Source organism: Mesorhizobium waimense, from assembly GCF_003601975.1.
Lineage (GTDB): Bacteria > Pseudomonadota > Alphaproteobacteria > Rhizobiales > Rhizobiaceae > Mesorhizobium > Mesorhizobium waimense.
Genome location: NZ_QZWZ01000040.1, coordinates 1 through 54,420 on the forward strand (window position 1 = coordinate 1; position 54,420 = coordinate 54,420).

Consider the following 54,420-nt stretch of genomic DNA (forward strand, 5'->3'; position numbering starts at 1 on the left):
AGCTTTCGCCGGCCTCGATCGCCACAACAACACGCTCACGAAGATCATTCGAAAGAGGTCGCGTCATCCGATGCTGGCCTCCGATCCAGCCAGCATCTTGAATCACAAATCAGCCAAAACGGGAATCCCCTCCGATTCTGTCAATGCCTGAACCGCTCTAGCGTTGTCGAGCGCCGGACAAGGTGCGTTTGGCGTATCGCTCCTGCGGCCGAGCTACGAGGAGATGATCTGGATCGAGTACCTTCTTACCGTGAAAGCGGATGCCTCTCGCATCCTTCGTTTGCTAGGTGCCGGTGGAGCTGCCAAGAGCGTGACCCAGCAAGCTGCGTATCTGGGACGCAACGTCTCACTGCGCCTTGGGTGGCTACCTGAGCACGTAGCGTTTCATGCTGCGAATGGCGAAGCCGTCGCAAAAGAGCTCAAGGTTCTAAAAGGGAAGCTCGGGTGGGATAAGGCTCCGCCGACGTTCAAATGGGTGCCAAAGGCCGCTGGGCGAGAGAAAGAATACGACTTCCTTTATCATGCCACTTCGTCGTTCGTGCACTTCTCAGTGCATGAACTCACGCGGCGCATCTGGGGCAACAAAGGGAAGGTGACGATCGGTTCGGGGACGTTTGCTGGGTATTGGGAGGAGTTCGCCTGCTATTGGGCAGCGCGAAATTTCGTAAACCTGATGGTCGCGACTGAGATATGGATCCAGGACGGTTCCCAAGAGGATGAGCCAAGAAATTACGAGGCGAAGCGATGGCTCGTTGGCCTGCAGGCATTGCGCGGATCGCGGCCTTGAGCGCGGCGCCCTCGCCCAGTATCGCCAACTGGTTGAACTTCACATCAAGCCACACCTCGGGGCCACGAAGCTGTCGACGCTGACAATCCCTCTCGTCAGGCAATTCGAGGATGATCTACACGCCGCCGGTCGTTCGCCGGCCATGATCAAGAAGGCGCTGGTGGCGCTCAGTTCCGTTCTGAGTGACGCCCAAGAAGGCGGCTTGGTGGTGCGCAACGTGGTGCGTGATCTTTGGACCCGCCGAACTCGCCCCGACAAGAAGCGCCACAGGGCACGCCTGCAGGTCGGCGTGGACATTCCGAGCCGCGAGGAAGTCAAGGCTGTTGTAGGTGCGCTGCGCGGTCGGTGGCGCCCGCTATTGCTGACCGCCATCTTCACAGGCTTGCGAGCCTCGGAGCTTCGGGGCCTCCGCTGGTCGGACGTTGACCTCGACAAGACTGAAATTCACGTCAGGCAGCGCGCCGATCGCTTCAACGATATCGGCCGGCCAAAATCAGAGACGAGCGAGCGGACCGTTCCGATCCCTCCGCTCGTCGTGAACACGCTACGAGAATGGAAGCTTGCCTGCCCTCGCCGCGCCACCAAGGAAATTGGTCCTGACGGGGAACCGGTAAAAGAACTGCACCTGGTCTTCCCGAATGGCCAGGGGAAGGTCGAGGTAATCGGGAACATCGTCAAGCGGGGTCTGCAACCAGCAATGATCGCAGGCGGCGTGGTGCGAGATACCGGCGAGAAGGACGCGGAAGGCAAGCCAGTGGTCGTCGCCAAATATTCGGGCATGCACGCGCTTCGGCATTTCTATGCGTCCTGGTGCATCAACCGACCGACAGATGGCGGGCTCGGCCTCCCGATCAAGGTGGTCCAAGAGCGGCTCGGCCACTCCTCAATCATGCTCACCAGCGACCGCTATGGTCACCTGTTTCCGCGCGGGGATGATGCTGACGAAATGGCTGCAGCAGAACGATCCTTGCTCAGCTGACTGCGACACAAGCGCGACATGGCTGCCGCAAACCCTTGCAAGGCAAGGGCTGCTGAAACATTCCTAATCTGTAGGTCACAGGTTCGATTCCTGTCGGTATCACCAACGATTTCAAAGACTTAGATGGAAACTGCCGTACTTTTTTTCGACCTAACCACGGCAATTAGTACGGCGAATTTCGTAGACCTACAGACTCTGGGCACACATGTTGCAAGAACGAAGCGGCGCAAATCCGTCGCGAAGCGAGGCGCTACGATGCCCAAATCGAGCCAGCTCACGGGTGTTCCTAATCACTTTGCCTAGTCTTGGATCTAGCCAGCGCGCGCCCGTTGTCTGGGTCGGCGTTATCGCGCAACCATTCGAAGAAATTAACTTGATTGGTTAGTCGTGGCATCGCACCGAGGTAGCCTCGATTTCTGAGGCATAGCGAAGATTGCTATAGCTCACCATTCATGGCACCATGAGTTATAGAAAGGTGTTCTATAGCTCATGGAATGGAATTGGGAGCAGGCTGACTGGCCGCATTTTACCTACGATAAGAAGGTATTGGAACCGCTGGAAAGCGAGTTCCTGCTGCGATCGGGCGAGTTCCTGGGCGTCTTTCGTCATGTCGGTTCCGAAGATCGCGATCAGATCCGGATTGATCTTATCAGTGAAGAGGCCTTGAAGACATCCGCGATCGAAGGCGAGTACCTCAACCGCGAGAGCCTGCAATCATCCCTGCGCCAGCAGCTTGGTCTGGGCCGCGAGACCAGGCGCATTCCGCCTGCAGAGCGCGGCATCGCTGAAATGATGGCCGATGTTTACTTGCATTTTGCCGATGCACTCTCGCATCGTACCCTCTACGCTTGGCACAAGATGGTGATGTCGGGTGAGCGGCGTATCGAGACCATAGGCAACTATCGACAGCACGCCGATGCCATGCAAATCGTTTCCAATCGGCTGGATAAGCCCAAAGTGCATTTCGAAGCGCCGCCCTCGGCGCGGGTGAAACCCGAAATGGACGCCTTCACTGCTTGGTTCAACGATACCGCTCCCAAAGACAAGACCCCGCTCCCAGCGTTGACACGCGCCGGTATCGCGCATCTTTATTTCGAGAGCATTCACCCGTTCGAGGATGGCAACGGCCGCATAGGGCGTGCTCTTTGCGAAAAGGCGCTGGCGCAAAATCTGGGTGAACCCAGCCTCATCGCATTGGCCTACACGATCGAACGCCACCGCAAGGCCTATTACGACAAGCTGGAAGCCAGCAACAAGAGCAATGCCGTTACGGATTGGCTGCTCTACTTCGCCAACACGATTCTTGAAGCGCAGCGCGTAACGCTCGCCCGTGTCGAATTCTCTGTCGCCAAGGCCAAGTTCTACGAACGCTACCGGGATCAGTTCAACGAGCGGCAGGAAAAGGTCATCGCCCGGATGTTCCGCGAAGGCATCGACGGATTCAAGGGCGGTCTCAGTGCTGAGAACTATATCGCCATCACACAAGCATCACGCGCGACAGCGACAAGGGACTTGCAGGATCTGGTTGCCAAAGGCGCGCTAACAAAAACCGGGGAGCGCAGGTACACGCGCTATGCACTCCAAATGTCGGATTCCGCTAGATAGATAAAGACAATGATGGCCCGGATGGACGTCGTCTTTCACCTCGATCCGCTCCGGCAAATGCCGGGACTAAACATTTACTTGCTGGTCGACATCACCAGCACCGGCTTGTCGCTGTAGAGGTTGGGGAACAGCTGCTTCAAGTTCGCCACCTTGGGCAGGTCATTGTGGACGATGTAGGGATAGGTCGGATTCAGCGCCAGGAAATCCTGATGGTACCCTTCTGCACGGTAGAAGGTCTTGCTCATCTCCAGCGTGGTCACGATGGGCTTCGGGAACACCTTGGCCTTGTCGAGTTGGGCGATGTAGCTTTCGGCGATTTTCTTCTGCGCGTCGCTCTCGGCAAAGATGGTCGAACGGCACTGTGTGCCCTCATCCGGGGTCTGATAGTTCAACTGCGTCGGATTGTGCGCGACCGAAAAATAAATCTGCAGCAGCTGGCCGTAGGTCACCTTGGACGGATCATAGGTGATCTCGACGGATTCGGCATGGCCGGTGTGGCCGGTGCCGACCGTCTCGTAGACGGCGTCATCCTTGGCGCCGCCGGCGTAACCCGAGACGGCCTTGCTGACGCCCTTGACATGCTGGAACACACCCTGCACGCCCCAGAAACAACCGCCGGCCAAGATCGCCGTTTCGGTGTCGCTGGCGGCCTTTTCGTCCATCACCGGCGGCGGGATCACCACCGCGTCCTCGGCCGAGATCGCTGGTGTCTGCCAGAAAACGGCGCCGGCCGCCGCCAGAGCGAGCGCGGCAACTGCGCCCTTGGTAGAATTCAGCGACTGTCTTGCGGCTGGTTGTTGAATGTCTTTCATGGCTGAGCTCCTGTGACTTTCATCGTGTGACGTCTATTGGGGGCTTGCGACGCACGGGGGCCGGCGCGCATCACTTTTCGCGTACGCCCGATACCCATCCCAGCTTCAAGCCGGGACCTGATACAGGCCGCAGGGCCTTCCAGTTGATATCCGCCGCAGATTTGACGGCATCGGCTGCGGACTTCATCGCGTTTTGTTGGCAACGGTGGCAGCACCAAGCTGGACTATGCGCACATACTTGGCTTGTCGATAGACAGCAAAGCATGTGCGCGTCGGCAAGGCGGACGATCCGTTGTTCACGGGTTCGATTGGTTTACTTCGCGGCATCCTCGATCACACGCGCGACCGCAGCCGGCTGAGAGATGACGACAGCATGGCTACCAGCCACTTCGGTCACGTTGGCGCCTGAGCGCTGATACATCCAGCGCTGAAGCTCCGGGTTCACGACATGATCCTGGGTGGTCAGGATCGCGTAGCTCGGCTTGGTTTTCCATGCAGCCACAGAGACAGGCGCTGCCAGAGCTTTCTCCGCGAGCTGCTGCTGTGAGTCGGCCAGGAATTGGGCGCATAGGGCGTGCCCTTTGCGAAAAGGCGCTGGCACAAACCTGGGTGAGCCCAGCACCTGGTGCAGACGCTCGGAATGTCGGCATAGGGTCGGTCATATCGACTAGCACTGGAATTTCGCTTAGCAGTCGCGGCCTGACCGCCATCTCGCCGCGATTGCATAGCGTCCAGGCTGGACCGCCCGGACGGCGCGTCGCTTACCGGGAGGTCCGTAGCCTGCTTGGCACCGGCGGAAAAAGGAAACAATCCTCGGCTCTTAAGTTACCACGGAAAGGCTCGCCGAGGTCGGCTGCAACACGCCTGGGAACGGCCCGATCCTGGCCGGGCGATGCCCGGACTGGAAGAGGTTGCTGTGGAGGTTGGCGACCCACTGCTTGCCTTCCGTCGTCAGCTCCAGATAGCGGATCGCGTCGCCGATATAGGGCTCGACCTGCAGCGTGAAGAAATCGGTGAAGATGGCGCCGAGATCGGCGGCGGTCCTGCAGCCGAGCTTTTCCACCATCCCGATCTCAGAGAACTCGGCAAACAGCGCCGGCAGCTTGCGGTGGTAGAAGGGATCAGCGAGCTGGCCGATCAGGTCCGCGGCCCTGACCAGCGCCGGCTCGGTGTTGGTGACCTGGTAGGCCGGATCGTTCGGCACCGGAAAGCGCGTCATCTCGATCGCCTCGACAATGCGCTCCTCGTTGATGAACTTCGAGGAAGCAAAACGTTGGCGCGTATAGATCTTGGCGCGCTCGATATGATAGGGCGCAAGTACCGCGTCGGAGGCGCCGCGCGGTGGCGTATGGCGGTCGCCGGCCTCGTTAATGACGAAGCTGTCCTCGGTGTCGCCCTGGCACACGCCGTGCACCATGCCAATGTCGTGGACAAGCAGCGCGCAGGTATAATGCAGCCAGTCATCGGGGGTCAGGGATTCCGAAAGCAGCCGGCCGCGGATGATCTGCTGGCCAGCGAGCGTAACCATCAGCGTGTGCTCGATGTTGTGATAGAGGGCGTTCGAATTGCCGATGCGCTCCAGGACTAGGCGAGCCGCCCCGCCTATGTAGCTCGCATATTCCGAATTGCGATGCGAGAAATACTGGAGATAGAGTTCTGACAGATAGTCGCCGAGCCGGTCGGCCATGATGGAAATTGGATTGAGCATGGCAATCGTTCCTGACCGCTTTGAAGCACGACATGTCGCGCCGCGCTGCGGCCATCCTAGCACGGTTTTGGCCTAGATCTTATCTACAGCGGCACCTATCTCAAACGTCTTGAACGACGGCTAATCTGTCGCTCACTCGACGAACAGCCTCGCACCAATCGCGACAAGCAGTTTTCCAGGTGTACGAAGCTGGGGCGACCTTCGCTTCTCCACCTCCAGTGCCTCGGATGCGGCGCAAGGCGAAAATCCCGAACCATACTCCAGGCCCACCAAGCCTTTGATTCCAGCGACTCCATGTTAAAGTTGCGTGTTTCTTTGAGGCTGAAGTATGGAACACAGGCTCGCTGCAGTGCTTGCAGCCGACATGGCAGGATACTCTCGGCTCATGGAAGCCGACGAGCAGGGCACGCTCGCCCGGCTAAGAACCCACCGGATCGAGCTCATCGATCCGGCAATCGCCAAGAATCAGGGCCGAATTATCAAGACCACAGGCGATGGCATGCTCGTCGAGTTCCAAAGCGTGGGGGACGCCGTACGCTGCGCCGCAGAGATGCAGATCCGTATGCGCCGCCGCAACACCGACGTGCCGGAGGACCGTCGTATCCAGTTTCGCATTGGCATCAACCTAGGGGATATCATCTTCGATGATGGCGACATCTACGGCGACGGCGTCAACGTTGCGGCGAGACTCGAGCAGCTCGCTGATGTCGGCGGGGTATGCGTCACCCAAGCCGTTTACGAACAGGTCTCCGATCGCATTGAAGTCAAGTTCGAGGATCTGGGCGAGAAGTCGCTGAAGAACATTTTACGCCCGGTGCGGGTCTGGCGTGCGGTGCTCGACGAGGCTGCTTCGGCAGCGGGCAACGGCGCCGCCCGACGTGGCGTCATCAAGCCCTCGATCGCCGTCCTGCCCTTCGCCAATATGAGCGGCGATTCCGAACAGGAATTTTTCGTCGATGGCCTGACCGAGGACATCATCACGGAACTTTCGCGCCGGCATGAGCTTTTCGTGATCTCGCGCAACTCCACCTTCGTCTACAAGGGGCAGTCGGTGAATCTGCGCGAAATCGCCCAGAAGCTGGGCGCGCAATATCTGGTGGAAGGCAGCGTCCGCAAATCGGGCGGGCAACTCAGGGTCACCGCCCAGCTGATCGACACGGCAAGCGACACACATATTTGGGCCGAGCGATACGATCGCAAGCTGGACGACGTGTTCGCCATCCAGGATGAGCTGACTGCGGCAATAGTGGCCACGCTGCCCGGCCGCCTCGAGGCCGCGCAACAGGACCTCGTTGCGCGCAAGACGCCGGCCAGCATGGCCGCTTACGAATGTGTGCTGGCGGCCAAGGTCCGCCACCATCGCAGCAGTCGCGCCGAGAACGAGGAGGCGCTGAAACTGATAACGCGGGCAGTGGAGCTCGACCCCGACTACGCGCATGCCCACGCCTGGAAGGGCTGCATCCTCGGGCAAGCCTGGGGCTACGGCTGGTGTGCCGACAAGGACGCGACCTTCGAGGAGGTTGTCCGCGAGGCGGAGTCGGCGCAGGCGCTGGACGCCAACGATGCGGACGTCCAACGAATCCTGGCGGCAATCAACATCAGCCGCAACGACCTGACCAAGGCCCGCCACCACCAGGAACGCGCTATCGCGCTCAATCCGAACTACGATCTTGTCGTGGTCCAGCAGGGCGAGCTTCTGACTTGGCTCGGCCGGGCCAAGGAAGGGGCCGACTGGATTCGCAAGGCCATGCGGCTGAACCCTCACCACCCGGAGCGCTTCTGGAGCCATCTCGGGAAGGCGCTCTTTGCAGCCCGGGAATACTCGGAAGCCGTCGAGGCCTTCATGCATCTGTCGAAGATGGATGCCAGCCAGCACGCCTTTGTTGCGGCCGCCTATGGCTGGCTGGGTGATCGGACAGCTGCGGCCGCGCACTACGCTAAAATAAGCAAGTTCGATTCGGAGTTCACGATCGACACGTTGGTCGCCACCCTGCACTACGCGAATGACGCGGACCTTCAGCATTTGGTTGATGGGCTAAAAACTGCCGAATCCGCTCAGCTCTAGGCATAGGTTCGCTGGCCTCGTGCGACGGTCCAAATGATCTTCGAGCGGTTCGAACGATCAAATCGGCAACCGCACTGGCTGGACGCTCAGTTACGAAGGTTGTTACCGGCCAATGGGGGACAGGTCGATCGAAGGCCTCTGCAAGCTGGCCAAGCAGACGGATCTGCGTCGGCGAGGATCAATACCAGTGAAATGATGCAGGTTCTTCTGGACCACGTGGCAGGCGGGCAGCCGAGCAGACGCAGCTTCCTGGCTTCAGGATATGGGCCCTCTTAAATAATACAAATTGAAAATTGCGCCCTCATGTTTCAAAACAGGTCGATAGACCCGCGAGGATGGTTTCGAATCCTGCGGCCCACGGTCCTCAAGGCGAGAATTCTAAAAGACGTTCAACAATGACCCACCACGTACAAAACGCGCGAATTCTCATGTACAGCCACGACACGTTCGGGCTCGGCCACTTGCAGCGCTGCCGGACGATCGCGCATTCGCTGGTCGAGGATTTCCGCGGACTTCAGGTGCTTATCATTTCGGGTGCGCCTATCGCCGGCGCCTTCGACTACCGCGCCCGTGTCGACTTCGTGAAGATCCCCAGCGTCATCAAGTTGCGCAACGGCGAATATACCTCGCTGGAAAAGGATATCGATCTGCATGAGACGCTGAGGATGCGCCAGTCGATCATCCGCCACACAGCCGAGACCTTCCGGCCGGATATCTTCATCGTCGACAAGGAACCGCTCGGCCTGCGCGGTGAGATCGAGGACACGCTGTCCTACCTCAAGACGCGGGGCACCACGCTCGTGCTTGGCCTGCGCGAGGTGATGGACGCGCCGCATCTGCTCGAAGCAGAGTGGGCACGCAGGGATGTGATGCGCAAGATAGGCCTGTTCTACGACAAGGTCTGGGCCTATGGTCCGCCGGATTTCTACGATCCGTTGACCGGCCTGGATGTGCCGCCGGCTGTCAGGGCAAAGATGAAGTTCGTCGGTTTCCTACAACGGAGCCTGCAGAAGAACGAGTTGCCCGGCCACCGGCCCGAGGGCGACTATATCCTCGTTACCACGGGTGGCGGAGGTGACGGCGCCGAACTGATCCACAACGTCATCGATGCCTATCAGCAGGATCCGCAGTTGCAGCATAGGGCGCTGATCGTGCTTGGGCCTTACATGCCGGCGCGCAAGCGCAACAAGCTGCTCAAGAAGGGGTCCAAGATCCCCTATATCAAGATCATCGAGTTCGACAACCGCATGGAAGAGCTGATTGCCGGCGCCAAGGCGGTAGTGGCGATGGGCGGTTACAACACCTATTGCGAGATACTGTCTTTCGACAAGCCAGCGCTGATCGTGCCGCGCGTCAAGCCCCGCGAGGAACAACTGATCCGAGCACGGCGCGCAGCCGAACTCGGCCTCATCGAGATGTTTTTGCCGGAAGAAGCCGAGGATTCCCAGCGGTTTGCCGATGCACTGGAGGTGCTGCCGGACCGGCCCCGCCCATCGCAGAGCAATCCGCATCTGACGCTGGAAGGGCTGCCTCATATTTCTGAAATCGTCGCGGAACTGCTCGACCGGCGGGCCGGCCATCACCTTTCGGTCATTGAAGGCATGAACTGAGTTGCAACATCGCAAGATCGTCGTGGTTCTGAAGGGCTATCCGCGGCTGTCGGAAACCTTCATCGCGCAGGAACTGCTCGGTCTGGAGCGTGCGGGGTTCGACCTGATACTCGTCGCGCTCAGGCGGCCGACCGACGCAAAACGCCACCCCGTGCATGACGAGATCAAAGCGCCTGTCCATTATCTGCCGGAATATCTGCATGAAGAGCCGCTGCGCGTGGTTCGCTCGCTGTTTGCTTATCTGCTGCGGCCGGGCTTCTGGCGCGCGCTCGGATTGCTGGCTGCCGATATCCCCCGCGACTTTACGCGCAGTCGCGCGCGCCGCTTCGGGCAAGCGCTCGTGCTGGCGGCCGAATGGCCGGAAGACGCGGGCTGGCTGCATGCACATTTCGCCCACACGCCGGCATCGGTGACGCGCTATGCCAGCCAGCTTCGTGGCCTGCCCTGGAGCTGCTCGGCCCATGCCAAGGACATCTGGACTTCGGCGGACTGGGATCTGGCTGGCAAGCTTTCCTCGGCGCGCTGGACGGTCACTTGCACGAAAACCGGCTTCGACCGTCTGAAAAAACTCGCTAACGGCAACTCGTCCGTGCATCTGAGCTATCATGGGCTCGACCTTGATCGCTTCGGCAGTTTCGGCGAGGCGCGAAAACAGCATGACGGCTCGGCGCCGGACGAACCGGTTATCGTTCTGAGTGTCGGGCGCGCCGTTGAAAAGAAAGGTTACGATACCTTGCTGGAGGCCCTTGCCCTCTTGCCTGGTGATTTGGCGTGGCGTTTCGAGCATATCGGCGGCGGCGAGGAATTGGAACGGTTCAAGGCGCTGGCGCAAAAGCTCGGCCTGGATGGTCGCGTCTCTTGGAAAGGCGCGCTTGCGCAGGAGGAGGTGCTTGAGCACTACCGCTGCGCCGACATCTTCGCCCTGGCCTGCAGGATCACCGCAAATGGCGACCGGGACGGTCTGCCGAATGTTCTGGTGGAGGCAGCTAGCCAGCGCCTTGCATGCGTGTCGACCGATATTTCCGGTGTGCCGGAGCTTTTATCGCCGGATGAAACCGGGCTGCTGGTTCCGATGGAAAACCCAATTGCCCTGGCACAGGCGCTGGAGCGCCTGATCCGTGATCCCGTGCTGCGCGCCCGCCTCGGCGACGCCGCAGAGCGGCGCGTGCGCGGCAATTTCGATCATATGGCAAGCATTGGACAGCTCAAGGAACTGTTCGAGCGGGAGTGGCGGGCCGCCGAATGAAGCGGCTGCGCGCTTTCTTCTACGTCCAGCACCTGCTCGGTATCGGCCATCTCGCGCGCGCCAGCCGCATTGCGGCGGCTCTGGTCGATGACGGGTTTGACGTAACCGTCGTGACCGGCGGAGCGCCGATCGCGGGGTTTCCGGGACCAGGTGTAAAATCTGTAACCCTGCCACCTGTCACCTCCGGTGATGAAGGATTTTCCGGTCTTGTCGACCTACAGGGCAAACCCATCGACGATGATTTCAAGAAATCGCGTTCAGAGATGCTGCTGCAGGCATTCCGGGATTGCAGGCCTGATATCGTCATTGTCGAGGCGTTTCCATTTGGACGCCGGCAGATGCGCTTCGAACTCTTGCCGCTGATTGAGGCCATCGACGCGGCGTCGCCCAGGCCGCTGCTGGCGACGTCCGTCCGCGATATCCTTCAGGAGCGCGTCAAGCCGGGCCGAGACGAGGAAACGGTCGATCTCATCAACAGGCATTTCGACCTGGTTATGGTCCACGGCGACCCGGCTTTCGCAACCATCGACAAGACATTTCCACTGGCTGGGGCGATCAGGGCCGAGGTCACCTACACAGGGCTCGTTGCCGCGCCGCCATCGCCCGCGGCCTCCGAGCGCTTCGACGTTCTGGTGTCGGTTGGCGGCGGGGCTGCCGGAAAGAGCCTTGTCAGCTCCACCATCGCAGCGGCGCGGAATGCCAACAACGCTTGGAAATGGTGTTTGATCACCGGCCCAAACCTGCCGAAAGACGAGTTTGATGCGATTGCACGCGATGCCACGCCGGGCCTGTCCATCTTCCGGTTCCGCGAGGATTTCGCCAGCCTGCTGACCGGCGCCCGCCTGTCAGTCTCGCAGGCAGGTTACAACACGGTCTGCGATGTCCTGCGCGCGGGTTGTCGCTCCCTGCTCGTTCCATTTGCAGCCGGCGGGGAAACCGAACAGACGTTTCGCACCCTGATGCTCGAAAAACTCGGTCTTGCAACGGTGCTGATGGAAAAGGACCTAACGCCTGAAGGTTTGGCGCAAGCGATCGAACAGGCGCTTGTGGGACCGACGCCATCCGCGCATCGTCTCGATCTGGAAGGCGCGCGTCGCTCGGCGCAAATCCTGCGCGAGCGGTATCGACATGGTCCCCAAAAGTGGAGCCCGGTTTCGAAAAAGTTCATGATCAAACAGACGATGGATCCTAGCGGTCGTGTCTGGATGAGATTCGCGTAACGCGCTTCAAACAGTTCCGATCAGCATGAAGCGCGTATAATTTTTTGTCGGCAGTTCGCCGGAGAACCGCACCTCCCGTAGCGCCGCCATTGTTTCGAAGGCTGCAAGTGAGGCCACGCAGTTGATGTGCGTCGGCTCGCTGAAATAATCGTTCGATTGCAGCAGCACATTCGAACCCCGCGGAAGCAGAGCAAGCCAGGCGCGCAGATCGGCTATGTGTTCGCAGCTCGTATTGACCGTCAGGTCGGGCCGCCCGGCCGCATAGTCGAGTGCGTACATATCTGCCGTCAGAGCCCGGAACCGGTCGCCGGCCTCCCGGTTGAGGGTCCGGGCGACCGGCGCGACTTCGGGATCGATGTCGATGCTATCGACCGCCGCGATGTCGAAGCGGGCGTCGTTGAAAAGCATTGCCGGCAATACGCCGTACCATCCGCCCAGAACCCATATGCGACCGAACTGGCCGCCGCAGCTTTCGAACAGCCTGTCGAGCGCCCACATCTTGCAGGCGACCTGCTTGTGGTTGAAGGCGTTGGCGATATCGGCTTTCGGATGCTTGGTGATGACGCGCGCCAGCCCTGCCACCAGAGGGCATTTGACATAGGCAGCAATTCCCCGCGTGAGGTCCAGGGCTTGCTCGTGCCAGTCCATGTCGGCATTGCGTGGTTGCGTGACATCCATCATATTCGTCTTGTATGTTGGGATTTCGGGCGACGCAATCTTGCCTCCCGCAAGGCTGTTTGATCCGCGGACGTGATTATGTTGCAAGCCGCTTCGCCATTGCCCGGTGCCGGAGAGAGCCGCTTGCATCTGTCCGGGCCATCGGCGTTCATCCGCCAACACCAGCCGCGCAGCTGCGGCCTCGTGCTCGGCTCTTCGCAAAAACCCTACGGAAGCCACGAAGCGTTTGAGCCCAGGACAATCTCCGTGCACTGCAGCTTCGAGCTTGTCGTTGGCGACGTAGAAATTGCCGATACGCCATTCGCCAGCAGGTGCTTTTACATCCTGCGTCCTTCCAACTGAAGGGTCCACAGTCGCATATGGAACCCAGCCTAGCCCGTTATATCTGGACGCACACCAGGAAGCAGCAGATCTGGATATTGATGATCGTCCTGCTTTCGATGATCCCGTATTTCATGTCCTTCGACCTGCCGAAGCTGATAGTCAACGGCCCGATCCAAGGTAGGGGCTTCGAGCAACCGGGCGCGATCCAGCCATTCATGAGGCTACACTATAACCTGCCGTTCATTGGTGAGGTCCAGCTCTTCTCCGGTTTTCAGCTCGACCGCAAGGAGACGCTGTTTGCCCTGAGCCTTGTGTTCCTCTTGCTAGTCGTCATCAACGGCCTGTTCAAACTCTACATCAACACTTACAAGGGCCGCCTCGGCGAACGCATGCTGCGGCGTATCCGCTTCGATCTGGTCGATCGTGTGCTGCGGTTTCCGCCGATTTACTTCAAGCGGGTGAAATCCGCCGAAGTGGCGACCATGGTGAAGGACGAGGTGGAGCCGCTGGGCGGCTTCATCGGCGATGCCTTCCTGCAGCCGGTGCTGCTCGGCGGTCAGGCGCTGACGGCCATGCTGTTCATCATGGTCCAGAACGTCTGGCTCGGAATGATAGCAGTCGTGATCGTGGTGATCCAGATCGTGCTCATCCCGCGAATGCGGCGGCGGCTGATCGTGCTCGGGCGCGAACGGCAGTTGACGGCGCGCGCGCTTTCGGGCCGGGTTGGCGAAATCGTCGACGGCATCGGCGCGGTTCACGTCCACGATACATCAAACTACGAGCGCGCCGACATAGCTGCCCGGCTCGGGCTCATCTTTAAGATCCGCTTCGATCTTTACCAATGGAAATTCATGGTAAAGTTCCTCAACAATTTTCTGGCGCAGCTCACGCCCTTTCTGTTCTACATGATCGGCGGGTATCTGGTCATCCAGGGGCGGCTGGACGTCGGCCAGCTCGTGGCCGTGATCGGCGCTTACAAGGACCTGCCCGGACCGATGAAGGAACTGATCGACTGGGATCAGGCGCGGCAGGATGTCCAGGTAAAATATCAGCAGGTCGTTGAACAGTTCACAGTCGAGGGACTCATTGCGCCGAGAATCGGGGCATTGACGATCGACGATCCCGGTCCGATGACCAACCCCCTGTCGGCGATCAGTCTGTCCATAGCAGACGATGGCGGTGCAATGCTCCTCGACCGTATCTCCCTCCAGGTCAAGCCGGGTGAGACGGTGGCGCTGGTCAGTACCGCAACAGGTGGAGCGGAAGCGCTTGCAGAAGCCTTCGCGCGGCTAAACTGGCCGGACAGCGGAAGGGTCGCTTCGGGCGCCGATGACCTGCTTGAACTCCCCGAAGCAGTGACCGGCCGGCGCATGTCCTATGCCTCGTCGGATGTTTTCCTGTTCCAGGCAAGCATCCGCGATAACCTGCTCTACGGGTTGAAGCATGCGCCGCTGACATCCGTGCCTTATGAGGGTGCCGCGGCAGACCAGCACCGCTGGAACATCGACGAGGCGCGCCGGTCGGGCAATCCCGATCTTGATATCCACAGCGACTGGGTCAACTATGCTTCCGCCGGCGCTACCGGCTCGCACGACCTCTTTGAAGCCGTGCGCCGGGTGCTCGACGCGGTTGTTCTGTCGCGCGACATTCTGGATCTTGGCTTGCGCTCTTCGGCCGACCTCACGCGTCACACGGAGCTCGCCAGGCGGATCGTCGAACTGCGTGCGGCGCTGCGAACCCGGCTGGAACACGAAGGACTGAGCGGACTGGTGGTTCCTTTCGAACCGGGCGCCTACAACAAGGAAGCAACGATCGGTCAAAACCTGCTCTTTGGCGCTGCCGCCGGCCCCCAACTGGCCGACAAGGCTCTGGCGGCCAATCCCTATTTTGCTTCTGTGCTGAGGCAAGCCGGCCTCGACCGCACGCTCTACGAAATGGGCATGGAGATCGCCGAACAGGCGATCGAGCTGTTTGCCGACCTGCCGCCCGATCACCAGTTCTTCCAGCAGCTCGCCTTCATGAGCGCCGAGGAGATACCCGCCTACGAAACCTTGCTGCAACGGCTCAAGAACCGTCCCCACGAGGCGGTTTCGGAGAACGACCGCGCCATGATCGTCACCTTGAGCTTTGCCTATATCGAGCCCCGGCACCGCTTCGGCCTGCTGAGCGACGAGCTGATGAGCAAGATCGTCGCTGCACGTAACCGGTTCTATGAAAACCTGCCGCCTGAGCTGCAAAATGCGATCGAACGGTATGATCCTGCCAAATACATTGCCGCGGCCACCGTCATGGATAATGTCTTGTTCGGGCGTGTGGGCAACAACCATCCCGACGCGCCGGACCGCATACGCTCCATCGTCTATGACATTCTTGACGAACTGGGGCTTTATGCCGAGCTTCTGGATGTCGGCCTGGACTTCAACGTCGGCGCCGGCGGCAGGCGGCTGACCGGTGGACAGCGACAGAAGCTCGATGTTGCCCGGGCCCTGCTCAAGCGTCCCGATTTTCTCATTCTCAACCGGCCTCTGTCGGCGCTCGACCAGCGCATGCAGGATAAGGTGCTGCGAAACGTGCTCGAGGAAGCCAGACGCGACGGCCGTTCGCCGGCAATTGTGTGGGTCGTGACGAATCCGGCAATGGGGATGATGTTCGATCGCGTCATCGTCTTCGACTCAGGCCAATTGGTGGAAGACGGAACACACGAGACACTTTTGGCAGGGAACGGTATCTTCAAGGAACTGCTGTCATAGAGTCTGGCAAACGCGAATTTTGGGAAGGTTTGCGACAATGCTGCTCAAGGATGAAGTTGGAATGCTGCAACGCGTTCCCTTGTTCTCTGGCATCGAGCCGACAAAGCTCAAGCTGCTTGCGTTCACATCCGATCGTGTGAGCTACAGCGCCGGCCAGATCCTTTTCCGGCAGGGCGACGAGGGAGACGCCGCCTATGTCATCCTTTCAGGCAGGGCGGATATTCTGGTCGATTCCGACAGAGGACCGATAAAAGTTGCCGAACTGGTGCCAAATTCGATTGTTGGCGAGATCGCCATATTGTGCAACAGCTCCCGCACTGCCACCGTCAGAGCGGCAAGTCCGCTGGAAGTCTTGAGAATCCGCAAGGATCATTTCCTGAGGCTTATGAAGGAGTTTCCGGAAATGACCATCGAGATATTGCGGGTTCTTGCCGATCGCCTAAGCCATACGACCGCGGATCTGATCGACGCACGAAGCGCCAAATGACGAATGACCTGCGCTCAATCCTCGCCGTCGTGACGGCACTGGCAGCAGTTGTTTGGCTACGATGGGTGACCGGGACTGCGAAGGGATAGCATGGACGACGACGTTTTCCTGGTCAGGTTTTGGGGCGTGCGCGGCAGCATTTCGGTATCGGGGCCAGAATTCTCTCGCTATGGCGGCAACACAATCTGCATTGAGATGCGATGCGGAAAGCATACGCTTCTGTTCGACGCGGGCTCTGGCCTACGGCCTGCCGGCAGGGCGCTTCGGGCGTCAGGCGTGACCGATTTCGACCTGCTTTTCACCCATTGCCACTACGATCACATCATCGGGCTGCCGTCTTTTACGCCGATCTATGACCGGAGCGTCAAGCTTACGCTTTGGTCCGGGCATCTTGCAGGACGCATGACGACCCGGCAGATGGTCGATGAGTTCATGCGGCCGCCGTGGTTTCCGGTGAAACTGGAGATCTGTAAGGCAAGCCTCGACTGTCGCGATTTCGTATCCGGAGACGTGCTTCGGCCGCGCGCAGGTGTGGTGGTCCGAACCGGCAGTCTTATCCATCCGGGCGGCTGCATAGGCTACCGGGTCGAATGGGGCGGCCGCGTCGTGGCGGTGATCACAGACACTGAGCACGAGCCGGACAAACTCGATCAAGCGGTGCTCGGCCTGATCGAAGATGCCGACCTCGTCATTTACGATTGCGCCTACACCGAGGAGGAAATGGAACGCCGCCGCGGTAACGGGCACTCTACATGGCAACAGGGCGTCAAGCTCTGTGAGGCGGCCGGCGCGCGGGGGCTTGCGCTGTTTCACCACGATCCGGCACGCACCGACGAGGAACTGGACGAGATCGAGAAACTGGCCAAAGACAGGTTCGCCGGCGCTTTTGCCGCGCGGGATGGCCAGACGCTCAAATTTCCAGTCTCATTGCACAAAAAGCGCTGAGCTATTTTCCTCTACCGGCGCTGCGCCCGATCAATGTCCTGATCGGAAGCCATGCGCAGGCTTCAGTCTTTGCAGTGACTGTGAACAGCCGTTCGAGGAAAAGCCAGGCCGATTCATCATGTACGAGATGGTGGGTTAGCAGGCCGACCGGTTCGCCGCCGTCGAATGCATGCTGCAATTGCGCGATGATAGCCTGAACCAATAGGCCATGATCGCGGCAGCCGCGCGTGCCATGCCAATCCATGATGTCGACATTGCTGTTGATGACCGCCAGTGAAGCCGGCTTCGGCGGCCCATAGACCGACAAGGCCGCAAATCCTATCGATCCAAGGTCGGCAACCAAGCCGGCGTCGATCCTGTTCCAGGGTGGCACCAGCATCGGAACGGCACGTGCGCCGTGCAGGCCGGTTACGTGCGACAGCCCGCGAGCCAGTTCATCGAGCACCGCCTCACGTGGCCGATGCGCGCCGAGCTCCTGCTTTTTCTGGTCCTCGGGCGCATGATTTCGGTGCGCCCAGCCATGGATGGCGACCGTGGCATGCGGCGCCTCTTCAAGCCGGACGACAAGCTTCTCATCAGTCAGGGCCGGAATGACGGCCAGAGTGACCGGAACCGCGAATTCATCGGTGAGGTTGAGCAGCCGATCAAGCGCAGGCGTCGGATCCACGGCGTCGTCGTCGCGCAGCCAGAACTCTGCCCTACGGTCCGCCCGTTGCCGGCACGCCAGTTCGTCCACCAAGGGCTGCCAGATCTGATCGGATGTCATGAAGCCGGGATCTTCGAAATAAGTTCGGCCAGACGCGCCGCTGCAGTACCGAGGGAACGTTCTTCAAGGATGAAACGTCTGGCTTCCGCGGCCATGACGGTTCTTTCGTCGTTATGGGCCAGAAGCCTTTCAATGGCAGAAGCGAATGCCGCCACATCGCCCGGCGGGGTGAGAAACCCGGTCTGGCCATTCCGCACGACCTCCGGCACGCCGGCGATGTCCTGAGCCACCACCGGAAGGCCGGCAGCCTGTGCTTCAAGATAGGCAACGCCATAGGCCTCGCCGTAACCCGGCCAGAGGTAAATTCCCCCACCGTAGAGGACATCCGGCACGGCGGCTGGCTCAATCGCACCAAGCCATTCGATACGGTCGGCTGGCAAGCCGGCGAATTGCGCTTTGACCTCGTCACGGGCAGGCCCGTCACCGACGACCGACATGGTCCAGGGCAGGTGGCCGATCCGACCGAGCGCTTGCGCGAGCATGCGATAGCTTTCGACTTTGTCGCCCGAGCGCATCATGGCGACGGTAACGAGGCGCGTCGGACAACCCCGTGCCGGCAATTCCTGGAATAGCGATGTGTCGATAAAGGGCGAAAGCATACCGAGAGCGGCGTCGGGAATCGCGTCTGTCAGTCCCTGACGATCCCTTTGCGTGAAACAGATGTTCAGCGCTGCCTGTTCGATGGCTCGCGCCACCAAAGCTTGCGTATCGGCCCACAATCCGGCGTTGCGCCGCCTCGAATAGGAGGCTTCCGCTGTCACATAGGGGACAGCAAAGGCCGACGCCAGCTCGGGTCCGATCAGGTCGGGCGCCTTGTAATAGGGATGATAGGAGAACCAGAGATCGGGCTTGCCGTCACGATCCCAAAGCTTGGTCAGCCGCGCGGCCTCCTCTCGGGCCTCGATCTTGAGCGCATCGAAACTCTTCGACTCCGGTTCGCGTAGATAGAAGCGCAATTCGGATGCCAGTTCGACGCTATGCCCTACATGCTCCAGCGCCTTGACCAGCATCCGTGCCATCTGGCGGTCGCCGGAGGCAACGGGATGATTGGGCGACTTCAGCGGCGCGTAGAAGGCAATTCGCATCGCCGGACCCTATCATCGGAAAGCCTTCGCAAGTCAATTTCAAGCATGATCGACTTCACCTTCAAGCAGTGGAATGTGCTATCTGATGCTCATGGAAACAGCTACCGCGTCCGACCCGTTTGTCGCTTCTTTGCCGGTTTTCGCAAAGTTCGAAAGCGTTGCCGATATCGATAACTATCGGCCTCTCCCCGATGGCTGGGCGCTTGCCACCGCCGACATCGTCGGCTCGACCAAGGCGATCGAGGCTGGGCGCTATAAAACCGTCAATATGGCCGGCGCCAGTGTCATTTCGGCGCTGCTCAATGCGCTGGGTCGGCAAGATCTTCCCTTTGTCTTCGGCGGCGACGGCGCGCTCGTGGCGTTTCCCGACTCGGCGCTGGAGATCGCCCGCAATGCGCTGGCGGCTGTCCAGAGATGGGTGGCGGACGAGTTGGACCTGACCTTGCGTGCCGCAATCGTGCCGATAGAGGACGTAAGAGCGCAAGGCCTCGACGTTCGCGTGGCGAGATTCCAGGCCTCCGAAGCGGTTTTCTATGCCATGTTCGCCGGCGGCGGCGGCAGTTGGGCGGAAGCCCAGATGAAAGCGGGGCGCTACCGCATCGATCCTGCGCCGGCCGGCGCGCGGCCGGATCTGACCGGCCTCTCCTGCCGCTGGAACCCGATCGAAGCCCGGCATGGCGAAATCGTCTCGATCATAGCCATACCGGGGGTGTCGCGCGACTTGCGCGGTTTTCAGTTTCTGGCTTCCGACATCATCGCCCTTGCCGGCAGGCAGGAACGCGATGGCCACCCGGTGCCGGTGGACGGGCCGGGCTACAGTTTTCTGCCCGCCGGCCTCGATGTCGAGGCGCGGGCCGTGGCACCGCCAGGATGGCGGTGGCGGTCGAAGCTGTGGATAGTGTTCCTGATGACGCTTACCGCCGTTACGGATAGATATGGCTGGACAATCGGCGGTTTCGATCCGAAGCTCTACAAACGCGACGTGGCCGGCAATTCGGATTTCCGGAAGTTCGACGACGGCTTGAAAATGACCATCGACGTTGACGCGGATGTGTTGCAACGGATCGAGAACCGGCTGAAACAGGCGGAAGAGGCGGGTATCTGCAGCTATGGCCTGCACCGCCAGAAATCGGCCTTGATGACATGCCTCGTCGCCTCGCCGTTGCAGCGCGATCACGTTCATTTCATCGATGGTGCGGCCGGCGGCTATGCGTTGGCTGCCGCAAGCCTGAAGGCGAAGGTGCCGGTCTGACGACGGCTTGCGGAAATCTATTTTCCGCAATATGCCTCGGCCATGGGAGCGGACAGCCTGTCCGAATTGACGGGAAAGCAGATTTTTGGACGCCTCACGATCGACATATGACCCTCTTCTGAACCGGATTTCGGCGCGCGCCGCGCAAGTCGGCGTGATCGGACTGGGCTATGTCGGGTTGCCGCTGGCGGTTGCGATCGCACGCGCCGGCTTCCCGGTTTCCGGCTTCGATATCGAAGCCCAGAAGGTCGAGAGCCTGAACAACGGCCAATCCTACATTGAGGCGGTGACGTCGACAGCCCTCGCCGGCCAGGTGGCGAGCGGACGGTTCCGCGCTACTGCGGATTTTGCCGAACTGGCCGTCTGCGATGTCATCATCATCTGCGTTCCGACACCGCTGACGAAAAACCGTGAGCCGGACCTCTCCTTTGTCAGGAACACGGCAGGCACCATCGCAAAGCATCTGCGTCGCGGCCAGCTGATCGTGCTGGAATCGACCACCTATCCCGGCACCACCGACGACGTGATCAAGCCCATACTGGAAGAAACCGGCTTGCGCTCGAAGATAGACTTCTTCCTCGGCTTCTCGCCCGAACGCGAGGATCCCGGCAACCGCAGCTTTGAAGTCGCGACGATCCCCAAGGTCGTGGCAGGCGACGGCACTGAAGCGGCGACGCTCGTGCAGGCTTTCTACCAGGGCGTGGTCAAGACCGTCGTCCCGGTTTCCAGCACGGCGACCGCCGAGGCCGTCAAGCTGACGGAAAACATCTTCCGCTCGGTCAACATAGCCCTCGTCAACGAGTTGAAGGTCGTGCTCGGGGCGATGGGCATCGACATTTGGGAGGTGATCGAGGCGGCAAAGAGCAAGCCCTTCGGCTACATGGCTTTCTATCCTGGCCCCGGACTTGGCGGGCACTGCGTTCCGATCGATCCCTTCTACCTGACGTGGAAGGCGCGCGAATACGAACTGCCGACCCGCTTCATCGAGCTGGCGGCAGAGATCAACACGGCCATGCCGCGTCATGTGGTCGATGAACTGGCGAAGGCGCTGGACCGGCGCTGCGGCAAGGCGCTCAGCCGCTCGCGCATTCTCATCATCGGGCTCGCCTATAAGAAGAATGTGCCCGACATCCGCGAAAGCCCCTCATTGCGGCTCATCGAACTCATCGAGGAGTGGGGCGGCAAGGCGGAATTCCACGACCCGCATGTTACCGAGATCCCGACCACACGGGAGCATATGGCGATCAAGGGGCGTCGCTCGGTCGAATTGACCGAGGCGGCCTTGAGGGATTTCGATGCTGTCGTCGTTGCAACCGACCACGACGCGATCGACTATCAGGCGATCGCTGATCACGCTCTTCTGATCGTCGACACACGCAATGTTTTTGGCCGCCTCGGGCTAGCCCGAGAGACGGTGGTGAAGGCCTGACTGCGTCTGAGCTGGTGAATTTTGCCCGATGTCAGGATGGTGGTTGCACTCCGCCGGCAGCCTCGCCACATATGTGCCCCAGGAGATAGATGCAGTTACGCCTGCTCCTTGCCTGCAAGGACAGTCATTCGGGAAATTCTTCGCCGGCTTTTGCCGCCGAAGCCGGCTTCATTGACTTCGAGGGTGTGGCGGATCAAAGGAGATGGCTCGTCTTCGACGGGTTTCGAGATAGCATGAGCACAGCGCAAGTAGAAATTTCCACGATTCTCATGGATAAGGTTGCCGATTGGCTGACCCAATCGGCGCTGGCCGGCAACGACCTGGAAACATTGGTAAAAGGCTTTTGTGAACGGCTGGCTGCTGCCGGCCTGCCACTGAAGCGGGTGCATCTGAGCTTTTCGATGCTTCATCCGCTTTATGACGCGCTTGGCTTCACCTGGCTTCGCGGCCAGGGCATGGAAATGGAAGGCTTCCGCAGTGAGAACGGCGTTCATTCTGACAGATTCCTGACCAGCCCATACTACCATCTGCTCACCAACAAGCTCGACCATCTGCGGCGCCGGTTGAACGCGTCGGTGCCGTCGGAGTTTCCTGTTTTCGATGAACTCAGGCTTATGGGCGTCACCGATTACATGGCTTTCGTCCATCCCTTCAGCGGCAACACCAGTCAGGGCATGCTAGGGTCCTGGTCCACCGACAGTGCTGCAGGCTTCAGCGACAGCATGATTTCGGCGCTGCTGCGCATCCAGAACCATCTCGCTATCGCAACCAAGATGGCGGTACTCACCAAGCTCGCCGACAACATGATGACCACTTATCTCGGCGGCGACGCCGGCAGGCGCGTGCTCGACGGCCAGATCAAGCGCGGCGAGGGTGATACAATCCGGGCCGCGCTGGTCATGGGCGATATGCGCGGGTCGTCAAGACTTGCCGAAACCTCCGGCCGCGAAATCTATATCGATACGCTGAACCAGTTTTTCGACGCCGTTGCCGCCCCTTTCAATCGCAAAGGCGGGCAGATCATGAGTTTCATAGGGGATGGCTTCATTGCCGTCTACCCTTGCGAAAGGCACCGCTCGCAGTCCGAGATCGCCTGCCAGGCTGCTCTTGCGGCAGCGCACAAGGCCACCGCGCGCATGATTGATCTCAATCTGCGCAGAAAGGAGCAGGGGTTGGGCGACATAAAATTTGGTATCGGCCTGCATGTCGGCAATGTGATGTTCGGCAATGTCGGGCTTACCGACCGGCTCACATTCTCTGTCTTCGGCTCGGCTGTAAACGAGGTCCAGCGCCTCCAGACCCTGACCAAGAAATATCCGCACAGCGTTCTCGCCAGCAAAGACTTTGCAAGCTATTGCGGCGCCAACAGCTGGCTGACGCTCGGCATGGAGGAACTGGCGGGCATCAAGCAGAAGCTGACGGTGCTTTCACCCGATCTGTCGGGTGCCCTCGCACCCGATGAAGACGGTGCGCTGCAGCCGATTTACGACCGAATATCGGACGCCGAGCAGGTCATGCTGCTTCATCGCGATGCCGCGCGGCTGTCGGCGGGCGACCCGAGGAAGCTCCAGTAACCGCCACGATCTGATCCGAACGCCTTTGGTGTGTAGTCCGGTCGCCGGTTCCGCCGGGGAATTCGTTTCGAATCCAAGTTGCTCTAGGCTGGCAATGCGCTAGTCTCGCTTTCTGGGCCTGCCGCCCGGCAGGCGGCAAGAGTGGGCTGGCGTGAGAATGAATTCGGGCGTTGATCTGCTGCGGATCGAGGATGTTGGCATCTCTTTTGCCATTATCGGGGGACCGTTGCATGCCGTCAGGCGGGCAAATCTTCGCGTCCTGCCCGGCAAGGTTACCGCGCTTGTGGGCGAGTCCGGTTCCGGAAAATCGGTTCTCAGCCAGGCAGTGATGGGCATTTTGCCGAAGACAGCCCATGTTCGCGGCCGTATCCTGTTTTCCGATCCTGAAAAGCCCGGCACGACGCAGGATATCCTGCAGATGCCGCGTGACGGACCCGAAATCCGGGCGTTGAGAGGCAGCCGCATCGGCAAGATCTTTCAGGAGCCGATGACATCGCTGTCGCCGCTGCACACGATCGGCAACCAGGTCAGCGAATCCCTGCAGATTCATACGCCCATGGCCCGGGCGGAGCGCAAGGCGCGGACCGAGGAAATGCTCGGCCTTGTCGGCTTTCCCAATCCCAAGCGCGCCTATGACATGTATCCCTTTGAACTTTCGGGAGGATTGCGTCAACGCGCCATGATCGCCATGGCGCTTATCTGCCGGCCCGCCCTGCTGATCGCCGACGAGCCGACGACGGCGTTGGACGTCACCATCCAGGCGCAAATCCTGCAATTGCTGCGCGGGCTTCAGACCAAGCTGAACATGGCGATGCTGCTGATCACTCACGACCTCGGCGTGGTCGCCAATGTCGCCGACGAGGTGGTGGTCATCTACCATGGCGAGATCATGGAAGCGGGACCTGTCGAAGCGATATTCCGCCGGCCGGGTCACTCTTACCTGAAGGGCCTGATGGCAGCCGTTCCGCATTTCGACCTGAAGCCTGGCGAAAGGCTAAAGGCGCTCCGCGAGGTGCCGGTGAATGTCGAGAACCTGCTCGGCAAGCAGACGGCGCCGGCATCGAAGGGGCCGGACGACATCCTGTTGTCGGTCAGAGATCTGAAAAAGACCTTCACCACTCGCAAGTCCGGATGGTTCGGCGGGGGTCATCAAACCTCTGTTCGCGCCGTGGACGGCGTGAGCTTCGATATCAGGCGGGGTGAGTGCCTGGGTCTGGTCGGCGAAAGCGGCTGCGGTAAAACCACCGTCAGCAAGATCCTCATGCGGGCTGTCACCCCTAGCGGCGGCTCTGTGATCTTCAACGGCCGCGATGCACCGATCGACGTCTTGGAAGCCGAGGGAGACGCCCTGCGCATGCTGCGCGCGAAAATCCAGATGGTCTTCCAGGATCCGGTTTCGTCGCTTTCACCTCGCATGACGGTAGAGAACATCTTGAGCGAGCCGCTGGAAATCCATCAACGTGGCAATGCCGCGTCCCGACTCGCCACGGTCAAGAGCCTGATGCAGGCAATCGGGCTTGATCCACGCTTCATCAAGCGCTATCCGCACAGTTTCTCCGGCGGGCAGCGTCAGCGTATCGGCATCGCGCGTGCGTTGGCGCTGGGGCCTGAACTCCTGATCTGCGACGAGCCGGTTTCGGCGCTCGATGTCTCTGTCCAAGCGCAGATCCTGAACCTTCTGAAGGACCTGCAGAAGGAACTGGGCCTGACCTATCTGTTCATATCCCACAATTTGGCGGTGGTGGACTACATGGCAGACCGCATCGCGGTGATGTGCGGCGGGCGTATCGTCGAGCTTGCGCCGCGCGAAATTCTGCTTAGGAAACCGATCCACCCCTACACGCGCTCATTAGTCGCCGCAGTACCTTTCCCCGATCTCGACAGGCCGATGGATTTCAAGACGCTGAAGCTCAGCGGCGCTTCCGATACCAGCGCATGGGGACCGCAATTCCGCGACGAGGGCGACGAGGATATGCTGTCGCCGCTCGATCTTGGCGGCGGCCACCTCGTGCTGGCCCGACGTTCGGCCGATGTCAGCGAGCTACGCCATTGATCAGCCGGCGCACCGTCCTTGGCCTCATGGCTTCGGCATTTCTGCCAGGCACGTTGCGCGCCGACGATCTGGAGCCGGAATTTCTTCAGCCGCAGCTGAAGGCCGGGGCTCTGCCGGCACTCACTGAGCGCCTGCCCAAGAGCCCGCGGGCGTTGAATCTCGCTGCCATGGGCCGGCAGCCCGGCCAGTATGGCGGCACGCTGCGTACGATCATCGGCAGCCAGAAAGATATCCGGATGATGACGATCTACGGGTATTCTCGCCTAGTCGGCTATGACGAAAAGCTTAACATGCAACCCGACATTCTCGAAAGTTTCGACGTAGCGGATGATCGCGTCTTCACGTTCAAGATACGGGAAGGGCATAAATGGTCTGACGGCAGCCTGCTGACGCCGGAGGATTTTCGCTATTGCTGGGAAGATGTCTGGCTGAACGATGAGCTTTCGCAAGGCGGGCTCGCCCCGGCCCTGCTGGCGGACGGCAGGCCGCCACGCTTCGAGATCGTCGATCCGTTGACGGTCCGCTATAGCTGGGATGCGCCCAATCCCGACTTCCTGCCCAAGCTTGCTGCTGCTTCGCCGCTACCGCTTGTTCTGCCGGCCGCCTATCTCAAGCAGTTCCACAAGAAATACCAGGATCCATTCCGGCTCTCCGGCCTAATGAAGGAGAACCGGGTCGAGAAATGGACGCTCCTGCATATCCGCATGTCGCGGCAGTATCGCCCGGAGAACCCGTTTCTGCCGACGCTCGATCCCTGGCAGAACCGGACCAAGCCGCCGGCTGAGCAGTTCGTCTTCGAGCGCAACCCGTTCTTTCATCGAATAGACGAGAATGGCCGGCAACTGCCCTATGTTGACCGGATTGTCATGAATGTCAGTTCGTCGGCGATCATTTCCGCCAAGACCGGTGCGGGCGAGAGCGACCTGCAATGCATGGGAATTGACTTCAGCGACTACTCCTTCCTGAAGGATGCGGAGAAGCGCTACCCGGTGAAGATGCATCTGTGGAAACGCACACAGGGTTCGCGGCTGGCGCTGCTACCCAATCTCAATTGTGCCGACCAGGTGTGGCGTGGCCTTTTGCGTGACGTGCGCGTGCGCCGCGCACTTTCGCTCGCTGTGGACAGGCGCGAGATCAATATGGCTGTGTTCTACGGATTGGCGCAGGAAAGTGCCGATACGGTCCTGCCGGAGAGCCCGCTCTACCGGCCGGAATTCGCGAAAGCCTGGGTCGCGCATGATCCAGACCAGGCCAACGCCCTGCTCGACGAGGCCGGGCTTCAGACGCGTGACGATGACGGTCTGCGGATACTTCCCGATGGACGCCCGGCGCAGATCATCGTGGAAACGGCCGGCGAAAGCACGCTGGAAACCGACGCGCTCGAACTCATCACCGATCACTGGCGCAAGATCGGCATCGCCCTGTTCATCCGGACTTCGCAGCGCGACATCTTCCGCAGTCGCGCGCTTGGCGGCCAGATCATGATGTCGATGTGGTCGGGCATCGACAATGGCGTGGCGACCGCCGACATGAACCCGAGCCAGCTGGCCCCCACCATCGACGACCAGCTGCAATGGCCGCTCTGGGGTGCTCATTACTTGTCGCATGGCAAGATGGGTGAGGCGCCCGATCTTCCGCCCGTGGTCGAGTTGATGGCTTTACTCAAGCGCTGGAACGCATCGACTGAAGCCACTGAGCGCGCCGAAATCTGGAATTCGATGCTGTCGATCTACACCGATCAGGTGTTTTCGATCGGCACGGTGAACGGAACGCATCAGCCGGTCCTGGCGTCCTCGCGGCTGCGCAATCTGCCTGACAAGGCGCTCTACGGCTTCGACCCGACTGCCTATTTCGGTGTCTACATGCCGGATACATTCTGGCTTGGAGAGTCCTGAGCGTGCTTCGATATATTGTCTGGCGCATCGCCGTTATGGTTCCAACGCTGCTGGTCATATCGGCGCTGGTGTTCACGATCATCGAACTTCCCCCAGGCGACTATTTCGACAGCTATGTTGCCGAGCTTCGGGCTCAGGGCGAACCAGCGGATTCCGATCGCATCGAGATGATGCGCAAGGAGTATGGTTTCGACAAGCCACCGATCATTCGCTACTTCTACTGGGTCGGCGGGATGCTGCGCGGCGATTTCGGCTATTCCTTCGAATATGAGCTGCCGGTTCGCGACGTCGTCGGGGACCGAATGTGGCTGACCGTGCTGGTTTCCTTCGTCACGATCATCTTCACATGGCTCATCGCCTTTCCGATCGGCATATACTCCGCAACGCGTCAATACAGCTGGGGCGACTACGGCCTGACTTTCTTAGGCCTTCTCGGCCTTGCCATTCCGAACTTCATGCTGGCGCTGATCCTGATGTATTTCGCCAACATCTGGTTCGGCACGTCCATCGGCCATCTCATGGACCAGCAGTATCTCAGCGAGCCGATGAGCTGGGCCAAGGCGAAGTCGATCCTCGCCCATCTCTGGATCCCGGTCCTGATCATCGGTACCGGGGGCACGGCAAGCATGGTCCGGCGGCTGCGCGCCAATCTGCTCGATGAGCTACACAAGCAATATGTCGTGACCGCGCGCGCCAAAGGCCTCCATCCCTTCAAGGCGCTGGTCAAATATCCGCTGCGCATGGCGCTCAATTTCTTCATTTCCGACATCGGCTCTATCCTGCCGGCCATCATCTCCGGCGCCGAAATCACGGCGATCGTGCTGTCTTTGGAAACGACCGGGCCGATGCTGATCAAGGCGTTGCAAAGCCAGGACATGTATCTGGCAGGGTCGTTCCTGATGTTCCTCGCCTTCCTGACGGTCATCGGTGTCCTGATTTCCGACCTGGCGCTGGCGCTGCTTGATCCACGAATTCGTTTGCAGGGCGGCAGCACCAAATGAACACGAATTCGCCGCTGCCCGCTCCGGGTGCTCCACTGCAACACTACATTTCCAGCGCGCCCTTCGACCTGCAGTCGGTCGAGACGATGACGCCAGAGCAGTCGAAAGTCTATCAGGCGTCGCAGTTGCGGCTGATGTGGTGGAAATTCCGCAAGCACCGGCTTGCCCTTATATCCGGCATATTCCTGGCAGCGCTTTATTTCGGGATACTGATCTGCGAGTTCCTGGCGCCCTACAATCTGCACACGCGCAACATGGACTACATCTATTCGCCGCCGCAGCGGGTGCACCTGTTCCACGACGGCCAGTTCGTCGGGCCGTTCGTCTATGGCCGCCAGATGACGCTGGACATGGACACGCTCAAGCGAAACTACATCGAGAACCAGGATGACGTTCAGCGGCTCCGTTTCTTCTGCAAGGCCGACAGTTACCGGTTCTGGGGCCTGATCGACGGTGACAGGCATTTTGTCTGCCCTGCCGAAAACGGCCAGCTCTTTCTGGCCGGCACCGACAGGCTGGGGCGCGATGTGCTCTCGCGCATCATCTATGGCGCACGCATTTCACTGACGATCGGCCTCGTCGGCATCAGTTTCAGCTTCCTGCTCGGCATCGTCATCGGCGGACTGGCCGGTTACCACGGCGGTATCTTCGACCTCATCGTTCAACGGATAATCGAAGTTCTGCAATCGATTCCCAGCATTCCGCTATGGCTGGCTCTGGCGGCGATCATGCCGATAACCTGGAGTCCGATCCTGATCTATTTCGGCATCACCGTCATCCTCGGGCTACTCGACTGGACCGGACTGGCGCGGGCCGTGCGCTCAAAGCTTCTGGCCTTGCGCGAGGAGGACTACGTTCTGGCCGCGCAATTGATGGGCGCCAGGAGCAGCCGCATCATCGGGCGGCACCTCATTCCCGGCTTCATGTCGCATCTGATCGCGACGGCGACGATCTCCATTCCCGGCATGATCCTGGGCGAGACGGCGCTGAGCTTCCTCGGGCTCGGCCTGAGGGCGCCAATAACCAGCTGGGGCATCCTGCTCACCGAGGCGCGCAGCGTCAGCGTGATCGCGTTCTATCCATGGCTGCTTTTGCCGATGCTTCCCGTCATTCTCGTCATCATGGCGTTCAACTTCCTCGGCGACGGCTTGCGGGACGCCGCAGACCCCTACAAGTGAGATCGCTATTTGCCGCGCGCCCTGCCGCCGACTCCACCCGGTATGATCCTTTTCGGCGGCCTGTTCGGTTATTGCAGTGCTCATCGTTCGCTTCTATATGCGGCAAGACTCGATCGGGGTTCAAAACGTCGCCCTCGGATTCCGCCGCGAAATGCTCTGGTCGGGGCATCGCCGATCTCGTGGACTGGTTCAGGACGTACAATCGCATATGAGTCGCCTCGACAGTTTCATCCGCAGAATGACCGCACAGCGCGACATTCTCGATCATGTCTGCGCCGAGGTGGCGAAGATGGAGGGGCCCGTGGTCGAGCTCGGCCTCGGCAATGGCCGGACGTTCCACCATCTGCGCGAGCGCCTGCCCGGACGCCGGATCGTGGCGTTCGACCGCGCACTTGCCGCACACGCCAGCTCAATTCCCGAAGCTGGAAACCTCGTGCTCGGCGAAATACGCGAGACGGCGAGCAGGTTCATTGGCATCGACGCCGCTCTTGTTCATGCCGACATCGGCACCGGCTATGAAGATCGCGATGCAGTGACCTCTACCTGGCTTCCCGATCTGATCGCGCGCCTGCTTCGCGTCGGCGGCATCGCGGTCAGCGGCACGCCGCTCGATCACCCGCAGTTGCAACGCCTCGCGCCGCCGCCTTCGGTGCCCGCCGATCGTTATTTTATCTCCAGGCGCGTGTGAGCGGCCGAGACGACCCCAATCTTCAGGGCCAAATCGTCAGGGAATCGTATAGACTGCTATCTCCCGCTCAATGCCGCGCAGCGAGACCTCGTGGGGCACGGGCGTCAGCGCGTTCCTGTGCAACAGATCGGCGGTGAGATTGTCGTCGACCACCGCACGAGTGGCGAAGATCGCCTGTGCGTTGGCAAGGTTCTGGACCCGCGAAGCAATGTTGACCGTCTGGCCGAAATAGTCCTGCCGCTCGTTCATGGACACGGCGATGCAGGGGCCGGCATGGACTCCGATCTTGAGCAGCAGATCCTCGCGCCCGCTTTTGTCATTGAGCGCACGCATGGCATCGCGCATCCTGAGGGCCGCAGCAATCGCACGATCAGGCGTCGCGAAGGTCGCCATCACCGCATCACCGATCGTCTTCACCACCGCGCCTGCCTCCGCCGCGACGATCTCGTGCAGAACCTGGAAATGCTCACGCACGAGATCGAAGGCTGAAAGGTCGCCCACCCGCTCGTAAAGCGCGGTCGATCCGCGCAGGTCGGTGAACAGGAAGGTCAGGCTGGTGATCTTCAGGCGCTGGTTGATGTCGAGCGTATCCGTGCGATAGAGATCGCGGAACGTCTGGTTGGTGAGCAGGCGCTTGGCGGTCAGGAAGGGACGGCGCTTGCCCAGGAAATCATGCAATGCATGGCCGGTGATGAAGACCGTCGGCAGCGCGCGGGTGTCGGTCCTGTTTTCCAGCGAAATGCGCAACGGGCCGGGTTGCATCTCCAGCGTCTGGTTCTGGACATGGTCGCGGTCGAAGACCAGAGAGAGGCTTCGGCGCTCCTTTGTTGGTTCGCCCTTGCCGTCGATGAACTGCGCTGAATGCGTGACCGGCTCGAAGACGATGACGAATTCGGACGGAAGCTGTATCTGCAGAACCGCCTTTTCACCGGGCGCAAGCTCGATATCCTCCAGCGAGAACGCTTCCATCTTTTTCGCGAAATCCTCTTCCGGCAGATCGACGCCGGACGCCCAGTAGATCTGGCGGAAATATTCCACCAACGGCAGTTCGTGCGGATTGTGGGCGGCAATCCTGCGCACGCGGGGACTGACGGTGAATGTCACCTCGACCATCTCGTCGAGGGTCGGCGGATAGCCCTCGGAGCACAGCGCGCAGGTGTATTCGTCCTTCTGCAGGGTTTTCAGCGTGGCGTTGGTGTCGAGCACGCCGCCACAGCCGGGGCACAGAACATTCCAGGAAATGTCGAAGATGCCCACTCGCGCCGCATGGAGAAAGGCGCTGATGGCGCGTTCCTCGTCGAGGCCATGCTTGCTGGCGAAGGCCGGCACATTGATGCGGCAAAGTTCGCGGTCCATGCCCTCCGCGATGGTTCGCTTGATCGCGTCGATTGCCTGCGGATCGACATCGGTCGATTGCCGCAGAAGCGAGAACAGATCCTGAGCTTCGGTCATCGTGCAGGCTCCGGAAAATGCGCGCCCCGAGACGGGTTGGCCGGACCGATCTTCGGCCGAGCGCTCCATCTTACGTCGAAACGGACGGTACGGCCATTCGAATGGATAGACCTGGTGACGGTGCAATTTCCATCCGGCGGATTTTCACCGGCCGCAAGCGGCACTATGATGGGTCCATGGGGCATTCATCTTTGGGGCTTTCTCCCGTGCCGACACCCGACAACCTGCCATTTCCCGCGGCCCTGCGGCTTTTCTCGGTGGCGGTCATCATCGTCCTGATCGTCGGCGCCGGCCTGTTTTTTGCGCCTGCGCTGGTCAAGCCGCGCTGGCCCTGGGCCGTCACGCCGTTCAATGCCCGCTTCCTCGGCGGCTTCTACACCGCCGAAATGGCCGTCATGGCGGCGCTGCTGGTCTGGAATCGCTGGTCGCCCGGCAGGCTGGTGCTCGTCATGGCCTTCACCTTCACCGTCATCGTGTCGGCGGCTTCGTTCGTCAATCTCGGCTATTTCAACTTCGCGCGCAAAGCGCCCTGGCTCTGGTTTCTGGTCTATCTTGCTTCGGTCGTTGTATCCGGGCTGTTCCTGTGGCGGGCCAGGGCCCGTCCTCCTGCAAAAGGCGTGACCTTAAATCCCGCATGGCGCGCCTACATGCCGGTGGAAATGGCAATCCTCGGGCTCTATGGCGTCGGCCTGTTGCTGTTTCCCCTGACGTTCGGCGGCTTCTGGCCATGGCCGATCGATGCCTTCCACGCTCAGGTCTACAGCGCCATCTTCCTCGCCGGCGCAGGCGGCACCTATCTCGTCTGGAGAAGCGCGCCGCGTGAGGAACTGCTGGTGCTCGGCCTGGCGCAGTTTCTGGTTGGCCTGCTTGCCATCCTTGGCCTCGTCATCACCGACGCCGCGGTGCACCGGATCGACTGGACGGCGACCGGGACATTGTGCTGGCTCGTCCTTTTCGGCTGGATCGGCATCAGCGGCGTCTTCAAACACTACACCGCCTCCCGATATTTTAGCTCGCAATCGGCATAGGTTGCAGAGACGGCTGGATTTTCAGGTGACGTCCGGTGCATCGTGCCGGGCCGATTGCCTTCGCCGGGAGCGCCATGACCAGCACGACTTCGCCATCCTCCAAGAAAATCCAGCCGCAGCTGCGGTCCGTCCGGCCAAGCGATGCGGAGGCGCTTTGCGCTATCTTCAACATGCCAGGCTTCCGCTGGGGCACGCTCAGGATGCCTTTCGAGATGGTGGAGCAGGTGGAGCGGCGCATCGCCAAGTCCGGCCAGGAAACCACCTGGATCGTTGCCGAGTTGGACGGCAAGGTCGTCGGCCATGGCAACCTGGTCGTGCAGGGTTCGCCGCGCCGTTCGCATATCGGCGAGATCAATATCGGCCTTGACGATGGCTTTGTCGGCAAGGGTATCGGCTCTGCCATACTTGCCGCGCTGCTTGACGTGGCCGACAACTGGCGCGCCCTGAAGCGGGTCGAATTGACCGTCTATGCCGACAACGAACCGGCCGTCCGTCTCTACACAAGCCACGGCTTCGAGGTCGAAGGCCGGCATGTGAAGGCCGGTTTTACCGACGGGCAGTACCACGACCTCCTGAGCATGGCCCGGCTGCGGTTCTGATGACCGCCGTCTTTGACCCAACCCCTAAGCCTCCGGTGGAAATTCTGGCTGCGCTGTCGCTGCTCTGCCCGGAAGTCGTGCGTGACATCGAGCAGAACTGGAACGCACCGGTTTCCGATTACGCCCGCCATCTGTGGCGGCCGGTGGCAAGGCCTGCATCGGGCCCGGCGATCGCTGCCCGCTCGATCCTGCGCGAAGTCCTGCATCAGCGCCTTGGTGTGATCATGCAGCCTGAAGAGATCGACAAGGCCCTCGAAGAATTCGAGCACAGACCGGTTATTCAGTCCGGCCTGCATTGCCTGCTTCTGATGGACCGGATCACCTTCGATGCCCTCCTGCTTGCCTGGCTCGGCGCGGTCGAAAACGGGCTGTCGGCCTTCATCTGCTTCATGGGAACGACGATGACCATGGAGACAATTGGCCGGGAGGGGCCGGGATGGCTCGATGTCGGCGACGACAAGGTCAACCTGTTTGGCATGGGGCGCCACAAACTGTGCCGAAAAAGCGCCTGCGCGGCCGGTCCCGTCACCCTCAACAAGCGCGCGCTCGAAGCGGTGGGCGACGAAACGGATGGCAGCCGCTGGCTGGGCACTCTGCTTGCCAGCCAGGACAAGGTGTTTGGAACCGCCGCCGATGCGCTGACAGCCCTCAACGAGGATCTGGTCGCCAATTGGGATCGTTCCGGCATGGCCCTGCCGGTTTTCATCGATGATCGGCTCGCCGCTTCTGCCGTGGCGCGGCATCTAGAATATGACGGCAGCCTTCTTTCCAGGTTGCTCATTGAGCCCGCAAGGCGCCAGCGTCTCGAACGTGCCTTGCAAGAGGCCGCATCGAGCCCCTTTGGCAGATTCCTGCCCAATGCCACGGCCTATTTCTGGGGCATCCGCGAGGAGCGCGTGCGAAAGCTCGTCCTCGAGAACGGGCACCTGATCGAGCCCGACAGGCCGCATGGTCTTTCCATCCCGTTCGAGCGGCCGCATCTCAAGCAGGCGCTACTGGACGGCGTGCTGCTGCCGAACTTGTTCCTGATGTTCCTCGTCCTTGCCATATTGCCGCGCGTGCGGGTTGTGGGCGGCCTGAGACAGATTGGTTATGTAGCGCTTTTCCACTCGATCCTGCTGGCTGTGCTAGATGAAAGCGTGCCGGAAGAGCGCGATCTGGCTGCGGAGCTGCAGGTTCGGGAAAATGCCTGGGGCACCCGGGTCATCGATGAAAAGATCTCGGTGCGCGAGCAGCTTGCCGGCCTGCCGGACCGGGCGCTCTTCCCGGACCTGCTCCGGCAATACCGTTTGCGGACATTTGCCGAGACGACCGACGACCTGAAACTGGTTCGCGAAAACACCCGATGGCGCAAGCTCGGCCTGGCAGAGATCAAGGCGACCTGAGCCTCGCTTCAGGCCTTGTTTCAGGTTGATTTTCTACCCGGGCTTGTGACAAAGCCGATCCAGCGCATCTCGAAGTGCAGTGGCGGCATCGCCACGCTCGTCAGGGGACATCAGCTCCGGTTCAAGTTCCAGCCTGAAGTGCGGCAGCTCGGTTCGAACGGCACGGCGAGCGGCCGCCAGATTTGCCTTCAGATCGATGACGCGGTAGGTGGCGACGGGATAGGCGATCCCCTTGACCTGGACGTGCCCCAGCTCCTCACAGTCGATTGAGTCCTTCACTTGCGCAAACGTCTCGTAGGAAATGAGGATGGCCCCCGGCGGCGCCTCCTGCTCCAGGCGCGAGGCGAGATTCACGGCGCCGCCGATTATCGTGTAGTCCATTCGGTCCTCGCTGCCGAAGTTACCGACGGTGCAGTAGTCGGTATGGATGCCGATGCGACAGCGCAGCGGTATTTCGATCCCCATGTCCCGCCAGACTTCGGCGAGCTCGCTAATCCGCTTTTGCATTGCAAGTGCCATCTGCGCGCAAGCCAGCGCGTCCTCCTTGACGCCGCGAGTCTCGGGATCGCCGAAAAACATCAGGATCGCGTCGCCGACATATTTGTCGATCGTCGCGCCGTGATCCGAAGCAATTTTCGACATTTCCGTCAGATAGTGATTGAGGAGCTGGGTGAGATCCTCGGATTCCATTTTGTCAGTGGTCTCGGTAAAGCCCGCGATATCGGAGAAGCATATTGTCAGCTTCTTGCGCTGGCTGGCGATCCTGACCTCCTGGCGGCCGGTGAATATCGAGCGATACACTTGGGGCGCCAGATACTTCGCCAGCTTGCTGGAAAGCGCCTCCAGAACCACGGATTTCTCGGCGAGGTTCTCCTCCCTTTGCTTCAGCTCAGTGATGTCCGAATAGACGGCGACCGTGCCGCCGGCGCTGATCCGCCGCTCGCTGATCATGACCCATCGCCCGTCCCCTCGCCGCTGCACCCAAGGTTCGCCAGGGTTGCGGTGCCGCGAGAGGCGCTCGGCGACCCACTCCTCGACCCGCCCCTCGGCGTCCCTGATGTAGCCGCGCTCAGCGGATCGGCGAATGATTTGCTCGAATGTCGTGCCGGGCGTCAGTTCGGTCTCCAGACCGGTGTAGAGCAATTCGCGGTAGCGGCTGTTGCTGAGGACGAGCCGGTCCTCCCCGTCGTACAGAGCGAATCCTTCGGAGATGCTTTCGATGGCATCGATGAGCCGCTGACGAGCTTCCGCAACGTCGCGCAGGTTCTTTTCCTCGACCTCGACAGCAGTATCCCGGAAGAGTCTCAGCGCTTCGGCCATGCGCCCGATTTCGTCGCTGCCCGCGGCTGGCAGCGGCGCACGAAGGTTGCCCCCCGCAATCGCGAGCATGCCCTGGCTCACGGCCCCCAGTCGGGCGAGGAGGCTGCGGTCGACATAGAGCCAGACAACCAGAACCGAACTCAGGAGGCTGAGGAAGGCGGAGCCGAGCACAACCGCGGTGCCGTAGCGCTGGACGAGCGCGGCTTCGCGACCGGACGCAGCGATCTCCTGGTCTGCCGTAGCGACCAGGCGATCGACGCCAGCGGTGAGATTGCGCGACAGTCGATTGTTCTCGGCCAGAAGCCTTTCGCCCTGTGCCAGGACAGCAAACTCGTCCTCCCGCGCCTTGGGGATGCCGTCCTCGCCGTCGGTCAAACCCTTGAATTCGTCGACACGCTGCCGGAAGCGGGTTCGCAGCTTTTCGTCGATCTCCATGGAAGCCTTTTCAAGAGCAGTGAGCGAACGGCGTAGCGGAAAAAGGATCAACGCCAGGTCGCCCGGCGTCGGCGCGTTCGCGACCTTCACCAGCGCGTCGTTGACCGCCGAGATCTCCCGCTGCGCCTTCTGCTGGGGGATGTAGGCCGCAATCGCCTGGACCAGGTCGGCCATCGCCGCTGCGCGTCGATCGGGCGACAGCGACGTGTCGGCCGCGACCGCCCGCCATTGCGGGAGCCTGGAATCCATCACCAGGATGCCGGTGGCGACAAGGCGCTGGCTTCCGGTCGTCGTCGCGGCGAGGCGGTTCAGGAGCTCCTCCTTGCGGGCGACCACGTCGAGCCGGGCGACAACAAGAGAGTCGAGCTCTTTCAAGTTGCGCCTCAGAACAATCGCGGCTTCCTCGATCTCGGCCAAAGGCACTGTGCCTAACGTGGCATCCCGGAGGTCCGTGCGCAGGGCCTCGAGGCGGGACATCTCGAGCGCGACGGCAGCCGAGACCTCGCTGTGCTGAGCCCTGCTAGTCGCTGCCAGCACCGATGGCGCGGCAGCAGCGACCCGTTCGGCCTGGCGCGACAGCTGGAGGGAGGCGAGCGCCGACGGCACTCGATCTGTGGTAATTCGGTCGACGACGTCGCCAACCTGGAGGAAAGCATAAAGCGCCGCAGCGGTTGCCAGCACCGCAAGGGCGCTGATCCCGAAAAAGGCGAGCAACAGCCGGCCCCGTATGCCGAGGCGTTCAAGCATCTCGGCGAGTCGGAACAGTCCGGCCACACTGGTCTGCATCAGACTAGACGTCTCAGCCGGCACGCCGGCGATCAGCGAACCCTATTCAACCGGCACGTACTCTCCGCCGCGCCAGACGTACCAAACCCAGTTTTGGGTCGTGAGGTCGCCCTTGTCGTCAAAGTCGATACGGCCCAACACAGTATCAAATTGATTGCCGCGCAGCGACGCAATCACAGCTTGGAGCTTTAGTGAGCCGGCCTTCTCCACCGCCTGCGACCAGGCCTGGACGGCGGCGTAACTGAACAGCGTATAGCCTGCGGGCTCGAAGTTTTCAGCCCGGAACCGCTCGACGACTGAGGCCGCTTCGGGATTTCGGCGAGCATCCGCCGGGAACGTGAAGATGGTCCCCTCGGCCGCGGGGCCGGCGATCAAGGCAAATTCCTCGGTCGCCATGCCATCGCCTGAGACTAGCTGAACCGTATAGCTGCGGTCGCGCGCGGCGCGAACCATGAGTGCGACCTCGGCATGATATCCGCCGACATATGCCACGGCGATATTCGCAGCCTTTAGCGAAGCGATCTCGGCCGAATAATCGCTCTTCGCGGGGGTGTACTCCTCGTATATCGCTTCGACTACGCCGCGCTTGTTCAGCTGTTTTCGAGTCTCGTCGGCAAGACCCCTTCCATAAGTGGTGCCGTCGTGAAGGATCGCAATCCTTTTGTCGCTCCAATTTTCGGCCAGGTAGTTGCCGGCCACGATCCCCTGCGTGTCGTCGCGACCAATGACGCGAAAAACGTTGGCGCGGCCTTGTTCAGTCAACAACGGATTGGTCGATCCTGGTGAAATCTGCAAAACGCCCGCCGCCTCGTACACCTTCGATGCTGGGATCGAGGCTCCAGAGCAGTAGTGCCCTACGACGAGCACCACACCGTCACCCACCAGCTTCTGGGCTGCGGCGACCGCTTGCTCGGGATCACAGAAGTCGTCGGCCATGATGAGTCGCATCTGCTGGCCGAGTACGCCACCCGTTGCATTGATGTCGGCCACGGCCATCTCTGCGCCACGCTGCCCCTGCTCGCCGAACCAGGCGAGCCGTCCCGTCAGCGCGGATGAAACCCCAATCAGCACCTCCGCCCGCGCGGAACTGAACACGGCCGCGAGAACTAAGATCACTATGGCGATGATGCGGTGCATGTGTGCACCCCCTTAACTGTAGCTTACGCCAATCCCGTCAGAGCCGACAGCCCCTTCGGCCAGCGCGACTATCTCGGCTGCTATTGCAGCGCCCACCCAATTTGGCGAAGCAATCATACACTGAAATGGCGTGTTATAACTTCGTTCGCTGAGGTCGGAATCGCGCGCCAAATCCGGACGTTACCACTGACCGGAGTGAGCGTCGTGATTGGGTCAAACTTCATCGTACGCCTTCTGCGAACGACCGTCCGCAAAGGGGTCGAATGTTCTCATTCGCCTCGTCGATTGGAACGAGCAAGTTGCGCCACGAGCCCAGGCGAACGATCACTACCGATGTAGAGCGGTCGTTCCTCGCAAAGAGCGCTGGGGGCTGGACTAGCCGAGACTGTCGTCGGACCGCGGTGAGTCAGAGGCTCGGACGCGGATCACATCGCTGCGTCGTTTTCTTCCATCGCCTCCGCCAGCCAACAGAGAGTGCACCAAGCTCATGGTCTTCGCAACGGAACCATCTCGGCTTCATCGGCGCGCCCCGAACCTTGCATGATTCGATTGGCTGAGCCGATTGGTGCTACACTGGCGAGCGGGCCAACGCGCAGACCCTGTTCAAGAATATGACCAAAGTAACCGCTCTACCTGACCAGATCGATTTTAACGTGGCCGCCGATGAGACCTTGCTCGAGGCGGCTCTCAGATCGGGCGTGCCGTTCGCCCATGCATGCGGCGGCCGGGCGAAATGCTCGACATGCCGCGTCTGGGTGCTCGATGGCCTTGAGGCTTGCCCGGACCGGAATCCGGCCGAAACCCTCATGGCGGACCGGTTGAGATTGGCGGATGAAGTTAGGCTGGCCTGTCAGCTCAGGCCGGAAGGCGAGCTTCGCGTCCGACGCCTGGTGCTGGACGAAACCGACATGATGATCACCAGCCAGCTTGGCGTTTCTGCCGCGACGCGTTGCGGCGAAGCAAAGCATGTTGCGGTCTTCTTCAGTGACATTGTCGATTTCACGGCACTGTCTGAGCGGCTTTCGCCCTACGACGTGATGTATCTGCTCAATCGCTACTTCGCCCAGGTCGGCGACATCATCGAGCAGAATGGCGGTTTCATCGACAAACTCATCGGCGATGGGCTCATGGCAATATTCGGCATCGACGACCAGCCCGACGCTCCGCTCCGCGCCGTGAACGCCGCGCTCCAGACCCTCGCCACAGTCGATCGTCTGAAGCCGTTCTTTAGCTCGATGTATGGCATCGATTTCGATATTCGTATCGGCCTCAACTATGGCGAAGCCGTCATCGGCACGTTGGGGTTCGCCGGACACGAACGTCTCACGGCAATCGGCGATGTGGTGAATCTGGCCAGCCGGGTCGAGGCGGCCAACAAAGATGCCGGTACGCGCTTGCTAATATCCGAGGCCCTCCGCGACCAGATCGCTGACAAGGTGGAAATCGGCGACTTCATCAGGGTGCGCCTTCGCGGTACCGGCGAGCGCACAAGCCTGTTCGAAATCGTCAGGCTGAAGCCCGAAATTGACGCCGAGCTGAATGCCAAGGGGCTTCGTGAAACCATCCGTCAGGGCGGCAGGAGGTGGATTCGCGCTTTTGCCGAAGACGCGCTTCAGCCCTACGAACGCCGGATTCTCGATTTTGACGATTACGACATCGTCGTCGTTCGCGGATCCGACAACTATTGCGCCTTCAACAATGCCTGCCCGCATCTGCATCTGCCGCTCTACGAACGCCGAAGTTCCGCTCAAGCCGAAAAGCTGAAGCTCCCACACACGGAGAGCACGATCACCGCAGATCTTGGCTTGGTCTGCCGCTGGCATCAGAGTTGTTTCGACCTGTCTACTGGCGAAATCAGAGGGTGGGCGCAGTTGCAGCAGGATGGTACTGCGCCGGGCTATGAATTCGCGGGTAACATTTCGAAAAACCGCGCAAAGCTGATCGTATATCCCTGCCGAAAGCAGGACGGCTTTGTGTGGATCGGGCTCGAGTGAAGCGACTTTCCGATATTTCAGTTTTCCGTCGCGACACAGTATCGAGAAGCGGATGCGGCATGGTCAGGCTCCTTGTTGAAGAAGCCCGGTGATGCACTGCCTCGGCCGAACCACGCTCAATGCGAACGCGACGATCGGTTCGTGATCTCTACCTCACCCCACGCGCCCATCCCGCGCAGCGGGTTCGTTCTGCGCCTAAAACAAGACACTCATTGTCTGGCGCTGAGCGGGTCAGGGAAGAACGGTAGCGGATGGCTTGCTGATATCCTCGAACAGGGCTGTCAACGCTGCTTCGACGCAAACGACGGCCACGCAGCCGCCCGAATCGGCCGCGCTCTGCCACCGGACCCACACTGATCGTACGATGCCCATTTGCGCTGCCGCTTGCTGGTCGACGGCTATCGGTTCATCCTTGTGTGAATACCCCGGCCGTGAAGTGCGTAGCGAGATCACGCCGTCACGGCCCCTAGTGAGGTCTTGTTCGATGGACTGCTCGGGCTGCGGTTTCGAGGTTGAGGGCGGTTACGCTTTCTGTCCGAGGTGTGGCAGGCGTCAGCCCGTGCCATGCGCCAGTTGCGGCTACTCCTGCGCACCTGATTTCGAGTTCTGTCCGAAATGTGGGGCAAGCGTCGGTGCGCCCGCAAAAGCCGTCGAACGGCCTGCTCCGACACCAAGCCGGACCATTGTGCCGCCTTCTCGAACTCCGTCGCTGCTTCCGAACATCGAAAGCGAAGATGGGCTGCATCCCGTCTCTGACGCCGATCGCCGAACGGTAACGGTTCTGTTCGCCGACCTTTGCGGCTTCACGACACTCAGCGAACAGCTCGACCCCGAGGTCATGCAAGCGCTGCAGAACGAACTGTTCAAGGAATTGACGGCGGCCGTGCGAAACTTTGGTGGTTTCGTCGACAAATTCATCGGCGATGCACTGCTCGCTTTGTTCGGTGCGCCGGTCGCGCACGAGGACGATCCGGAACGTGCGCTTCGCGCCGCCCTCGACATGATCGCTCGGACGGCGCGGCTCGGCGAAAGCGCCCCCCACTCCGGCACGCCTCTGTTGCTCCACATCGGCATAAACACTGGTCCGGTCGTTACTGGCGGATTGGGCATCGGCACCGCCAAATCCTATTCGGTGACCGGCGACACAGTGAATACGGCGCAACGCCTGCAATCGCTGGCCGCGCCGGGTGAGGTGCTGGTAGGCGAGCTCACTCACAGGCTGACCCGGCATGCCTTCGCTTACGAGTCGCTGGGTGATGTCGTGCTTCGCGGCAAGGCTGGCAGTGTGCTCGTCCATCGACTGGATGCACCGCTTGCGGCGCCGCGTGCAGCGCGTGGACTCGAGGCGCTCGGCCTCAGCGCGCCGATGATAGGTCGTGGTTCGGAGCTCCATAGAATGCTGGCGAGCCTTGACCAGGCGTGCGGCGGCTCGGCCCAACTTGTCCGCCTCGTCGGAGAAGCCGGTATCGGGAAATCGCGGCTGGTGAAGGAGTTCGTCGCCCGCGTCGGCGACGAGGATCGTTTTCGCAACGTCGCCGTGCGGCAGGCCACGTGCTCACCGCTGGGTGAACAGTCATTTGGTGCCTTGGGCGCAGTGGTGCGCAGCGCTGCCGGGATGATGCAAAACGACAATGGGGACGAAATGCGGGGGAAGCTCGCAGGCTTGCTTACCGATCTCGGCCTGCAGGGTGAGGAGGCGAAGCGGCTGATGCCATTGCTCTACCATGTGCTTGGCCTTGGCGACCCCGATGCCACCTTGCAGCATGTCGAGCCCGAGCAGCTGCGCCGGCAAATTCTCTACGCAGTCCGCACAATCATCGAACGGCGGCTTGCGTTGTCGCCGCTGTTGATTGTCGTCGAAGACCTGCACTGGGCCGACGCCGTGTCGCTCGAGGCACTGCGTTTCGTGATGGACAGGTTGGAACGCACGCGGTTGATGGTGCTGGTCACGCATCGTCCGGCGCCGGACAACGGCCAGCTCGACTCAAGTCGGGTCAGTCACACAGCGCTCAGGCTTTCGCCGCTCAACAATGATGACGGACGCAGCCTGCTGGCGGCGCTTTTCGGCGAGAGCTGGGTAAATTCCGCAGGAGGGCTTCTCGACCAGATCCTCGAGCGCGCGGGCGGCAACCCCCTTTTTGTAGAGGAGATCGTTCGCGGCCTTATCGATCGCGGTGTACTGATGCGCGAGGGCCAGCGATGGCGGACTGTGGCAGGCGAAGTCGCAACCGGCATTCCCGCCACTATCCAGGCAATGTTGCTTGCTCGGATCGACCGGCTGCCCCAAGAGGTGCGCCGGTTGGCCCAGGAAGCCGCGGTAATCGGCCCGCGCTTCGATGCCACACTTCTGAAAACCGTGACAGCCGACCCCGGTCGGCTAGAAGCCGGCTGCGAACTGCTTTGCGATGCGGAAATCATCGAGGAAGTTGCTGGATCAGGCTCGGTCTCGTCGCAAAGCTACCGCTTTACGCAAACATTGCTGCAGGACGTGATCTATCAGAATCTGCTCCTGCAACGCCGGACCGAAATCCACGGGCGGGTCGGTGCTGCCTTGGAGCAATTGTGCGGCGACAAGCCGGAACGGCTCGAGGATTTGACCGTGCTCGGTCATCATTTCGCACAGAGCGCCGAGCGGGAGAGGGGCGCGCATTACCTGCAGGCGGCGGGCGATCGCGCTCGCATGATATACGCCAACGACGACGCCCTTCGCTTCTACGAGCGAGCACTGACAGCGCTGGGCGCGATCGGGCAAACACCGCTCAAACTGGCAATTGCAGAGCGCATTGCCGATCTGAGCGGCCCGCTAGGCCGCCGCGAGATCGCGCACCACCACTACGAGACGGTGTTGCAGGCATACCGCGAGTCGGCCAATCGTGTCGCGTCGGCGCGAGTTTTGCGGAAGATCGGTCGGCTGCTCTGGGACGTCGGCAAGCGGGACAACGCAGAATCCCGCTACGCTGAAGCGACAGCGCTCCTCGATGGAGCAGATGCCCCGATCGAGCAGGCGCATCTCTGGCAAGAACGTGGCCGACAGGCGTTCCGTAGCGGAGATCACGCTCTCGCGGCAAAATGGGCAGACGCTGCGCTGGATTGCGTACGCTCTCTGACAACGGAGCATGTCTCCGAGGTAGGGTGTGATGCCACTCTTGTGACCGCCGAGGCACTTAATACAAAGGCTGTTGCGCTGGCTCGCCTTGGGCGAAACCGTGAAGCCGTGCGTGAGGTTGAGCGTAGCATTGAATTGGCCGAAGCCGCCGGTCTGCTGGGCGCGGCCTGCCGCGGCTACACCAATCTCGGCGTGCTTTACACGACCATCGATCCGGCACAGGCGATGGAGGTCTGTCGGCGCGGTCTTGAAGTGGCGCGCCATATTGGTGATCTGGGATTCCAGGCGCGCCTCCTCGCCAATCTGGCGGTCGCTTGTTGTACTTTCACGGATCGCTGTCCAACGGAGGGCGTGCCTGCTGCCGAGAAGGCGATCGAGATCGACCGGGCGCTCGACCAGCGCGAGCACCTGCCGGTGCCGTTGATCGTGCTTGGGCAGATCCACCAGTGCAACGGCCGTCCGGAACTGGCGGTTGGCTTGTTCCACGAAGCACTGGACGTGGCCCGCGAAACGGGCGAGCCCCAACTGCTGTTTCCGTGCTATGATGGTCTTGCAACGCTTAATCTCGACCTCGACAATCTGGCCGAGGCCGAACGCTACTTTTCCCTGGCGCAGGGTATATGCGCCCAGCACGGGCTCGACCCGGAAGCGCTTGTGGTGCTGCCTTTTCTCGACTAGCCGGGTTGGAGGTTGGAAATGTCCGCGCGTAGTGACTTGGTACCGCTTCAACCGGGTGACCGTGCGCCGAACTTGGTACTCGACGCCATTACCCAGGAAGGTAAGATCGCGCTTGACGACTTTCGCGGGCAAAAACCGGTGCTGGTCGGCCTGTTTCGAGGTCTGCATTGTGCGTTTTGCCGGCGCCATATCGCTGCCCAGGCGCGGCTTGATCCGGAGCTGCGCGAAAAGGGCGTGGAGAGCCTGACGGTGGTCAACACGCCGATCGAACGGGCGCGTCTCTATTTCCGCTACCACCCGATGCCCAATCTGCTTGCGGCCTCCGACCCTGAACGCGCTTCACATCGTGCTTTTGGACTGCCCAATCTCGAATTCACCCAAAACGAGACGAACTGGCCGTACAAGGTCTCGATGGCAGCGGTAAAGGATATGCTGGTCGACATACCAAGCGAGTTGCCCGGTCCTATGGATCCTATCGCGGCCGGCGAAATCCTCGACAAGAAGGACCATTACGAACTTACCGAAGCCGACGAGCAGATGATGGCAACGGGACACGGACAACTGGTCGGTCAGTTCCTGCTGGACCGGCAGGGGATCGTCCGCTGGAGCTTCACGGAGGTTCCAGAGGGTGGGCGATACATGTTTGGGGCGCCAAACCCGCAGGAGCTGATGTCAGCCGTGTCCCAAGTCGCCCAATAGACTTGCGAACGAGGTAAACGGGCGGGACACCGAACAAAAAGCGGAACCAGCGGATGCTCGATCTTGATCCGCGCCCAGAGATCGTCGGCATCGACGAATGCGATTAGGTTGGATCGCGCCGCTCGCCAACACCCGTATTGCGGGCGGCGGCCACACCGGCGTTTGCCCGCTCGATCAGTCGCACGCGCGTATCGATCTCCGCGTGACATCCGGCGATCGCGGCAGTCTGGTCGTGACGCTGACAAGTTCACCGCTCATTCGAGCACGGCCTCGACTTTGGCAACAAAGTCATCGAGCGAGCGATCCCCGCGAATCTCGATGCGCGGAAGGTCGATGGGATCGCAATCGAGGTCCGCCGGCCCGTGTCTGCCGCCGAAGCCGATTCGATAGCCGCACTCCTTGGCCAGCCGGCCAAGCCGTCGGTCGGTGACAGAGAAGGGGGCCGCGAACGCTGTGGTTGGCCGGCCAGTCCACCGTTCGATGAACATACGAGAGCGCAGGAGCTCGGCGGCCAAGTCAGAGCTCGACAGACCATCGATCGCGCGATGCGTCGCCAGATGGCTTCCGAAGAACGCACCTTCGCCGGCGAGGCGTCGCACCGTCCCGGCGTCCATAAGCTGCGTCGGCGGACCGCTGTCGGCGTCCCACTGCGCACTTTCACCCACCAAGTCCGTCACCAGGAACACTTCCGCGGTCAGGTCGTTCGCGCGCAAGGTCGGCCAGGCATGGTCGGCAAAGTTCTGGAAGCCGTCATCGAAGGTGATGAGCACCGGGCGGCCAACGAAAGGCTGACGGTTGGCGATGGACCCTTCCAGCTGCTCGGACCCAATCGCGTGGAAGCCATTGGCGCGCAGCCATGCCATCTGGCTGGCGAATGCGGCGGGTGTGAGCCGAAAACGGGCGAGCGCGGCCGGACCTTCAACGGCGACGCTGTGATACATGAGAACAGGAATACGCTGCCGCCGCTCGCTACGTGCGACGTCGCGGCGCAAGGCCCGCGCCCCGCCCCAGACGATATTTCGCGCGACCCCGATTTCGATGGGCGCTCGGATTGGCACATGATCAATCATCGGTTCCGTCGCCACGTCATCTGGCGACAGGCGGCGGAAGCGGTCTATGCGGTAGAGCTCGGTCTGGATCGATTGCTCAAGCACGAGGCCTTCGGTCGCTGCCAGCGTCTCCGAGATCGCTTGCGCACCGAATGTGTTCCAGTCGAAGCCCGTCCTTTCAACATTGTCACGTAGCACGAATGCGTGTGCGCTGATGAAACTGCCGCCAGGCGCCAACGCCTCAGCGAATTTTTTGGCGATGCGCCGTAACTCGGCGAGATCATCCAGGTAGTAGAGCACTTCCGAACAGACGATCAGATCCATCTCACCCGGCAGCGTGTCCGCAGCGAAATCCAGCACGCCGAACTCAACATTCGGCTGATCGCTGCATCGCGCGCCTGCCCGCCCGATGGCTATGGCGGAGATGTCGCTTGCGGTCAAATGGCCCACTCGCGGCGCCAGCTGCCGCGTGAAATGGCCCTCCGCGCAGGCCAGCTCAAGCGCCCGTCCGATGGGACCGGCAGGCAGAATTTCGAGCTGCCGCTGATATTTTTCCTGCTCATAGAGCGAACCGTAGTTCCACGGATCCTCGGTCGCGAAATAGCCATTCCAGAACGACGTGCGATCCTTGTCGTGCCTGGCCCGTGCGCGGCGCGGCGCGGCAGGAGGCTGTGCAGGTTCGGCGCTCGACTGAACCAGGTCCCGCGCTTCCGCCGCCAATTGCGCCAGTTTGCCGAAGTGGCTGTCCCGATCAGACCGGCGTTCCGCTGTGGACAACAATGCCTCGGCTGCAATCATGTTTGACGTGTCGGCACCGTCGCCCTGTTGCGGTACAGGCGATCGCCCCGCAAGCCTTCCGGCACTGTCTACAAGCCGCTCAGCGGGCACGACATTCTGGATCATCTCAATCCAATGACGCCTTGTCACTGTCCCGAGTACGCCGAACTGCACGACAGCCTCGATCCGGCCATCCATCATCAGATAGGCATAAATTTGATCGATGCCTTCCGGGAGTTCGATCGAGGTCGGATTGCGAGCGTCGACGCGAATTCCAAGTGTCCGCGCCAGCCTGCGCGGCGCGGCAAGATCGTCGGCCTCGAGAAGCATTTGCTCAAGGTGATACTGGACGCGGCGAGCCGCGACGGGATTGTCCCAGACCTTGCCGAGTTCGATGATCGACTCGGTGAGGGAGCCGCCGAACCTGTCCCACCTGGCAGCCAATTGCGCTGGCACCGATAGGCTGCCTACCGCAAGGCCATCGACGGCCACCTTGGCGATCTCACGCGCCCACTTGCGTCCTGCCGGGAGCGCGCGCAGGGACTGCGGGTTGATCGAGCGCGCGCCGCTGCCGCAATCCGACGCGGCGTTCCACAACGCGAACCACGCGAGTGCTTCGGAAGCGGTGCGGCCGTTCGCATCGATAGCTCCACTGGCGTGTGCCAATGCCGGGTGTTTGACCCTGGGATCAGGAGAAAAGCCGCGGGCGATCACGATTTCCGCATCTACCAGCATCTGCGTCGAATTGCGGGTGAGCGAGTTGGGGCTGGCCCGATAGAAGGCGAGCGGCTCGTCGACCATCACCCAATTTTTGCCTAGACGTGCGAGGCGCTGCCACAGATCCCAGTCCTCGCAGGTGCGCAGCGATACATCGAAACCACCCAACTCGACAATTGTCTCCCGGTCGACGAGCAGCGCGTGAGTGCGGATGGCGCACCGGCGGGCGAATGTTTCGAAGGGCTGGATCGCAACCTCGGTTGGGATGGTCGACGGGGTGAGTTCGCCGTCGGGCATCACGCGCCGAGAACCGCAATAGGCGGCCACTGCATCGGGAGCGGTTTTCAGTGCGGCCAGCATTTTCGCAAGGAAGCTGGCATCCACCCAATCGTCCGCGTCCAGGAACATGAGCCAGTGGCCGCGCGCTGTCGAAATCCCGCTATTGCGCGCGCCGGCGGCGCTATACGCGCAAGAGCTCAACGTCCGAAATCGGGCATCGTGTTCCACATAACCGGCGATGATCACGGGGGTGCGGTCCGTGGAGGCGTCGTCGACGATGATCGCCTCCCAATCCACTATTTCCTGATCGAGAAGGCAATCGAGTGCGCGCGCCAGCGTTACCTCCGCGTTGTGCGCAGGAACCACGATGGAAACCAAGGGATTATGCGCCACGCCGTCTTACCCGCGCCTGGCTGGCAAGCGTTGCGCCGATGGTTTGCTCGGCATTGAACATCGGTACCACAACGCCTCCGGTAGCATGGCTTTCGTTTTCTTCAACAAGAGTCGGCGAATGTCAAAAGCGGATGACGGCTTCGGATGGCAGCACTGCTCTCTCAAGATCGGGGCGAATCAGAGGCAGGCAAAAAGGACTTGAAGACTGGCCTGAATGGCAAGCGCTCATGCCCGACGGCTTAAAGCTCAGGTCGATGCGCCGGGGCATTTCCGCTCGCGCATTTCTTCACCACTCGGGTGAGGATCATCTGGTTCCCGCCATTCCGCCTTGTGAACAAGCCTGACCTGGCTTGCAGAAGGGCTGTACTGACGCGGGCGTTGACGGTGACACCGCATGACCGCCGCGCTCGACAAGATCGCGAAAGCTTTCCAACCAGATCCGGGGGATCATGAAAACGATCGACTTGCTCGCTCCCGCCGGTAAGGAAGGCTGATGGTCGTAGTATCCAGCCGGGTGCGAGGCAGCATGTGCACCGCCAGATCCGCGAATTGCGATGCGTCTAAAGAGTCTTCGCAACATGATTGCGCTCCTGTAGCTATAGCCTGACATAGTATTGCTCATTTCGCCAGTAGATTTCGTCAAATTGTCGATTATATTAGCCGGTTACGGCCGCTATCACGAAGAGGCATTAGAGTGACACCAATCGTAACTTGTGCATTTGTTGATAGTCCAAGAGACGTAAAAGGGACGCACGAATCGGCCTGGGCCAAAAGTCCGGCTTGCGGGCTGGGTATTTTGCTGACATGCTGACCAGTTTCCAAATTGGAACTGTGGCAGCTGTTCAAATGAAGGGGCATAGGGATGGCCAAGGAATCTTCGAGTACTGCTTCTCCGGCAAATAAAGCGGACGAAAATCTGACAAGTAACGCAGACGGAAACGGGCTGACCTTTATGGCGGGCCAGGCTCGCGAGAGCGGGGCCCCCGGCGACGCTGTAGGTGTCGACAAGATACGTGATCTGCTGTTCGGCAACCAGATGCAGGACTATGACCGCCGTTTTTCCAAGCTTGAAGAACGGGTGTTGCAGCGCTTCAAGGATGTCGAATCCGAGGCCAAGCGCAATCTTGAAATGTACGAGTCAAATGCAAAGAAGCAGGTCGACTCGCTTGCCGCGCAATTGCGGAACGAAAAAGACGCGCGAGCCGACGCCGACAAGGAGATTGACCGGAATCTTCGCGAGCAAAATCAGGCGCTTGAAAAGCAGGTGCGCGCGTTGTCGGATCAATTGAGCGAGCTTGAGCGCGAAGTTGCGGACCGGATAAATCGAAACGATCATTTGCTGCGTGAGGAAATCAAGCAAAAGAATGAAAGCATGCAGATGGTAATGGAGAAATTGTTTTCCGATCTCAGCAACGTCAAGACCGACCGAAATCTTTTGGCTGGCCTGTTTGTCGAGGTTGCAAAATGTCTAAATCAGGACCCCGTCGGCAACAAGAGCAACTCGGAACGTAGCTGGAAAGTGAGTTGATCGGAACTTGACGTCAACCGTCGACCCAGTCAGCCTTCCTCAAACAACAGCTTCGAACGATACAGAGATTGATCGCGAAGCTCTGGCTCGTCTTTTGGTCGAAATTGCCCGGAATGTTGATCCGGACTATCATGCGCGTTTCGACGGAGTTCCAACCGCCGATCCTCGCATGGAAACGCTGCGCCAGTTGCTGGTCGGCCGCGAAATTTCGGAGCTTTCACGAGTTACGCACCTGCTCGACGAACCTGAGCAGCTTGCGACTGCAGTGGGGGGCGTTCTTCCCAGTGCTGCCGCACGTGCGCATCATGCGCAACTCGGCGAGGCCCTTGCGCCAGCTGTCGAGAGGGCTGTGCAACGGTCCATCCAGAAGAGCCCGCGTACGCTTACGGATATATTGTACCCGGTATTTCTGCCGGCAATTCGCAAGTCGATCGGGGAAAAGATCGACCAGACCTTTCAGTCGCTGAATGAAACTTTAAGACATATATTTACCTGGCATGGGCTAAAGTGGAGATTTGAATCTTGGAGAACAGGCGCAAGCTTCTCTGAGGTTGTTCTTAAGCATTCTCTTGTGTATCGTGTAGAACATGTATTTCTCATTAACCGCAATTCCGGGCTTTTGATAGCGCATGTAACGGCCGATAATGCAACGAGCGAAGACCCTCAACTTATTTCTTCGATGCTTAGTGCAATTCAAGATTTTGTAAAAGACTCATTTAACGAGAAAGAACAGAGCAGCCTGGACACTATCCGTTTTGGGGAGCTTCGTCTCTGGTCAGAAGTTGGACCGTTTGCGACCTTGGTTGCGGTGATCCGGGGCAATCCGCCAGAGGAATTACATGAAATAGTTCGCGATGTGTTGCTTCGCATCCATGATGAATTCTCACAGGCTTTAGAGCAGTTTGACGGCGACAGCTCGCAGTTGATCGGCGTAGAGACGCAGTTGCAGACCTGCGTTGAACTGAAGCAGGAGGACTCAAACCAGGGATTTCCGTGGCTGGTGGTGGCTGCAGTCCTGCTGATTTTGATTCCGGCAGGGGGTTGGTTCTTTCTTTCCTGGCAATCCGGGCAGCGCTGGCAGGCCTATGTGTCGCGATTGGGGACCCAGCCGGGCATCATCGTTGCCGAACAAAAGGTGCGCGATGGCCAATTCTATATTGTCGGCCTCAGAGACCCGCTTGCCGCCGACCCGCAGGCTCTGCTGTCCGGAACGCAGGTCGATCCCGCCCGCGTTCATTCACAGTGGCAATTCTATCAGAGCCTTGAGCCGGAGTTCGTGTTGAAGCGGCTAACGGCGTCACTGGCTCCGCCGGATTCAGTGCGACTTTCGATTGTCAATGATCGCATCGTTGCCGAGGGTGAGGCTACTGCCACGTGGATCAACCGGGCGCGGGCAGCCGCCCGACAGCTTTCGGCAGGCGGACCGGAATTCGATATCTCCAGGGTCCGTGATGTAAGCCCCGAAGAACGCGAGGCGGAGCGCTGGCAGGCCTATGTGTCGCGACTGGGGACCCAGCCGGGCATCATCGTTGCCGAACAAAAGGTGCGCGATGGCCAATTCTATATTGTCGGCCTCAGAGACCCGCTTGCCGCCGACCCACAGGCTCTGCTGTCCGGAACGCAGGTCGATCCCGCCCGCGTTCATTCACAGTGGCAATTCTATCAGAGCCTTGAGCCGGAGTTCGTGCTGAAGCGGCTGATGGCGTCGCTGACCCCACCGAAATCGGTTCGGCTTTCGATCGTCGAGGATCGCATCGTTGCCGAGGGTGAGGCTCCCGATACCTGGATAGATCGGGCGCGCGCAGCCGCCCGACAGCTTTCGGCAGGCGGACCGGAATTCGACATCTCCAAGGTTCGTGATGTGAGCCCCCAAGCACGCGCGGCGGAGCACTGGCAGCATTATGTGTCGCGACTTGAGGCCCAACCGGGAATCATCGTCGCCCAACAAACGACGAGGGGCGGACATTTCTACATTTCCGGCCTGAGAGACCCGCTTGCCGCCGACCCGCAGGCTCTGCTGTCCGGAACGCAGGTCGATCCCGCCCGCGTTCATTCACAGTGGCAATTCTATCAGAGCCTTGATCCGAAGTTCGTGGTGAAGCGGCTGATGGCGTCGCTGACCCCGCCGAAATCGGTTCAGCTTTCGATCGTCCAGGATCGCATCGTTGTCGTGGGTGAGGCTCCTGCCGCCTGGATCAACCGGGCGCGGGCCGCCGCCCAACAACTTTCGGCGGACGGAGTGGCTCTGGATGTCTCGCAGCTGCGTGAGCTGAGCCTTGCGGAACTGAATCATTTGAGAGAGGCCATCCAGGCGACCGATATTTTCTTCTATTCCGGCAAAGCTGTGCCGGGACCAGAGCAGATGCCGGTTCTCGACAGATTGGCGGATCAATTAAAGGAATTCGCCCAAAATGCCCGCAAGTCAGGCGTAACAGCGCGGTTCATGTTGACCGGCCATTCGGACGCCACGGGCCGTGAGACGGCCAACGTGTCGATCAGCGCCGCCCGCGCCGAGACAGTTCGTGCGCTTCTCAACAAGCGCGGCGTCGCTCCGGATCTGCTGCTGGTTCGGGGCGCGGGCACCTTTGAGCCGGCGGTGCCTGAAAATAGTCGAACTGGGAGCTCCACCAATCGCCGGGTTTCGGTTACGATAAACCTAGAGTAATGCGGAGCCCAGGGTATTGCAAAAAAAGATCTGCATGTTGGGCGGGTTCGCTGTCGGAAAGACGAGTCTGGTCCGCAGGTTTGTGCAAAGCATCTTTTCAGATACCTACTTGACCACGGTGGGAGTGAAAATCGACAAGAAGAGTGTCGCACTCCCGGACAAAACCGTGGATCTGATTTTGTGGGATTTGGCCGGCGAAGACGATATCGGCTCATTCCGCGTCAGCAATGTGCGGGGTGCGACCGGGCTCGTGCTTGTCGTCGATGGAACCCGCGCCGCTACTCTTGCCGTGGCGCTCACGCTGCGCGAGCGGGCCGAGGCCGAATTCGGCGCTATGCCGTTTGTATTGCTGTTCAACAAATCCGATCTGGCCGATCGGTGGGCAATATCGGATAGTGAGATTAACGAACTGAGGCAACTTGGATGGCAAATCTATCTAACAAGTGCGCTTTCGGGTGAAAATGTTGATGATGCGTTTCGTCAACTTGCTTCGATGGTCACCAAATAGACCATGCATGGATTGCCAAAAGAAGTCAGAAGCTGGATTTACAACTTCTTCTACAACGAGCACTCCGTCGCATATCTGAAAATTGACGCCCAGCTTTGCATAGCTGCGAAGGGCGGTAGCGTTGAACATTACGGACTCTCATCGCTTCGCATCGGTAAGCCTGTTGCCGAGCAGCTTGAATTCATGGAAGGTTTGCTGCCTTGCCCGGAGCTTCCATATCATTTGGACATGGTCGAACTGCCCAGCGGGCGTGTCGCGAACCTTCATCTTTTTGCTGACAATGCCTGCGTGTGGCTGCTCTTTCTTGACGCCACTGCCGAACGCGACAATAGGCAGCGGCTTCAACAGAAGGCTTATGAAATGACGCTCCTGCAAGAGAGGGAGCGTCAACTCAACGATAAATTGCAATCGACGAACGAGGCGTTGAGGAAGAGCCAAGAGGGATTGTCGCGTGAATACCAGCGCGCCGAAACCCTACTCCTCAACATTCTTCCGGCGTCGATCGCGGAGCGGTTAAAAGCGCACGAACAAATTGCAGACAACCACGCAGAGGTGAGTGTGCTTTTTGCCGACATTGTCGGTTTTACGGAGAGAGCGCGGAGTGTCGGAGCCGAGACGACGCTCGCTATTCTAAATTACTTCTTCAAGGCGGCGGATCTGCTCTCGGAACGATACGGCTGCGAAAAGATCAAGACAATCGGCGATTGTGTGATGGCGGTCGCTGGCCTGCCCGCCGCGCGATCCGATCATGCAGAAGCCCTTGCGCACTATGCACTTGAACTGCGGAAGGCGGTTAAGCGCGAACGCTTCGCAGGAGAACCGCTAAGACTCAGAATTGGAATTCACTCAGGACCAATCGTCGCGGGCGTCATTGGCGAAAGGCGGTTTGCCTATGACCTGTGGGGCGACACCGTTAATCTCGCCGCACGTATTCAAACGTCCGCGGAGCCCGATGAAATCCGTATTTCGGATGCAACTCACAAACTGCTTGGACCAAATTTTACCTGCGACCCACTCGCGGAAACGGAATTGCGCGGTACAGGTCGTGTGCGAATGTGGCGGCTCCCGGCCTGATTTGCCGCTTGGCAGTGCCGACCCTGTCGCATTGCATCTCAAGCAACTCATGGTTTCGGATGTCCGCAGAGGTGCGGTCGACCACCGAGCGATCGCCAAAGGTCTGTCCTGGGTCGACTCAGGACATCGGATCCTCGAAGCAGTCCGTCCAGAGGAAAATTCGAGGCATTGAAACGACAGACCGCCGTCTCGGGGCCGTTGCAGCGACACGAACCTCCGAACACTTTTTGAAGCCGCTAGCCCTTTCCGCTCAAGGTTGCGATGGCGCGGTCGGTGAGGGGCAGGCGAAGGTCCGTCAGGGAAATTAGTGCGGCGATTGCGTCGTATTCAATCTGTCGGTCTGCCTACTCCACACTAGCCGCGGAGTACGAAAACGCCAGCAACTTTAATGTGTTAGAGCCAACTCAATCGCACAACGACCGTAATTACTCACGCCCTTGTCAGGGGCAAGAATCCCTGAATCTATGGGGATATGGATCGCACTGATTTGCAGCGTCTGACGAAGGAAGAGTTGATCGATCTGGTGCTGCGGATACAGCGGCCAGAGAAGACATCGCGCACGTCGTCCAAGCCACCTTCGAGCGATCGCAAGGCGCGTCGGGACAGGGCAAAGCCTGGCGGCGCTAAGGCGGGTCATAAAGGTCACAGCCGCGCCATGAGTGAGGATGCCGATC

38 protein-coding genes and 2 pseudogenes are annotated in these 54,420 nt (G+C 60.4%); 29 read left to right on the forward strand and 11 right to left on the reverse strand.

All coding sequences use genetic code 11. The annotated features are described in order from the left end of the window. The first annotated feature begins 163 nt into the window (after nucleotides 1-163). The 3 genes and pseudogenes from D3227_RS31400 to D3227_RS31410 all read left to right on the forward strand — a co-directional run bounded on the left by D3227_RS31400 (nucleotide 164) and on the right by D3227_RS31410 (nucleotide 3,371). Nucleotides 164-787: a DUF5677 domain-containing protein gene (locus D3227_RS31400; protein WP_120018077.1), complete on the forward strand. Its 624-nt coding sequence runs from the start codon at nucleotides 164-166 to the stop codon at nucleotides 785-787. Next, nucleotides 729-1,766, forward strand: a pseudogene (locus tag D3227_RS31405) (tyrosine-type recombinase/integrase); the annotation flags it as partial. The gene D3227_RS31400 and the pseudogene D3227_RS31405, both read left to right, overlap by 59 nt. Nucleotides 1,767-2,255: 489 nt before the next feature. Continuing rightward, nucleotides 2,256-3,371 carry a Fic family protein gene (locus D3227_RS31410; protein ID WP_120018079.1) on the forward strand — a complete coding sequence of 372 codons (1,116 nt, stop codon included), beginning with the start codon at nucleotides 2,256-2,258 and terminating at the stop codon, nucleotides 3,369-3,371. A 74-nt stretch (nucleotides 3,372-3,445) separates the two neighbouring features. Here the strand turns inward: D3227_RS31410 and msrA are convergent, their stop codons facing one another. From msrA to D3227_RS31425, 3 genes are all read right to left on the reverse strand, one after another. Then, complete coding sequence (gene msrA / locus D3227_RS31415; protein ID WP_120018080.1) at nucleotides 3,446-4,183, reverse strand: peptide-methionine (S)-S-oxide reductase MsrA; 738 nt, start codon at nucleotides 4,181-4,183, stop codon at nucleotides 3,446-3,448. 313 nt (nucleotides 4,184-4,496) lie between these two features. Further along, nucleotides 4,497-4,805: an alpha/beta hydrolase gene (locus D3227_RS44125; protein WP_342634023.1), complete on the reverse strand. Its 309-nt coding sequence runs from the start codon at nucleotides 4,803-4,805 to the stop codon at nucleotides 4,497-4,499. Nucleotides 4,806-5,003: 198 nt separating this feature from the next. After that, the gene (locus tag D3227_RS31425) at nucleotides 5,004-5,891 is read right to left on the reverse strand and encodes a P-loop NTPase family protein (RefSeq protein ID WP_120018081.1); all 888 of its coding nucleotides are present in this window, start codon (nucleotides 5,889-5,891) and stop codon (nucleotides 5,004-5,006) included. Between the two features lie 328 nt (nucleotides 5,892-6,219). Between D3227_RS31425 and D3227_RS31430 the strand changes: the two genes are divergently transcribed. The 4 genes from D3227_RS31430 to D3227_RS31445 all read left to right on the forward strand — a co-directional run bounded on the left by D3227_RS31430 (nucleotide 6,220) and on the right by D3227_RS31445 (nucleotide 12,032). Then, nucleotides 6,220-7,956: an adenylate/guanylate cyclase domain-containing protein gene (locus D3227_RS31430; RefSeq protein ID WP_120018082.1), complete on the forward strand. Its 1,737-nt coding sequence runs from the start codon at nucleotides 6,220-6,222 to the stop codon at nucleotides 7,954-7,956. A 395-nt stretch (nucleotides 7,957-8,351) separates the two neighbouring features. Beyond that, complete coding sequence (locus tag D3227_RS31435; protein ID WP_120018083.1) at nucleotides 8,352-9,566, forward strand: glycosyltransferase family protein; 1,215 nt, start codon at nucleotides 8,352-8,354, stop codon at nucleotides 9,564-9,566. A 1-nt stretch (nucleotide 9,567) separates the two neighbouring features. Next, nucleotides 9,568-10,812, forward strand: coding sequence for a glycosyltransferase (locus tag D3227_RS31440; protein ID WP_120018084.1), 1,245 nt, complete (start codon nucleotides 9,568-9,570; stop codon nucleotides 10,810-10,812). Then, nucleotides 10,809-12,032 carry a glycosyltransferase family protein gene (locus D3227_RS31445; protein ID WP_245451952.1) on the forward strand — a complete coding sequence of 408 codons (1,224 nt, stop codon included), beginning with the start codon at nucleotides 10,809-10,811 and terminating at the stop codon, nucleotides 12,030-12,032. Before D3227_RS31440 ends, D3227_RS31445 begins: the two co-directional genes overlap by 4 nt. Nucleotides 12,033-12,038: 6 nt before the next feature. On the opposite strand, the gene D3227_RS31450 is transcribed toward D3227_RS31445, so the two are convergent. Next, nucleotides 12,039-12,710: a class I SAM-dependent methyltransferase gene (locus tag D3227_RS31450; protein WP_120018108.1), complete on the reverse strand. Its 672-nt coding sequence runs from the start codon at nucleotides 12,708-12,710 to the stop codon at nucleotides 12,039-12,041. A gap of 359 nt (nucleotides 12,711-13,069) precedes the next feature. On the opposite strand from D3227_RS31450, the gene D3227_RS31455 reads away from it, so the two are divergent. The 3 genes from D3227_RS31455 (at nucleotide 13,070) to D3227_RS31465 (ending at nucleotide 17,216) form a co-directional block, all read left to right on the forward strand. Beyond that, on the forward strand, nucleotides 13,070-15,784 hold the full coding sequence (locus tag D3227_RS31455) for an ABC transporter transmembrane domain-containing protein (RefSeq protein ID WP_120018085.1): 2,715 nt from the start codon (nucleotides 13,070-13,072) through the stop codon (nucleotides 15,782-15,784). Between the two features lie 37 nt (nucleotides 15,785-15,821). Further along, entirely contained in the window at nucleotides 15,822-16,271 is a 450-nt protein-coding gene (locus D3227_RS31460; RefSeq protein ID WP_120018086.1) for a cyclic nucleotide-binding domain-containing protein, read from the forward strand. 90 nt (nucleotides 16,272-16,361) lie between these two features. Then, nucleotides 16,362-17,216, forward strand: coding sequence for an MBL fold metallo-hydrolase (locus tag D3227_RS31465; RefSeq protein WP_120018087.1), 855 nt, complete (start codon nucleotides 16,362-16,364; stop codon nucleotides 17,214-17,216). A gap of 1 nt (nucleotide 17,217) precedes the next feature. On the opposite strand, the gene D3227_RS31470 is transcribed toward D3227_RS31465, so the two are convergent. Together D3227_RS31470 and D3227_RS31475 are read right to left on the reverse strand one after the other, a co-directional pair. Beyond that, nucleotides 17,218-17,982 (reverse strand): polysaccharide deacetylase family protein, encoded by a 765-nt coding sequence (locus D3227_RS31470; protein ID WP_120018088.1) that lies wholly within the window; start codon nucleotides 17,980-17,982, stop codon nucleotides 17,218-17,220. Next, nucleotides 17,979-19,067: a glycosyltransferase family 4 protein gene (locus tag D3227_RS31475; RefSeq protein WP_120018089.1), complete on the reverse strand. Its 1,089-nt coding sequence runs from the start codon at nucleotides 19,065-19,067 to the stop codon at nucleotides 17,979-17,981. Before D3227_RS31475 ends, D3227_RS31470 begins: the two co-directional genes overlap by 4 nt. Before the next feature lie 73 nt (nucleotides 19,068-19,140). Between D3227_RS31475 and D3227_RS31480 the strand changes: the two genes are divergently transcribed. Together D3227_RS31480 and D3227_RS31485 are read left to right on the forward strand one after the other, a co-directional pair. After that, nucleotides 19,141-20,319: a DUF3095 domain-containing protein gene (locus tag D3227_RS31480; protein ID WP_120018090.1), complete on the forward strand. Its 1,179-nt coding sequence runs from the start codon at nucleotides 19,141-19,143 to the stop codon at nucleotides 20,317-20,319. An 85-nt stretch (nucleotides 20,320-20,404) separates the two neighbouring features. Beyond that, nucleotides 20,405-21,748 carry a nucleotide sugar dehydrogenase gene (locus D3227_RS31485; RefSeq protein WP_120018091.1) on the forward strand — a complete coding sequence of 448 codons (1,344 nt, stop codon included), beginning with the start codon at nucleotides 20,405-20,407 and terminating at the stop codon, nucleotides 21,746-21,748. 95 nt (nucleotides 21,749-21,843) lie between these two features. On the opposite strand, the gene D3227_RS43100 is transcribed toward D3227_RS31485, so the two are convergent. After that, a complete protein-coding gene (locus D3227_RS43100) occupies nucleotides 21,844-22,242 on the reverse strand; it encodes a hypothetical protein (protein WP_245451953.1) in 399 nt (132 codons plus the stop codon). Here D3227_RS43100 and D3227_RS31490 point away from each other — a divergent pair. From D3227_RS31490 to D3227_RS31515, 6 genes are all read left to right on the forward strand, one after another. Further along, nucleotides 22,210-23,322, forward strand: coding sequence for an adenylate/guanylate cyclase domain-containing protein (locus tag D3227_RS31490; protein WP_245451954.1), 1,113 nt, complete (start codon nucleotides 22,210-22,212; stop codon nucleotides 23,320-23,322). The two genes, D3227_RS43100 and D3227_RS31490, sit on opposite strands and share 33 nt — an antisense overlap. 157 nt (nucleotides 23,323-23,479) lie before the next feature. Beyond that, nucleotides 23,480-25,375, forward strand: coding sequence for an ABC transporter ATP-binding protein (locus tag D3227_RS31495; RefSeq protein WP_120018092.1), 1,896 nt, complete (start codon nucleotides 23,480-23,482; stop codon nucleotides 25,373-25,375). Continuing rightward, nucleotides 25,372-27,270 (forward strand): ABC transporter substrate-binding protein, encoded by a 1,899-nt coding sequence (locus D3227_RS31500; RefSeq protein WP_120018093.1) that lies wholly within the window; start codon nucleotides 25,372-25,374, stop codon nucleotides 27,268-27,270. The genes D3227_RS31495 and D3227_RS31500 overlap by 4 nt, the downstream gene beginning before the upstream one ends. 2 nt (nucleotides 27,271-27,272) lie before the next feature. Next, a complete protein-coding gene (locus D3227_RS31505; protein WP_120018094.1) occupies nucleotides 27,273-28,271 on the forward strand; it encodes an ABC transporter permease in 999 nt (332 codons plus the stop codon). Continuing rightward, complete coding sequence (locus D3227_RS31510; protein WP_120018095.1) at nucleotides 28,268-29,449, forward strand: ABC transporter permease; 1,182 nt, start codon at nucleotides 28,268-28,270, stop codon at nucleotides 29,447-29,449. Before D3227_RS31505 ends, D3227_RS31510 begins: the two co-directional genes overlap by 4 nt. Before the next feature lie 208 nt (nucleotides 29,450-29,657). Beyond that, a complete protein-coding gene (locus tag D3227_RS31515) occupies nucleotides 29,658-30,137 on the forward strand; it encodes a class I SAM-dependent methyltransferase (protein ID WP_120018096.1) in 480 nt (159 codons plus the stop codon). 36 nt (nucleotides 30,138-30,173) lie between these two features. Here D3227_RS31515 and D3227_RS31520 read toward each other — a convergent pair whose 3' ends face one another. Further along, nucleotides 30,174-31,589 carry an adenylate/guanylate cyclase domain-containing protein gene (locus D3227_RS31520; protein WP_120018110.1) on the reverse strand — a complete coding sequence of 472 codons (1,416 nt, stop codon included), beginning with the start codon at nucleotides 31,587-31,589 and terminating at the stop codon, nucleotides 30,174-30,176. A 206-nt stretch (nucleotides 31,590-31,795) separates the two neighbouring features. On the opposite strand from D3227_RS31520, the gene D3227_RS31525 reads away from it, so the two are divergent. From D3227_RS31525 to D3227_RS31535, 3 genes are all read left to right on the forward strand, one after another. Beyond that, nucleotides 31,796-32,617 (forward strand): hypothetical protein, encoded by an 822-nt coding sequence (locus D3227_RS31525; protein WP_120018097.1) that lies wholly within the window; start codon nucleotides 31,796-31,798, stop codon nucleotides 32,615-32,617. Between the two features lie 74 nt (nucleotides 32,618-32,691). After that, nucleotides 32,692-33,216, forward strand: a complete 525-nt coding sequence (locus D3227_RS31530; protein ID WP_120018111.1) for a GNAT family N-acetyltransferase — start codon at nucleotides 32,692-32,694, stop codon at nucleotides 33,214-33,216. Next, nucleotides 33,216-34,601 (forward strand): hypothetical protein, encoded by a 1,386-nt coding sequence (locus D3227_RS31535; protein ID WP_120018098.1) that lies wholly within the window; start codon nucleotides 33,216-33,218, stop codon nucleotides 34,599-34,601. Before D3227_RS31530 ends, D3227_RS31535 begins: the two co-directional genes overlap by 1 nt. A 33-nt stretch (nucleotides 34,602-34,634) precedes the next feature. On the opposite strand, the gene D3227_RS31540 is transcribed toward D3227_RS31535, so the two are convergent. Both D3227_RS31540 and D3227_RS31545 read right to left on the reverse strand, forming a co-directional pair. Next, nucleotides 34,635-37,103 carry an adenylate/guanylate cyclase domain-containing protein gene (locus tag D3227_RS31540; protein WP_120018112.1) on the reverse strand — a complete coding sequence of 823 codons (2,469 nt, stop codon included), beginning with the start codon at nucleotides 37,101-37,103 and terminating at the stop codon, nucleotides 34,635-34,637. Between the two features lie 81 nt (nucleotides 37,104-37,184). Further along, complete coding sequence (locus tag D3227_RS31545) at nucleotides 37,185-38,279, reverse strand: branched-chain amino acid ABC transporter substrate-binding protein (protein WP_120018099.1); 1,095 nt, start codon at nucleotides 38,277-38,279, stop codon at nucleotides 37,185-37,187. A gap of 611 nt (nucleotides 38,280-38,890) precedes the next feature. On the opposite strand from D3227_RS31545, the gene D3227_RS31550 reads away from it, so the two are divergent. The 3 genes from D3227_RS31550 (at nucleotide 38,891) to D3227_RS31560 (ending at nucleotide 44,756) form a co-directional block, all read left to right on the forward strand. Beyond that, nucleotides 38,891-40,273 (forward strand): adenylate/guanylate cyclase domain-containing protein, encoded by a 1,383-nt coding sequence (locus D3227_RS31550; protein ID WP_120018100.1) that lies wholly within the window; start codon nucleotides 38,891-38,893, stop codon nucleotides 40,271-40,273. Between the two features lie 484 nt (nucleotides 40,274-40,757). Further along, nucleotides 40,758-44,057, forward strand: coding sequence for an ATP-binding protein (locus D3227_RS31555; protein WP_120018101.1), 3,300 nt, complete (start codon nucleotides 40,758-40,760; stop codon nucleotides 44,055-44,057). Nucleotides 44,058-44,075: 18 nt separating this feature from the next. Further along, nucleotides 44,076-44,756 carry a peroxiredoxin-like family protein gene (locus D3227_RS31560; protein ID WP_120018102.1) on the forward strand — a complete coding sequence of 227 codons (681 nt, stop codon included), beginning with the start codon at nucleotides 44,076-44,078 and terminating at the stop codon, nucleotides 44,754-44,756. Nucleotides 44,757-45,010: 254 nt separating this feature from the next. Here the strand turns inward: D3227_RS31560 and D3227_RS31565 are convergent, their stop codons facing one another. Continuing rightward, nucleotides 45,011-47,971 (reverse strand): trifunctional glycosyltransferase/class I SAM-dependent methyltransferase/polysaccharide deacetylase, encoded by a 2,961-nt coding sequence (locus D3227_RS31565; protein ID WP_120018103.1) that lies wholly within the window; start codon nucleotides 47,969-47,971, stop codon nucleotides 45,011-45,013. A gap of 862 nt (nucleotides 47,972-48,833) precedes the next feature. Between D3227_RS31565 and D3227_RS31570 the strand changes: the two genes are divergently transcribed. The 5 genes and pseudogenes from D3227_RS31570 to D3227_RS31590 all read left to right on the forward strand — a co-directional run. Beyond that, nucleotides 48,834-49,499: a coiled-coil domain-containing protein gene (locus tag D3227_RS31570; RefSeq protein WP_120018104.1), complete on the forward strand. Its 666-nt coding sequence runs from the start codon at nucleotides 48,834-48,836 to the stop codon at nucleotides 49,497-49,499. 7 nt (nucleotides 49,500-49,506) lie between these two features. After that, the gene (locus D3227_RS31575) at nucleotides 49,507-52,164 is read left to right on the forward strand and encodes an OmpA family protein (protein ID WP_120018105.1); all 2,658 of its coding nucleotides are present in this window, start codon (nucleotides 49,507-49,509) and stop codon (nucleotides 52,162-52,164) included. Nucleotides 52,165-52,180: 16 nt separating this feature from the next. Then, nucleotides 52,181-52,672: a Rab family GTPase gene (locus D3227_RS31580; RefSeq protein WP_245451956.1), complete on the forward strand. Its 492-nt coding sequence runs from the start codon at nucleotides 52,181-52,183 to the stop codon at nucleotides 52,670-52,672. 3 nt (nucleotides 52,673-52,675) lie between these two features. Next, nucleotides 52,676-53,746 (forward strand): adenylate/guanylate cyclase domain-containing protein, encoded by a 1,071-nt coding sequence (locus D3227_RS31585; RefSeq protein ID WP_120018107.1) that lies wholly within the window; start codon nucleotides 52,676-52,678, stop codon nucleotides 53,744-53,746. A 472-nt stretch (nucleotides 53,747-54,218) separates the two neighbouring features. Continuing rightward, a pseudogene (locus tag D3227_RS31590) lies at nucleotides 54,219-54,420 on the forward strand (IS66 family transposase); the annotation flags it as partial.

Bases quoted from the DNA above. Each gene is read 5' to 3' on its own strand.
- D3227_RS31410 (WP_120018079.1), top strand. From the start codon at position 2,256: ATGGAATGGAATTGGGAGCAGGCTGACTGGCCGCATTTTACCTACGAT.
- msrA (WP_120018080.1), bottom strand. From the start codon at position 4,183: ATGAAAGACATTCAACAACCAGCCGCAAGACAGTCGCTGAATTCTACC.
- D3227_RS31425 (WP_120018081.1), bottom strand. From the start codon at position 5,891: ATGCTCAATCCAATTTCCATCATGGCCGACCGGCTCGGCGACTATCTG.
- D3227_RS31430 (WP_120018082.1), top strand. From the start codon at position 6,220: ATGGAACACAGGCTCGCTGCAGTGCTTGCAGCCGACATGGCAGGATAC.
- D3227_RS31435 (WP_120018083.1), top strand. From the start codon at position 8,352: ATGACCCACCACGTACAAAACGCGCGAATTCTCATGTACAGCCACGAC.
- D3227_RS31445 (WP_245451952.1), top strand. From the start codon at position 10,809: ATGAAGCGGCTGCGCGCTTTCTTCTACGTCCAGCACCTGCTCGGTATC.
- D3227_RS31450 (WP_120018108.1), bottom strand. From the start codon at position 12,710: ATGGATGTCACGCAACCACGCAATGCCGACATGGACTGGCACGAGCAA.
- D3227_RS31455 (WP_120018085.1), top strand. From the start codon at position 13,070: ATGGAACCCAGCCTAGCCCGTTATATCTGGACGCACACCAGGAAGCAG.
- D3227_RS31460 (WP_120018086.1), top strand. From the start codon at position 15,822: ATGCTGCTCAAGGATGAAGTTGGAATGCTGCAACGCGTTCCCTTGTTC.
- D3227_RS31465 (WP_120018087.1), top strand. From the start codon at position 16,362: ATGGACGACGACGTTTTCCTGGTCAGGTTTTGGGGCGTGCGCGGCAGC.
- D3227_RS31470 (WP_120018088.1), bottom strand. From the start codon at position 17,982: ATGACATCCGATCAGATCTGGCAGCCCTTGGTGGACGAACTGGCGTGC.
- D3227_RS31475 (WP_120018089.1), bottom strand. From the start codon at position 19,067: ATGCGAATTGCCTTCTACGCGCCGCTGAAGTCGCCCAATCATCCCGTT.
- D3227_RS31480 (WP_120018090.1), top strand. From the start codon at position 19,141: ATGTGCTATCTGATGCTCATGGAAACAGCTACCGCGTCCGACCCGTTT.
- D3227_RS31490 (WP_245451954.1), top strand. From the start codon at position 22,210: ATGGAAGGCTTCCGCAGTGAGAACGGCGTTCATTCTGACAGATTCCTG.
- D3227_RS43100 (WP_245451953.1), bottom strand. From the start codon at position 22,242: ATGAACGCCGTTCTCACTGCGGAAGCCTTCCATTTCCATGCCCTGGCC.
- D3227_RS31495 (WP_120018092.1), top strand. From the start codon at position 23,480: ATGAATTCGGGCGTTGATCTGCTGCGGATCGAGGATGTTGGCATCTCT.
- D3227_RS31510 (WP_120018095.1), top strand. From the start codon at position 28,268: ATGAACACGAATTCGCCGCTGCCCGCTCCGGGTGCTCCACTGCAACAC.
- D3227_RS31515 (WP_120018096.1), top strand. From the start codon at position 29,658: ATGAGTCGCCTCGACAGTTTCATCCGCAGAATGACCGCACAGCGCGAC.
- D3227_RS31520 (WP_120018110.1), bottom strand. From the start codon at position 31,589: ATGACCGAAGCTCAGGATCTGTTCTCGCTTCTGCGGCAATCGACCGAT.
- D3227_RS31530 (WP_120018111.1), top strand. From the start codon at position 32,692: ATGACCAGCACGACTTCGCCATCCTCCAAGAAAATCCAGCCGCAGCTG.
- D3227_RS31535 (WP_120018098.1), top strand. From the start codon at position 33,216: ATGACCGCCGTCTTTGACCCAACCCCTAAGCCTCCGGTGGAAATTCTG.
- D3227_RS31540 (WP_120018112.1), bottom strand. From the start codon at position 37,103: ATGCTTGAACGCCTCGGCATACGGGGCCGGCTGTTGCTCGCCTTTTTC.
- D3227_RS31545 (WP_120018099.1), bottom strand. From the start codon at position 38,279: ATGCACCGCATCATCGCCATAGTGATCTTAGTTCTCGCGGCCGTGTTC.
- D3227_RS31550 (WP_120018100.1), top strand. From the start codon at position 38,891: ATGACCAAAGTAACCGCTCTACCTGACCAGATCGATTTTAACGTGGCC.
- D3227_RS31555 (WP_120018101.1), top strand. From the start codon at position 40,758: ATGGACTGCTCGGGCTGCGGTTTCGAGGTTGAGGGCGGTTACGCTTTC.
- D3227_RS31560 (WP_120018102.1), top strand. From the start codon at position 44,076: ATGTCCGCGCGTAGTGACTTGGTACCGCTTCAACCGGGTGACCGTGCG.
- D3227_RS31570 (WP_120018104.1), top strand. From the start codon at position 48,834: ATGGCCAAGGAATCTTCGAGTACTGCTTCTCCGGCAAATAAAGCGGAC.
- D3227_RS31585 (WP_120018107.1), top strand. From the start codon at position 52,676: ATGCATGGATTGCCAAAAGAAGTCAGAAGCTGGATTTACAACTTCTTC.